The sequence below is a fragment of the Actinoallomurus liliacearum genome (assembly GCF_039542035.1).
Taxonomy (GTDB): domain Bacteria; phylum Actinomycetota; class Actinomycetes; order Streptosporangiales; family Streptosporangiaceae; genus Actinoallomurus; species Actinoallomurus liliacearum.
Window position 1 is genome coordinate 115,344 of sequence record NZ_BAABHJ010000022.1, and the last position, 44,958, is coordinate 160,301.

37 protein-coding genes (1 of these 37 cut by a window edge) are annotated in these 44,958 nt (G+C 69.7%); 22 read left to right on the forward strand and 15 right to left on the reverse strand.

From position 1 onward, the window contains the following. The 3 genes from ABD978_RS27885 to ABD978_RS27895 form a co-directional block, all read left to right on the forward strand. Positions 1 to 208, forward strand: the 3' portion of a protein-coding gene (locus ABD978_RS27885) for an ABC transporter permease (RefSeq protein WP_345360880.1). It extends 776 nt beyond the left edge of the window; the window shows 208 of its 984 coding nt (coding positions 777-984); the start codon falls outside the window, past its left edge; the stop codon is at positions 206 to 208. Positions 209 to 270: 62 nt separating this feature from the next. Further along, on the forward strand, positions 271 to 1,239 hold the full coding sequence (locus tag ABD978_RS27890; RefSeq protein WP_345360883.1) for a sugar ABC transporter substrate-binding protein: 969 nt from the start codon (positions 271 to 273) through the stop codon (positions 1,237 to 1,239). After that, positions 1,229 to 2,296 (forward strand): ABC transporter permease, encoded by a 1,068-nt coding sequence (locus ABD978_RS27895; protein WP_345360886.1) that lies wholly within the window; start codon positions 1,229 to 1,231, stop codon positions 2,294 to 2,296. Before ABD978_RS27890 ends, ABD978_RS27895 begins: the two co-directional genes overlap by 11 nt. A gap of 21 nt (positions 2,297 to 2,317) precedes the next feature. Here ABD978_RS27895 and ABD978_RS27900 read toward each other — a convergent pair whose 3' ends face one another. Beyond that, positions 2,318 to 3,511 (reverse strand): ROK family protein, encoded by a 1,194-nt coding sequence (locus tag ABD978_RS27900; RefSeq protein ID WP_345360889.1) that lies wholly within the window; start codon positions 3,509 to 3,511, stop codon positions 2,318 to 2,320. 329 nt (positions 3,512 to 3,840) lie between these two features. Between ABD978_RS27900 and ABD978_RS27905 the strand changes: the two genes are divergently transcribed. The 5 genes from ABD978_RS27905 to ABD978_RS27925 all read left to right on the forward strand — a co-directional run bounded on the left by ABD978_RS27905 (position 3,841) and on the right by ABD978_RS27925 (position 11,951). Next, positions 3,841 to 4,848 (forward strand): carbohydrate ABC transporter permease, encoded by a 1,008-nt coding sequence (locus tag ABD978_RS27905; RefSeq protein WP_345360892.1) that lies wholly within the window; start codon positions 3,841 to 3,843, stop codon positions 4,846 to 4,848. A 10-nt stretch (positions 4,849 to 4,858) separates the two neighbouring features. Further along, the gene (locus ABD978_RS27910) at positions 4,859 to 5,767 is read left to right on the forward strand and encodes a carbohydrate ABC transporter permease (RefSeq protein WP_345360895.1); all 909 of its coding nucleotides are present in this window, start codon (positions 4,859 to 4,861) and stop codon (positions 5,765 to 5,767) included. Continuing rightward, positions 5,764 to 8,208: a glycosyl hydrolase family 95 catalytic domain-containing protein gene (locus ABD978_RS27915; protein WP_345360898.1), complete on the forward strand. Its 2,445-nt coding sequence runs from the start codon at positions 5,764 to 5,766 to the stop codon at positions 8,206 to 8,208. The genes ABD978_RS27910 and ABD978_RS27915 overlap by 4 nt, the downstream gene beginning before the upstream one ends. Before the next feature lie 79 nt (positions 8,209 to 8,287). Continuing rightward, entirely contained in the window at positions 8,288 to 9,640 is a 1,353-nt protein-coding gene (locus ABD978_RS27920; RefSeq protein WP_345360901.1) for an ABC transporter substrate-binding protein, read from the forward strand. Positions 9,641 to 9,761: 121 nt separating this feature from the next. Then, a complete protein-coding gene (locus ABD978_RS27925) occupies positions 9,762 to 11,951 on the forward strand; it encodes an alpha-galactosidase (protein ID WP_345361004.1) in 2,190 nt (729 codons plus the stop codon). Positions 11,952 to 12,083: 132 nt separating this feature from the next. On the opposite strand, the gene ABD978_RS27930 is transcribed toward ABD978_RS27925, so the two are convergent. The 8 genes from ABD978_RS27930 to ABD978_RS27965 all read right to left on the reverse strand — a co-directional run bounded on the left by ABD978_RS27930 (position 12,084) and on the right by ABD978_RS27965 (position 20,424). After that, positions 12,084 to 12,956 carry an amidohydrolase family protein gene (locus ABD978_RS27930; RefSeq protein ID WP_345360904.1) on the reverse strand — a complete coding sequence of 291 codons (873 nt, stop codon included), beginning with the start codon at positions 12,954 to 12,956 and terminating at the stop codon, positions 12,084 to 12,086. A 13-nt stretch (positions 12,957 to 12,969) separates the two neighbouring features. After that, complete coding sequence (locus ABD978_RS27935; protein ID WP_345360907.1) at positions 12,970 to 13,974, reverse strand: aldo/keto reductase; 1,005 nt, start codon at positions 13,972 to 13,974, stop codon at positions 12,970 to 12,972. After that, a complete protein-coding gene (locus tag ABD978_RS27940; RefSeq protein ID WP_345360910.1) occupies positions 13,971 to 14,348 on the reverse strand; it encodes a nuclear transport factor 2 family protein in 378 nt (125 codons plus the stop codon). The genes ABD978_RS27935 and ABD978_RS27940 overlap by 4 nt, the downstream gene beginning before the upstream one ends. A 16-nt stretch (positions 14,349 to 14,364) precedes the next feature. Continuing rightward, positions 14,365 to 15,435, reverse strand: coding sequence for an ABC transporter permease (locus ABD978_RS27945; protein ID WP_345360913.1), 1,071 nt, complete (start codon positions 15,433 to 15,435; stop codon positions 14,365 to 14,367). Further along, on the reverse strand, positions 15,432 to 16,937 hold the full coding sequence (locus ABD978_RS27950) for a sugar ABC transporter ATP-binding protein (RefSeq protein WP_345360916.1): 1,506 nt from the start codon (positions 16,935 to 16,937) through the stop codon (positions 15,432 to 15,434). The genes ABD978_RS27945 and ABD978_RS27950 overlap by 4 nt, the downstream gene beginning before the upstream one ends. Positions 16,938 to 17,002: 65 nt before the next feature. Beyond that, on the reverse strand, positions 17,003 to 18,055 hold the full coding sequence (locus ABD978_RS27955; protein WP_345360919.1) for a sugar ABC transporter substrate-binding protein: 1,053 nt from the start codon (positions 18,053 to 18,055) through the stop codon (positions 17,003 to 17,005). Then, positions 18,052 to 19,317, reverse strand: a complete 1,266-nt coding sequence (locus ABD978_RS27960; RefSeq protein WP_345360922.1) for a mandelate racemase/muconate lactonizing enzyme family protein — start codon at positions 19,315 to 19,317, stop codon at positions 18,052 to 18,054. The genes ABD978_RS27955 and ABD978_RS27960 overlap by 4 nt, the downstream gene beginning before the upstream one ends. Positions 19,318 to 19,494: 177 nt before the next feature. Beyond that, positions 19,495 to 20,424, reverse strand: coding sequence for a LysR family transcriptional regulator (locus ABD978_RS27965; RefSeq protein WP_345360925.1), 930 nt, complete (start codon positions 20,422 to 20,424; stop codon positions 19,495 to 19,497). Between the two features lie 101 nt (positions 20,425 to 20,525). Here ABD978_RS27965 and ABD978_RS27970 point away from each other — a divergent pair, with 101 nt between their 5' ends. From ABD978_RS27970 to ABD978_RS27980, 3 genes are read left to right on the forward strand one after another with little or no spacing between them, the layout of a single operon-like run. Beyond that, positions 20,526 to 21,920, forward strand: a complete 1,395-nt coding sequence (locus tag ABD978_RS27970; protein ID WP_345360928.1) for an FAD-binding oxidoreductase — start codon at positions 20,526 to 20,528, stop codon at positions 21,918 to 21,920. Continuing rightward, positions 21,921 to 22,973 carry a (Fe-S)-binding protein gene (locus ABD978_RS27975; protein WP_345360931.1) on the forward strand — a complete coding sequence of 351 codons (1,053 nt, stop codon included), beginning with the start codon at positions 21,921 to 21,923 and terminating at the stop codon, positions 22,971 to 22,973. Positions 22,974 to 22,975: 2 nt separating this feature from the next. Beyond that, positions 22,976 to 23,803 (forward strand): fumarylacetoacetate hydrolase family protein, encoded by an 828-nt coding sequence (locus ABD978_RS27980; RefSeq protein ID WP_345360934.1) that lies wholly within the window; start codon positions 22,976 to 22,978, stop codon positions 23,801 to 23,803. A gap of 72 nt (positions 23,804 to 23,875) precedes the next feature. On the opposite strand, the gene ABD978_RS27985 is transcribed toward ABD978_RS27980, so the two are convergent. Continuing rightward, the gene (locus tag ABD978_RS27985) at positions 23,876 to 24,538 is read right to left on the reverse strand and encodes a GntR family transcriptional regulator (protein WP_345360937.1); all 663 of its coding nucleotides are present in this window, start codon (positions 24,536 to 24,538) and stop codon (positions 23,876 to 23,878) included. A 207-nt stretch (positions 24,539 to 24,745) separates the two neighbouring features. On the opposite strand from ABD978_RS27985, the gene ABD978_RS27990 reads away from it, so the two are divergent. The 4 genes from ABD978_RS27990 to ABD978_RS28005 all read left to right on the forward strand — a co-directional run bounded on the left by ABD978_RS27990 (position 24,746) and on the right by ABD978_RS28005 (position 29,563). Further along, complete coding sequence (locus ABD978_RS27990; protein WP_345360940.1) at positions 24,746 to 25,114, forward strand: MarR family winged helix-turn-helix transcriptional regulator; 369 nt, start codon at positions 24,746 to 24,748, stop codon at positions 25,112 to 25,114. After that, entirely contained in the window at positions 25,111 to 27,180 is a 2,070-nt protein-coding gene (locus ABD978_RS27995; RefSeq protein WP_345360943.1) for an MFS transporter, read from the forward strand. The genes ABD978_RS27990 and ABD978_RS27995 overlap by 4 nt, the downstream gene beginning before the upstream one ends. Before the next feature lie 232 nt (positions 27,181 to 27,412). Next, entirely contained in the window at positions 27,413 to 27,601 is a 189-nt protein-coding gene (locus tag ABD978_RS28000; RefSeq protein ID WP_345360946.1) for a hypothetical protein, read from the forward strand. 318 nt (positions 27,602 to 27,919) lie between these two features. Continuing rightward, on the forward strand, positions 27,920 to 29,563 hold the full coding sequence (locus tag ABD978_RS28005; RefSeq protein WP_345360949.1) for a sigma-54-dependent Fis family transcriptional regulator: 1,644 nt from the start codon (positions 27,920 to 27,922) through the stop codon (positions 29,561 to 29,563). Positions 29,564 to 29,565: 2 nt separating this feature from the next. On the opposite strand, the gene ABD978_RS28010 is transcribed toward ABD978_RS28005, so the two are convergent. Both ABD978_RS28010 and asnB read right to left on the reverse strand, forming a co-directional pair. Next, the gene (locus ABD978_RS28010) at positions 29,566 to 30,132 is read right to left on the reverse strand and encodes a MarR family winged helix-turn-helix transcriptional regulator (protein ID WP_345360952.1); all 567 of its coding nucleotides are present in this window, start codon (positions 30,130 to 30,132) and stop codon (positions 29,566 to 29,568) included. A gap of 2 nt (positions 30,133 to 30,134) precedes the next feature. Beyond that, the gene (asnB, locus tag ABD978_RS28015; RefSeq protein WP_345360955.1) at positions 30,135 to 31,976 is read right to left on the reverse strand and encodes an asparagine synthase (glutamine-hydrolyzing); all 1,842 of its coding nucleotides are present in this window, start codon (positions 31,974 to 31,976) and stop codon (positions 30,135 to 30,137) included. 112 nt (positions 31,977 to 32,088) lie between these two features. Here asnB and ABD978_RS28020 point away from each other — a divergent pair, with 112 nt between their 5' ends. Beyond that, complete coding sequence (locus tag ABD978_RS28020) at positions 32,089 to 32,733, forward strand: AAA family ATPase (protein WP_345360958.1); 645 nt, start codon at positions 32,089 to 32,091, stop codon at positions 32,731 to 32,733. Between the two features lie 12 nt (positions 32,734 to 32,745). On the opposite strand, the gene ABD978_RS28025 is transcribed toward ABD978_RS28020, so the two are convergent. Beyond that, positions 32,746 to 33,759 (reverse strand): LacI family DNA-binding transcriptional regulator, encoded by a 1,014-nt coding sequence (locus tag ABD978_RS28025; RefSeq protein ID WP_345360961.1) that lies wholly within the window; start codon positions 33,757 to 33,759, stop codon positions 32,746 to 32,748. A gap of 246 nt (positions 33,760 to 34,005) precedes the next feature. On the opposite strand from ABD978_RS28025, the gene ABD978_RS28030 reads away from it, so the two are divergent. Genes ABD978_RS28030 through galT form a run of 6 tightly spaced genes read left to right on the forward strand, consistent with a single transcriptional unit; the run spans position 34,006 to position 42,172 of the window. Next, entirely contained in the window at positions 34,006 to 35,280 is a 1,275-nt protein-coding gene (locus ABD978_RS28030; RefSeq protein ID WP_345360964.1) for an ABC transporter substrate-binding protein, read from the forward strand. A 7-nt stretch (positions 35,281 to 35,287) separates the two neighbouring features. Continuing rightward, complete coding sequence (locus ABD978_RS28035; RefSeq protein WP_345360967.1) at positions 35,288 to 36,196, forward strand: carbohydrate ABC transporter permease; 909 nt, start codon at positions 35,288 to 35,290, stop codon at positions 36,194 to 36,196. Continuing rightward, on the forward strand, positions 36,196 to 37,005 hold the full coding sequence (locus ABD978_RS28040; protein WP_345360970.1) for a carbohydrate ABC transporter permease: 810 nt from the start codon (positions 36,196 to 36,198) through the stop codon (positions 37,003 to 37,005). Before ABD978_RS28035 ends, ABD978_RS28040 begins: the two co-directional genes overlap by 1 nt. After that, complete coding sequence (gene arfA / locus ABD978_RS28045; RefSeq protein ID WP_345360973.1) at positions 37,002 to 38,486, forward strand: arabinosylfuranosidase ArfA; 1,485 nt, start codon at positions 37,002 to 37,004, stop codon at positions 38,484 to 38,486. The genes ABD978_RS28040 and arfA overlap by 4 nt, the downstream gene beginning before the upstream one ends. Before the next feature lie 9 nt (positions 38,487 to 38,495). After that, a complete protein-coding gene (locus ABD978_RS28050) occupies positions 38,496 to 41,162 on the forward strand; it encodes a glycoside hydrolase family 2 TIM barrel-domain containing protein (protein WP_345360976.1) in 2,667 nt (888 codons plus the stop codon). Further along, a complete protein-coding gene (gene galT / locus ABD978_RS28055; RefSeq protein WP_345360979.1) occupies positions 41,159 to 42,172 on the forward strand; it encodes a galactose-1-phosphate uridylyltransferase in 1,014 nt (337 codons plus the stop codon). Before ABD978_RS28050 ends, galT begins: the two co-directional genes overlap by 4 nt. A gap of 83 nt (positions 42,173 to 42,255) precedes the next feature. Here galT and ABD978_RS28060 read toward each other — a convergent pair whose 3' ends face one another. Further along, complete coding sequence (locus ABD978_RS28060; protein WP_345360982.1) at positions 42,256 to 44,160, reverse strand: hypothetical protein; 1,905 nt, start codon at positions 44,158 to 44,160, stop codon at positions 42,256 to 42,258. Positions 44,161 to 44,444: 284 nt separating this feature from the next. After that, on the reverse strand, positions 44,445 to 44,786 hold the full coding sequence (locus tag ABD978_RS28065; RefSeq protein WP_345360985.1) for a hypothetical protein: 342 nt from the start codon (positions 44,784 to 44,786) through the stop codon (positions 44,445 to 44,447). Positions 44,787 to 44,958: the final 172 nt, after the last annotated feature.

Below are 44,958 nucleotides of genomic sequence, written 5' to 3' on the forward strand. Positions count from 1 at the left end.
GCTCGGCGCCCTCGTGCTCACGACCGCCCAGACCGGCCTGGTCTTCTCCGGGGCCTCGCCGTACGTCTTCGACATCGTCCGCGGCGGTGTCCTGCTCGTCGCCGTCATCGCCGCGGCGGCGCGGTGGCGGAATCTCGCTCAGACCATGCGACCGACCGGCCGTTCCTCGACGCCCTCGGACGAGGGCCGGACGGTGTCGACGGCCTGAGCCGGCGCGAATCGATCAAAGGGAGCAACATGCAACGTTTCAGAGTCATTCGGTATGCGGCCGTGATCACGGCGTTTTCGCTCGTGCTCGCCGGATGCGGTTCGACGTCCGGCTCAGGAGGGTCGAAGAAATCCGGTAAGAAGGTCACCATCGGGGTGAGCTTCGACCTGCTCAACGCGATCCGGCAGGCGGAGAAGTCGGCGATCGAGAAGGCGGCCAAGGCGGCCGGGTACGACGTCGTCTTCGACGTCGCGGACAAGGACGCGCAGAAGCAGACCTCTCAGATCCAGGACCTGATCCAGACCCGCAAGGTCGACGCGGTGATCGCGATCGCTCAGGACGGGCAGCAGATCGCCTCCTCGATCGCCCTGGCGAAGGCCCGTAAGGTCCCGTTCATCGCGGTCGACCGGGCGGTCACGGACAAGGCGAACACCACGTTCCAGATCACCGGCGACCCGGCGGCCGACGGCAGGCTGTCCGCGCAGGAATTCATCGATGCGGCCAAGACCACACCGCTGAAGGTTCTGGAGTTGGTGGGTGCGCTGACCGACCAGAACGCGATCGGCCGCCGGGACGGGTTCAACACCGCAGTCAGCGGCAACCCGAAGGTCACCGTCGTCAGCCAGGTCCCCACCAACTGGGACCCGTCCCAGGCCCTGGACGGAACCTCCAACGCGCTGCAGAAGAACCCCGCCATCAACGCGATCTTCGTTCCGTCGGACTTCCTCCTGCCATCCGTACAGTCCGCGCTCACCTCGGCCGGGCGACTCGCCCCGATCGGGGATCCCAAGCACGTGTTCATCGTGACCATCGACGGCGACCAGAACGGCTGCAAGGCCATGAAGAACAAGACCCTCGACGCCGATATCGCCACCCCCGTCGACGAGTTCGGCGAACAGGCCGTCGCGGCGATCACCACGGCCCTGGACGGGAAGGCCGTCACACCCCGGACCGTCCAGAGCAAGGGTCTGTCCCTCAACCAGGCCGACTACGCCACGACCAGCGCGCGGGTGTGGGGCTGTGGCGCCTGAGTCCACTCACGGGGAGAGCCCCGCCCAGGCGCCCTCCCCCGCGCGCCCCGCCCTGGTCGCCGACACCGTCCCGCAGCCGGCGCGCACGCCATGGCTGCGCGATCCGGCCCGCCGTCCCGGCTGGCCGGCCGACCTCTCGATGCTGCCCGCGCTGGTCCTGCTGATCGCCGTCCTGAGCCTTTTCACCGATGGCCTGCTGACGCCCTCGAACATCACCAACGTCTTCAGCCAGTCGGCGGTGGTCGCGATCGCGGCGATCGGCGCGACATTCGTGATCCTGACCGGCGGCATCGACCTGTCCACCGGAAGCGTGATCGGTGCCAGTGGTGTCGCCGGCGCGTGGATCATCACCAGCACCCACAGCGTCGCCGTGGGCATCGCCGCGGGACTGCTCACCGGAACCGCGATCGGGCTGGCGGTGGGAGTCGTCGTCGCGAGACTGCCCGTGGTGCCGTTCGCCGTGACCCTCGCCGCCCTGTACGTCGTGAGCGGCGGCACCACGCTGCTCAGCCATGGCAAGACGATCGCCCCGGTGCCCGCCGGTTTCATCGACTTCAGCATCGATGGTCCCGGCGGCGTTCCGTACGCCGTGTGGCTGGCCGTCGGGCTGTACGTCCTCGCGCAACTCGCCCTGACGCGCACCGCGTGGGGCCGCCGCGTCGTGTACGTCGGAGCGAACGCCGAGGTCGCCCGGATCAGCGGCGTCGACGTCGCCCGGACAAAGACGAGCGTCTATGCCGTGGCCGGCCTGTCCTCGGCGATGGCGGGAATGGTGCTGACCTCCGGGCTCGCCGGGGCGGGCGCGAGCATGGGCAGCCCGTTGCTGCTCAACATCGTCGGTGCCGTCGTCCTGGGCGGCACCAGTCTGTTCGGCGGACGCGGCAGCATGCTGCGCACCGGCATCGGTGTCCTCTTCCTGGGATTCCTCTCCAACGGAATGAGCCTGCTCGGCCTGCCTTCGTACGACCAGCAGATCGTCACCGGCGTCCTCATCTTCGCGGCCGCCTCCGCGGACGGGCTACTGCGCCGGCTGAGGCCGAGCCTCACCCTCGCGTGAGGGATGTGCGGAGGGTGGAGATCAGTTCCGTGACTTGGCCGGAAGGCTCTTCGGGCCTCTCGACCGCCGCTCCGGCGTCACCAGTTCCCGTGCCGCGACGGCGGCGCCGCCACGCGCCCACTCCTCGAACGGCAGCGGGCGCACGATCAACTCGCACTCCGCGGCCGCGCCGAACGCCTGGGCGGCGAACGTCTGCCGGATCTGCTCGGCGAACAGGTCGTAGGAACCGACGCCCTCGCCCGAGATGATGATGCGCTCAGGGCCGACCAGGTTGGCGACCGAGGCGATGGCCAGTCCCAGGACGTGGCCGGCGCGGGCGAACACCTCGTTCGCGGCCGGATCTCCGTTGTGCGCGAGCCGGACGGCCTGCCCTATCGAGAGACGGGGGTCGCCGGTGGCCTGCCGCACCTGTTCGACGATGGCCTGCGTGGAGGCTATCGCCTCGACGCAGCCGACGTTGCCGCACGTGCAGACCCGGTCACCGCCGCCGATGGGCAGGTGGCCGATCTCGCCGGAGACGCCATGCGCGCCGGCGACGAGATGCCCGTCGATGGACAGCCCGCAGCCGATGCCGGCCCCGATCGTGACGAGGGCGAAGGAACGCACCTCGGCGCCTGCCCCGAACCATTGCTCGGCGACCGTGAGCGCGCGAACGTCGTTCTCGATCACGGTCGGGAGCCCCGTGGCCTCCTCCACGAGTTGCGCCAGCGGAACTCCCTGCCAGTTCAGGAACGGGGAGTGGTGCACCGCACCGGTCTGCCGGTCGACGTCTCCGGAGATCGTCACCCCGAGGCCGTGAACCTCGGGCTCATGCGTCCCGGATGCCGACACCAGTTTCTCGACCATCGCTCCGATGGCGCGTACGACGCTGCCCACGTCGCGTGAATCCAGCTCCGCGCGCCGGGCGGCGAGGGACGTGGCGGTGAGGTCGGTGCGTACCCCGATCAGCTCGTCCGCGGTCACCTTGACCCCGAGGAAGCCGGCGCGTTCGGCGCGGACCGCGATCAGGGTCGCCGGACGGCCCGTCATGCGATCCCCGGCCGGGCGTCCCAGCTCGGCGATCCAGCCGTCGTCGAGCAACGGCGTCGCGGCCTTGGTGACCGCCCCGGAGGACAGGCCCGTTCGGCGACCGATCTCGGCCCGTGTCAGGGGACCGTGGGCGAGCAGGGTCCGGAAGACCAGCGTGGCGGCCGGTGCCTGGTTCGGAAGCTCCACCCGTCGATCATAGCCTTCCAACGGAAGCTAACAAGAGGTTCTGCCCCGTAATCTCATCGCCTCCAGGGCTTAATCTGCTGGAAATAATATATTGACACTGGAAGCAAACGGCTCCTAATCTGCTCCTACCCAGCACCCCGAGCCGGGGGCATCCCCGATGGCCGTGGCGTGAGCGCCCCAGGCCCACGTCGCCGCCGGCCTCAAGCAACCAATCTCGGTCCTCAGCCCCAGCTCGCGCATGCCCGAAAGTCGGGTGCGCCCGCTCTCCGGCTGCGCGGGGCCGCCGGTTCCCTTCATCCATCGACATGTTCACGCGAAAGGAGAGCGCGATGGCGGCGATTCCAGAGCAGGACGCGCCCGCGCCGGCGAAGCTGCTCGCCAAAGGCACCGGCACCACCGGTACCCTCGGCGTTCCGCGACGCCGGTCAGGCGGGCGCGGGACCGGCCGGCGGGCGGCACCGGTCGCCGGCCGCCGCCGGGACGCCCTGGTGGCCTGGCTGTTCATCCTCCCCGCCCTGGTCGGCTTCCTGCTCTTCGTCGCCTATCCGACGCTGCGCGGGGTCTACCTCAGCTTCACCGACTTCCACGTGCTCACGCCGCCGAAGTGGGTCGGCCTGGCCAACTTCCGGGAGCTGATCTCCGACGGGGTCTTCTGGCACTCGCTCGGCGTGACCGTCTATTTCGTGGTGCTGTCAGTGGTCTTCGGGATCCTCGTCTCGCTGGTCACAGCGGTGATCCTTCACCGGCTCACCAGATCGACGGTGATCAGGGGCCTGATCCTGCTGCCGTTCCTCATCTCCGGTGTCGTGGCGGCACTCGTGTGGGCGTGGATGCTCGACCCGCAGCTCGGCATCGTCAACATCGTCATCCACCGACTGACCGGCCACCGGATCCTGTTCCTCGGCACGGGCGGCTGGGCGATCCCCTCGATCGCGATGATCAGCGTCTGGAAGTCGATGGGGTACAACGCGGTGCTCATCTTCGCCGGCCTGCAGACCATTCCCGAGCAGGTGTACGAGGCCGGCCGGCTGGACGGGGCCAGCGAGACGCAGATGTTCCGGCGCCTCACGGTACCGCTGCTGCGCCCGATCCTCGTCATGGTCGTGGTCCTGCAGATGATCGGTTCCTTCCAGGTCTTCGACCTGGTCCAGGTGACGACCCAGGGCGGCCCGGCCAACGCCTCCAACGTGCTGCAGATGTACATCTACCGGAAGGCCTTCGGGGAGTTCGACTTCGGGTACGCGGCGACGATGTCGCTGGCCCTGTTCGTGATGCTCATGGCGATCACATTCCTGCAGCTGCGCATCGCCCGCGCCAACGAGTCGGATCTGGGCTGAGGAGGCCGCCATGCCCGTGACAACAGCCCTTACGGCGCGACGCACACAGTGGTCCTTCGGCCGCCTCATGGCGTGGGTCTACATCGCCGCCGTCATCGTCGTCACGATATTCCCGTTCTACTGGATCCTGCGGACGGCGCTGTCGAACAACCACGCGCTGCCGACCGACCCGTCGTCGCCGCTGCCGGTGGGGTTCACGCTCGGCGCGTTCAAACGTGCGCTCGGGATCGCAAGCCCCGCCGAGGCGGTCGCGCAAGGCGGCTCCGGCGCCTCCCTCGACACAGCGCTCTACCTGCGCAACTCGGTGATCTACGCCTCGGTCCTGACCGTCTGCGTCGTCTTCTGCTCGGCGCTCGCGGCGTACGCGTTCGCGCGGTTGCGCTGGAAGGGACGCAATGTCGTCTTCACCGTGCTGCTGTCCGCGCTGATGGTCCCGGGCATCTTCCTGCTGCTGCCGAACTTCGTGCTGGTCAAGAATCTCGGGCTGACCAACACGTTCGCCGGAATGGTCCTGCCCGGCGCGCTCTTCTCCGCGTTCAACATCTTCTTCCTGCGGCAGTTCATGCTCGGCATCAGCCGTGAGGTCGAGGAGGCGGCGTTCATCGACGGCGCCGGTCCGGTCCGCGTCTTCTTCAGGATCATCCTGCCGATGACCGCCGCGCCGATCGCGACCCTGTCGCTCCTGACCTTCATCACCGCCTGGAACGACTACCTCTGGCCGCTGCTCGTCACCAATGACGACAGCGTGCGGCCGCTGACCCTCGCGCTCGCCGTCTTCAGACAGTCCTCGCCGCAGACCGCACCGGACTGGGCGGGACTGATGGCGGCCACCCTGATCGCCGCGCTGCCGATGCTCCTGCTGTTCATGGTCTTCGGCCGGCGCCTTGTCAACTCCATCGGCTTCACGGGAATCAAATGAGCAACGAACCACGGGATGACCGTCACTCCGGCGACCTGCGCCTGTCCTGGCCGCGGCCGGCCGCCGACTTCTTCGAGGCGGCGCCGGTCGGCAACGGACGGCTCGGCGCCATGGTGTTCGGCGGCCTTCACCGCGCCAGGTTCCAGGTCAACGACTCGACGGTCTGGTCGGGGACACCGGCCGGCCCCGACGCGGGGCTGGCCGACGTCCTCGCCGCCGGCGCCGGTCCGGAGCGGCTGGAGGAGGTCCGCGAGGCCGTCCGCGCGGAGGACTACCGGCGGGCCGAGGCCCTGCTGATGTCCTTCGAGGGCCCCTACACCCAGGAATACCTGCCGTACGTCGACCTGTGGATGTCGCTGGCCGCGGACGGTGACGCCGAGTACCTGGGCCGGACGCTGAACCTGGACGACGGCGTCGTCGGCGAGACGATGCGCTTCGGCGCCCGTACGGTCCGGCGGTCCACCTGGGCGAGCCGGCCGGCCCAGGCGATCTGCGTGGCCGTCGCCGTCGAGGGCGGCGTCGTCGACATGAGCCTGGAGTTGGCGTCCCAGCTCCGGGTGGTGCGCCGGACGGTGGACGCGTCCGGCTTCGACCTGGAGGTCGAGTTCCCCGTCGACGGCGCGCCGCTCCACGAGCCGACCGTCGCCGAGCCGCTGCGCTACGCCGACACGCCGCCCGACGGCTACGACCCGTTCGGCGCGGCCGCCGTCCGGATCGACACGGACGGCACGGTGACCGTCGAGGGAGACGTCTGGTCGGTGCGCGGCATGTCGCATGCCCTGATCACTCTCGCCAGTTCGACGAGCCCGGCCGATGTCTGGGCGGGAAATCCGGCGGTCACGCGGGAGCGGCACCACGAACGTGCCGCGCACACCGCGGAGTCGGCCCGCGCGACGGGCACCGACGCGTTGCTCGGCGCGCACCGTGCGGACCTGCGCGGGCTGCTGGACACGACGAGCCTCACGGTCGGCGCCCACCGCGCCGGGACGTTCGACGTACGGTCCGACGTGCTCTCCGGCGACGACGAGGGGCTCGTCGCGACGGTGATCTTCCAGCTGGGCCGGTACCTGCTCGCGTCGGCGTCCCGGCCGGGCGGCGGGCCGCCCGCCAATCTGCAGGGCATGTGGAACGCCGAGCTGCGTCCGCCCTGGTCGTCGAACTACACGATCAACATCAACACGGAGATGAACTACTGGGGCGCCGAGACCGCCGGTCTGAGCGAGTGCCACGAGCCGCTGTTCGCCCTCATCGAGCGGCTCCGCGCGAACGGGAGCCGCGTCGCCCGCGAGCTGTACGACTGCCGCGGCTGGGTGGCGCACCACAACACCGACATGTGGGGCTGGGCGCTGCCCGTGGGCATGGGGCACAGCGATCCGTCCTGGGCGATCTGGATGATGGGCGGCGTCTGGCTGGCCCAGCACCTGTGGGACCGCTTCGACTTCACCCGCGACACCGCCTTCCTCCGTGAACGGGCCTGGCCGACGCTGCGCGCCTGCGCGGAGTTCTGTCTCGACTGGCTGGTCGAGGCGGAGGACGGCGGGCTGGACACCGTGCCCTCCACGTCGCCGGAGAACCACTTCATCTCCCGTCACGGCACCCCGGAGGCGCTGTCGGTCTCGACGACGATGGACATGGCGCTCATCCGCGCGTTGTTCACGCGATGCCTGGAGGCCGCCCGGATCGCGGGGATGGAGGACGATCCGGTGTGCGCGGAGATCAGGGCCGCGCTGCCGCGGCTGAGGCCGCCGCGGCTCACGGCGGACGGACGGCTGCGGGAATGGGGTGCGGACCACCCCGACGAGGATCCGGCCCACCGGCATGTGTCGCACCTGGTCGGCGTCCATCCGCTCGGGCAGATCGACCCGGAGACGACGCCCGACCTCGCGGCCGCGGCGACTCGCGTGCTGGACGTCCGCGGGCCCGGCGCGATGGGCTGGTCCTGGTCGTGGAAGATCGCGCTGCGTGCCCGGCTCGGCGACGCCGCGACGGCCCGGAGCCTGTTCCTGGAGGCGACCCGCCCGTTCCCCGGTGACCCGGCGGTGCTCGCGCCGGCCGACGGCTCGGAGTGGGGCGGCCTGCTGCCCAATCTCCTCAGCACCCATCCGCCGTACCAGATCGACGGCAACTACGGCCTCATGGCGGCGCTCCTGGAAATGGTCGTGCAGAGCCACAGCGGCGCCATCCGGCTGCTTCCGGCCGTGCCCGGCGAGTGGCCCGACGGATCGGTGCGGGGAGTGCGGTGCCGCGGCGGATGGGCGGTCGACCTCAGCTGGCGGGGTGGCGCGCTGGTCTCCTGCGCCGTCCGCAACACGGTGCCCGGCGGCGCGCGCACCGTACGGATCCGCCACGGCCAGGCGGCGGCCGATCTCACGCTGGCGGGACACGAGGAGGTCCGGCTCGGGCCGGACCTGGAGGAGGCCGGAAGGACGGCGGACCGATGAACGCCGGCCTCGGGGATCCAAGGACGTCGGGGGACATGACCGCGCACGCGGGTCGTGCGGGAAGCGAGGAACAATGAGAATGCGGAGTCTGTGCGCGATCGCCGCGGCGGTGGTGCTGGCGACGGCCGGCTGCGGCAGCGGCAACGGCGGCGCGTCCGGGGCGAAGACCATCAACTGGTGGACGTGGGACGACAAGCAGGCCCAGGCGTATCAGACGTGCGCCACGGCGTTCGAGCAGGCCAATCCCGGCGTCACGGTGAAGATCTCCCAATATGACGTCCAGGACTACTTCACGAAACTGACCTCTGGATTCGTCTCCGGGAACGCTCCCGACGCCTTCCAGGACAGCGTGCAGTACTTCCCGATGTACGCGAGCCAGGGACAGCTGAAACCGCTCGACGACTTCATCGCCAAGGACCATTTCGACCTGTCCCGGTTCTCGGTCGGCGTCAACTCGTGGAAGTACACGGACGGCAAACAGTACGGTCTCCCGCTGGACTGGGCCGCGACCGCCATCTACTACAACAAGGACATGCTGGCCAAGGCCGGCTACACCGCCAAAGACGTCGAATCGCTGACCTGGAACCCCGACAACGGCGGGACGTTCGACAAGATGGCCGCGCACCTGACGGTCGACACGAAGGGCAGGCGCGGCGACCAACCCGGCTTCGACAAGTCGCACATCGCCACGTACGGGACGGGCCTGCTGAACACCGGCGACTACCTCGGGCAGACGACCTGGAGCTCCTTCGTCTCCACACTCGGCTGGAAGATGAGCGACAAGGACACCTGGCCCACGCGGTTCAACTATGACGACCCCCGGTTCGTCAAGAGCATGGGCTACTTCCGCAGCCTCGCGGACCGCGGCTTCGAGCCGAAGTTCGGCCAGTTCACCTCGGGGAACGGCCAGGCCATCATCAGCGACATCGACCTCCTCGGCTCCGGCAAGGTCGCGATGGAGACGTCCGGCTCGTGGAGCGTGGCGAGCTTCGCCAAACTGTCCAAGGTCAAGGTGGGCATCGCGCCGACCGTGCTCGGCCCCGATGGCAAGACCCGGACGGTGCTGAGCAACTCCAACGGCAACACCATCTGGGCCGGCACCAAGAACCCCGACCTGACGTGGAAGTGGATCTCCTACATGGGTTCGGAGGCCTGCCAGACGGCGGCCGGCAAGAGCGGCACGTTCTTCCCGTCGATCTCCGCCTCGATGGACGCCTCGGCCCAGGCGCTGGCCTCCCAGGGCGTGGACCTGTCGGTCTTCACCCAGACCCTGAAGCGCGGTGAGCTGTACCCGGCCGTCGTGCATACGAACGGCGCCGCGATCGAGTCCACGATCAAGCCGCTACTCGAGGCGTACTTCTCCCACCAGCGCAATGACGACGTCTTCCCGGAGCTGGCGCAGAAGAGCCAGCAGATTCTGACGAAGAAGTAACGCGACGGCGTCCCGGCACGGTACGGCGTCTCCGCAGGGCTCCGTACCGTGCCGGGCGCTGCCCTGCGGCCGTCCGCCGCAGGAGTCCACATCCGGCTTCACCTCGGGGAGAGGCTTGACCATGCACGTCCCGAAGATCGTCCAGTTGCGCGCGGGCGGCACCAGCGTCGTCGTGGAGCTGGCCGAACCGGTTCCCAGGGTGCTCCACTGGGGCACGGACCTCGGCGAGCTGTCCGATGACGCGCGCGCCGCGCTGAAGCTGACGGCCGAGCCCGCGGTCCTGAACAACTCTCCCGACGTACCGCGGCACCTGTCCATCTGGCCGACGGAGGCCGAGGGATGGTCGGGCACGCCGGCGCACGAGGGACATCTCGACGGAACGGCGACCGCGCCGCGCCCGTGCCTCACCGACACGCGGCACCGGCCGCTGCCCGACGGCGGCGCCGAGCTCGTCATGACACTCGCCGACGACGTCTCCGATGTCGACATCGTGGTCGGCTACCGGCTCGGCGCCTCAGGCGTTCTGGCCGTCGACGCGGCCGTGACCCGCCGTACCACGGCGCGGAGCGAGGGGCGTTACCAGCTCGGAGGCGTGTCCACTCTCCTGCCGTTGCCCCGGCGGGCCGGCGAGATCCTCGACTTCACCGGCAAGTGGTGCCGGGAGCGGGCACCGCAGCGCCGGCCGCTCGCCTTCGGCGGCCACGTCCGGGAGGTCCGGCGGGGGAAGCCGGGCCACGACTCCCCGTACCTGATGGTCGCCGGCGTGCCCGGCTTCGGCTTCCGGTACGGCGAGGTCTGGGGCGTGCACGTCGCGTGGAGCGGGAACCAGCGGTACCTGGTCGAGCAGCTGCCGGAGGGCGCGGGCGTGCACGCGGCCGTTCTGGGCGGCGGTGAGCTGCTCAAGCCGGGCGAGATCGCGCTGGGCCCCGGGGAGACCTACCGGACGCCCATCTGCCATTTCGCCTGGTCCGACGCCGGCCTGGACGGGCTCGCCGACCGCTTCCACGACATGCTCCGGGCCCGGCCGGAACATCCGGCCGGACCCAGGCCCCTGACGCTCAACACCTGGGAGGCGGTCTACTTCGACCACGACCTGGACCGGCTGACCGCCCTGGCGGACCGTGCCGCCGAGATCGGGGTCGAGCGGCTCGTGCTCGACGACGGCTGGTTCCGGGGCCGGCGCGACGACACCGCCGGTCTCGGGGACTGGTTCGTGGACGAGAATGTCTGGCCTCAGGGGCTAACGCCGCTGGTCGACCACGTCCACGGGCTCGGCATGCAGTTCGGTCTCTGGTTCGAGCCCGAGATGATCAACCTTGAGTCCCGGCTGGCCCGCGAGCACCCCGACTGGATCCTCGGCTCGTCCGCCGGTCTCGGCCCGTCGGCCCGGCACCAGTACGTGCTGAACCTCGCCAATGAGCAGGCATGGTCCTACATTCTGGAACGCGTCGACGCGCTCGTCGGCCGGTACGCCGTCGACTACTTGAAGTGGGACCACAACCGCGACCTGCACGAGGCGGTGTTCCGTGACGCCACCGGCGCCGACCGGCCCGCGGTGCACGCGCAGACCGTGGCGCTGTACCGCCTGCTCGACGCTCTCAAGGAGAGGCATCCGGCGTTGGAGATCGAGTCGTGTGCGGGCGGCGGCGGGCGGGTCGACCTGGGGATCCTCGCGCGGACCGACCGTGTCTGGGCCTCCGACTGCAACGACCCGGTCGAACGCCAGACGATCCAGCGCTGGACCGGCCAACTGCTGCCTCCGGAGCTCGTCGGCGCGCACGTCGGTGCCGCGGAGGCGCACACCACGCGGCGGGTGACCACGGACTCGTTCCGCCTGATCACCGCGCTGTTCGGGCACGCCGGCATCGAGGCGGACCTCACGCGGTGCTCCCCGGAGGAGCTGGAGCGGCTGGCGTCGTGGGCGGCGCTGTACCGGGAGTTCCGTCCGCTCCTGCACCACGGCCGGGTGGTCCGCGCGGACACCGGTGACGACGCGACCATCCTGCACGGCGTGGTCGCGCGCGACCGGACGAGCGCGCTGTACTGCTGGTCCCGCCTGGCCACGTCCCCCGAGGCGCAGTCGGGCCGGGTGCGGCTACCGGGGCTGGACGCGGCCGGCGACTACCGCGTACGGATACGTACCGACGTCGGCCACCCCTCCGCACACCAGGCGGCGCCGCCCGCATGGGTCGCCCAGGCGATGGATGAGTGGACCGCCCTTCCCGGCGCGGTCCTCTCCCGGACCGGCGTCCCCATGCCCACGCTCAACCCCGAACAGGCCATGCTGATCGAGGTGCGCGCATCGGTGTAAGGAGGAGCCGTGGCGTCCCGGTCCGAGACGGTGGCCCGAGGAAGTCCTCCGGGCCACTCGTCCCGCTTGCGGGTGTTGGCCTTCGGCAGGAGATCGGATGAGGCCAGGCCCGTGGGGCCTGGCCTCTCCTGGTCAGCCCGTGGGGCGGTCCCCCAGACGGTAGAAGGCGTGAGCCGTGCCGCCGAAGAGCGCCGCGGTCTCGGCCGCGCTCAACGTGCCGATGGCCGCGGTCAACCCCTCGATGACGGACTCGTACGTGCCGGCGAGCAGGCAGACGGGCCAGTCGGATCCGAACATGAGGCGGTCCGCGCCGAACCACTCGTGAACACGAGCGACGAACGGCCGGAGATCGTCGGGGGTCCAGGCACTCCAGTCCGCCTCAGTGATCATGCCGGAGAGCTTCACCGTCACGTTGGGGCATCGCGCGAGAACCGGCATCCACTCGGCCCACGGCTCGTCGGCGCCCGCGGCGATCGCCGGTTTGGCGATGTGGTCGACGACGAAGTTCAGCTCCGGCAGCGCCCTGACCGTCTCGACCGTCGCCGGCAGTTCCCGCGCCCGTACGAGAAGGTCGTAGCCGAGACCACGCTCGGCCACGGCGCGCAGGCCCCGGCGCACGTCGTCGCGGCACAGCCAGTTCGGATCGGGCTCGTCATGTACCTGATGGCGGATGCCGACGAGGAACCGGCCGTCATCGCCGGTGAGGAGGGCGTCCAGGGCGTCTCCCACGGCCGGCGAGGTGAGGTCGACCCAGCCGACGACTCCGCGGACGAACGGTGTCGAAGCCGCGATGCGGAGGAACTCCCGGGTCTCGTTCTCGTCCGACACGGTCTGGACGAGGACGGTTCCGGTGATGTCGGCGGCGTCGACCATGGGCTGCATGTCGCGCGGCCCGAACGCCCTCCGTACAGGGTCCATCTCCGGTCCGGCCATCCACGGGTAGGTGTAACGGCGCGGATCCCAGAAGTGGTGGTGGGCGTCGATGCGCTCGGTGCGCTCGTCCATCGGGTGAGCCTTTCTACTCTGGGCACGGTGCGTCGGGTCGGAGCAGGTCCGCCGCGCGAAGGTCGGCCCACAGGGCCGCGGGGATGTCGACGGACAGTAGCCCGAGGTCCATGTCGAGCTCGCCGAGTGACCTGGGCCCGAGAAGCACGCTGCACACCTGCGGGTGGGCGAGAGGGAACTGGACGGCGGCGGCGGCCAGGGGGACGCCGTGACGATCGCAGATGCCGCGGATGCGGCGCGCGCGGTCGATGACCTCCGGGGACGCGGGGACGTAGTCGAAGGTCGTGCCCGGCTCCGGGTCGATGAGTACGCCGCTGTTGAACACTCCCCCGGCGACGACCGAGGTGGCGCGCCGTGCGCACATGGGAAGAAGCTCGTCCATCCCGCTCTGGTCGAGCAACGTGTACCGGCCGGCGAGGAGGATGACGTCGAGGTCGCACTCGCGGACGAGTTCCGTCAGGACCGGGGTGCGGTTCATGCCCGCGCCGATGGCCTGAACCCTGCCGTCGGCCCGGAGCTCGCTGAGCGCCTTGTACCCGGTGGTGCTCGCCTGGTCGAAGTGGTCGTCGGGGTCGTGCAGGTGGAGGATGTCGAACCGGTCCACCCCGACCCGCTGCATGCTCTCTTCCACGGACCGGCGGATGCCGTACTCGCTGAAGTCCCATACGGGGCCGGCGGACGGGACGTCCTTGTAGAAGGGTTCCCCGTCGAAGTACTGGCTCTCGTCGCGGGGAGCGCCTTCGCGCAGGAGCCTGCCGACCTTCGTGGAGATCACGAGCTCGTCTCGCGGAATGTCGGCGATCGCCGCTCGGACGCGCCGTTCGGCGAGGCCGTGTCCGTACAGCGGGGCGGTGTCGAGGTAACGGATGCCGCGGTCCAGTGCTCGCGCGATGACCGCCGTGGCGTCCTCGTCGCTGATGGGACGCAGGAAGTTGCCGAGTGAGGCGGTTCCAAGGCCGATCCGTGGCACGCGCAGCCCGGTGTCGCCGATCTGTACGGTCGTGTGCAGGTCGATCACCGGCGGCCTCCTGGCGTCGGGAACTGGGTGGGGTCGAAGTAGGCGCGGACCGAGTCGAACCTGCCGTCGCGTACCCGCACGACATTGACGCCTCGGATCGGGATCCGCGCGCCGTCGTGGTCGATGAGGACCGCTTCCCATTCGAGGCACGCCTCGTCACCGGAGCCGATCTCGTGGGTGATGGTGACCTCCAGGCCGGGGAAGGTGTCGCCCATCGCGTCGTAGAAGGTGCGGATCTCCGCATGACCGTGGAGCGGACCGGATACGGGATGGAAGACGGCGTCCTCGTGGAAGTGGGACAGGATGCGGGCGATGTCCCGGCTTTCTTCGGCGCGCCAGTAGGACTCGGACACTTCTCGTGGGGTGGCGGGCATGGGGTCTCCTCCTTCGCTAATTGCGGGCTTGGCTCGGGTGGCGCCGTTCGAGACGCTGCCGTCTCAGGATGTTGCGCCAGGTGTGCCGGAACACCTCATCGACGCCGACGGCGAAGATGAGCACGCCGCCTTGGACGATGTACTGGTAGAACGTTGACACGCCCAGCAGGTTGAGGCCGTTGTTCAGGACGCCCACGATCAGGACACCGACGATCGAACCGATGATCTTCCCTTGTCCTCCGGTGATGGCGGTACCGCCGAGGACCACGGCGACGATGACGTCGAACTCGAAGCCGGTGCCGGAGTTGGGGTCGCCGGTGGCGATGCGGGAGTTCAAGAGGATGCCCGCGACGCCCGCGGCGAGGCCGGAGAGGATGTAGAGGGTGACTCGGGTGCGGTTGATCGGGATGCCCGAGAGGCGTGCGGCCTCCTGATTGCCGCCGCTGGCGACGGTCCACCGGCCGAGGATGGTCTTGCGCTCGACGAAGATCATGACGAGGGCGGTCACAGCGAAGATCGCGACGGGGACCGGGACCGGTCCCACGTCAGAGGTCGCCAGGTCGTTGAAGGAGAACGGCACTCCGGTGACCGGGGACCCGCCGGCGACGACGTTCGCCAGGCCGCGGCCGATGTACATGGTGCCGAGAGTGGTGATCACCGGGTTGATCCTCATCCCGACGATGAGGAAGGCGTTGAGGGCCCCGATGACGCCGCCCGCCAGAGCGCCCATGAGGAACGCCCATCCGAGGGGCCAGTGGGCGTCGGCGACGAACTTGGCGGCGGTGACGCCGGCGACGGCGATGATCGAGCCGACGGACAGGTCCAGGCCGCCGGCGACCATGACGGGAGTGACCAGGCACGCGGATATGCCGATGAAGGAGACCTGGCCGAGGACGTTGGTGATGTTCTGGGACGTCGTGAACTGGCTGGTCGCGAACGACAGCCACACGCTCAGGGCGATGAGGATGCCGAGGTTCATGACGAGCGTCTTGCTCGTCGGCCGGGCGAACCAGACTTTCAGCCCGGAGCCGATCGAGGACCTTCGCGCCGGGACGGCGTCGGAGGTGATGCCTTCCATACCGGTCATGCCGCCTCCCCGTGCGCGGCGCGCAGCAGCGCTTGTTCGGACACGTCGTCGCTCGTGTACGTGGCCGCGACCGCACCGTGGAAGAGGACGATGACGCGATCGGACAGGCCGAGGACCTCGGGCAGTTCGGAGGACAGCAGCAGGACCGCCGTACCGTCGGCGGTGAGCTCCGAGATGAGACGGTAGATCTCCTCCTTGGCGCCGATGTCGACACCGACGGTGGGGTCGTCGAGGATCAGCAGCCTGGAGCCGCCGAGCATCCATCGGCCGAGAACGACCTTCTGCTGGTTTCCGCCGGAGAGCGCCGCGATGCTCTGGCCCGTCGACGCCGCCTTGAGCCGGACCCGCCGGGCCATCTCCTCGACGAGGTGCCGACGCCGCCGGTTACGGATGACGCCCCACCTGGTGTAGAGCCATGGCCGTCCCGAGCTCATGTTGTCCGTGATCGACAGCAGCGGGAACATCGCCTGGGTGGTGCGTTCCTCCGGCACGAGGCCGATGCCGGCGCGGGCGGCTCGGTAGGGATTCCGCCTGCGGCCGGTGGGCGCGGTGGGTGTCTCGATCAGGCCACTGCCGATCGGGTCGGCCCCGAAGACGGCGCGGGCGAGTTCGGTACGGCCGGAGCCGAGCAGTCCGTAGACGCCGAGGATCTCGCCGGCGTGCAGGTCGAAGCCGATCCCCTGGAGCCCGGTCGGGGTGGTCAGGTCCCGTACTCGGAGCACGACCTCCTCACGTGCGTCGGAGGTCTTGCGGAAGACGTGAGAGGCGTCGCGGCCGATCATCAGCTGGATGACGTCGGCGGTGCTGGTCTCGGCGGCGGTGCTGGTGCCGACGGTCCGGCCGTCGCGCAGGACGGTCAGCCGGTCGCTGACGGAGAGCACCTCTTCCAGCCGATGCGAGACGTAGATGATGCCGATGCCGCTGTCGCGCAGCTCGAGCAGCACTTGATGCAGGTGCTCCACCTCTTCGGTGCCCAGCGAGGCGGTGGGCTCGTCGAGGATCAGCAGCTTCGTCCGCCGCAGCAGCGCTCGGGCGATCTCGACGAGCTGCCGTTCGCCGGCGCGCAGGCTCGCGGCGGTCCGGTTCAGGTCGATTCGCATGCCCAGGCGGGCCAGGACCTCGTGGGTCGCCTCCCGCTGCCGGCCGTCGCGCAGGTAACCGAACAGCCGTTGCTCGTTGCCGAGCACGACGTTCTCCGCGACAGTGAGCTGCGGAACCAGGTTGGCGTGCTGGAAGATGACGCTGATGCCGCGGCTCATCGAGTCGGCTCGCGAGCCCAACTCGACGGCCGCTCCGTCGAACGTGATCGTTCCCGAGTCCGGCCTGACGGCGCCCGCGAGGGTCTTGATCAGCGTCGACTTACCGGCTCCGTTCTCCCCTAGGAGCGCGTGGATCTCGCCGCGGTCGACCACGAGGTTCGCACCTCGCAGTGCCCGCACGCCGTCGTAGCTCTTGGTCAGCTCATCGATCACGAGCAGGTCGGTGCCGCTCGCCGTGTGCATCGTGTCTCCTCGCCGTTGCTCATGCGTCCGTGGACGCGTCGTCGCCCGGGGCGCTCGGTGCGGGTTCATTTGCCGACACAGGGCAGGTTCGCCGTCGCGAAGTACTCGGACTTGTTGAAGTCGTTCGCGGCGGTGCAGTCGGGCCCGAGCGGCTTGTCGGGTACGTTCGCGGTGTAGGCGCTGCGCGGCGGGATCTTGCCGCTGATCATCTGCCGCGTGGTGTCGATCAAGGTCTGGGCCACCTCTTGGGGAGTCAGCCCGAGGTCGGCCATCAGCGGTGACGCCGGATCGGTGAGTGCGCGCAGTTCCTCGTCGGTTCCGTTGATGCTGTAGAAGTAGGTGTGGTCGGGCTTCTTGCCGGTCGCGCCGCCCAGCCCCGCGGACTTGAAGGCCTGCAGGGCCCCCATCGCCATGTCGGAGTTGCAGCCGGTGGCGATGTTGTAGCCCTTGTCGCGCTGCAGGGCGTCCTCGGCGACGGTCACCGCCGTGTTCCGGTTGGCCGCGCCGTTGACGGTCGTGATCTGGGCGTCCGGCGCGACGGACTTGACCCCCTTCTCGAAGGGCCCCATGCGGTCGTTCGCGCAACTGGAGACGCCGGTGATCGTGACGATCAGCACCTTGACGGGCTGTCCCGGGAAGTTCCGCTGGACGTACTGGGCAGCGGCCTTACCGGCGGCCTCGGTCTCCGTCTTCTCCTCCAGCCCGACGTACGGGGCGGTCACTCCGGCCCCGAACGGGATCGCCCACCCGAGCACCGGGACCTTCGCGGCCTGCGCCTGCCTGACGAGCGGAACAGCGACGTTCGCGTCGGCCGGCTGCATGATGATGCCGTCGACGCCGCGGGTGAGCAGGTTCTGCATCAGGTCCGGCGCCTTGGTGCCCTGCCCCTGCTGGTTCTCGAAGATGATCTTGATGCCCAGGCTGTCGGCGTACTTCTGCATCTGCTTCTGCTGGGCGATCTGGTAAGCGTCGGTGTCGAAGAGGATGTCGCCGATCACGAGCTTCTTGCCACCGCCGGATCCCCCGCCACCCGTGGAACTCCCGCTGCCGCACGCGCCGGTGAGCAGCGAGGCGGCCAGTGTCGAGGCCAGCAGAGCGATACCGGTTCCGCGCTTCACTGATTTTCTCCTTCGCTACGAGATTCGGCGGTCCGTGACCGATGCGGCTCGGCGGCGGTCCCGCCCTGCTCGGCGACGTGGCCGACACCGCGGATCTGCCAGTTACGGCGGGCGTCACGATGGACGGCCGTCGACGCGCCGGGAAGTTGCGGACGTTCCAGGTAGCCCTCGTTGACCACGCTGCGCTGCTCGAACGCGTCCTGGGTCCACGGGATGAACTCGACCAGCGGCGGCACGTCGCTCAGCGTCGTACCGACGAGGTGCTGGTGTACCTGCATCATGTCGCCGGCATGGGGGGCGATCCGCAGCCCGTGCGCGGCCGCGTGGTGGGCGACCTGAAGCCATTCGGTGACCCCGCCGACACGGGTCACGTCCACCTGCACCACGCGAATCGCGTCGGCCGCGATGAAATCGGCGAAGTGGTGATAGGAGTACAGGCTCTCCCCGGCGGCGATGTCGACACGCGTGGCCCGCTGCAGCCGGGCGTGCCCGTCCAGCGCGTCGGCGTGCAGGGGTTCTTCGATCCAGTCCATGCCGACCTCTTCCAGGACCGGCAGGAGCCGGCCGGCCGTCGACAGATCCCAGCGCTGGTTGGCGTCGCACATCAGGGTGATGCCGTCGCCGATCGCTCGGCGGACCGCGCGTACCCGATGGGCGTCCTCCCGCCAGTCGGGCTTGCCGACCTTGATCTTCACTCGGCGCCAGCCGCGGTCGATCAGCGAGGTCAGATCCCGCACCAGTGTGTCGACCGGATAGTTCAGCCAGCCTCCGTCGGTGTTGTAGGTCTCGATCGCCTCGGCGCTGCCGCCCAGCAGCCGCCACAGCGGCATCTCGGCCCGTTGCGCCGCGAGATCCCACAACGCGATGTCGACCATCGCCAGTGCCATGTGCACCACGCCGGCCCGGCCGAGCCAGTGGGTCGGCAGCCAGTACAACCGCTTCCAGGTCCCGAGGATGTCCTCGGACGCGGCTCCCAGCAGCGAGGGCGCGTAGTAGCGGCTGATCACATCGCACAGCAGCTCTGGAGCGCAGTGCACCCCGGAGATGCCCGTTCCGACACGTCCGTCGGCCGTGCGAATCTCGACCACGGGGACGATCCAGGACCGCAGCCCCGCCGTGGAATCGGCGATCGGCTGCTTGAGGGGGACGGCCAGCGCGTAGGTCTCCACGGACGTGATGACCGCGCCGGCGTCACCGCGCGGCAGGTCCACCAACGGCGGCGAGAGCACCCCGAACGCGTCGTCAGAGTCGTCTAGTCCCATCCCGTATCCTTTCTGAACTGCGGCGAACGCCGACCTGAGAGTTCGAGTTCGGCACACATTCAGCCACCGGCAACACGCCCGTAACAACGACGAGTTGTGGATACAAGGGATTCGAAACACGAATAACGCCGGGCGACGGGCCGCCTCAGGCGAGGGCAGAACTCGGCCCGGGACGGCTCAGTCGGGGATGGGAAGCGTGCCGGGAGGCCGCTCGCTCGCCACGGCGAGATCGATGAACGCCTGCGCGACCCGGCTCAGCGGCCGTTCGGAATGCCACCACAGGCCCACGTCGCGGTACAGGTGGGGGTCGTCGACCAGGCGTGTCTCGAGCCCGTCGCGGCGAGCCATGGTCGCCGCGAGCAGGTTGACCAACCCGAGGCCGAGCCCCGCCCGCACCATCGCGGTCAGCGTGGTCGGCTGGTGCGAGACGATCCCGACCTCGGGCTCCAGTCGACTGGAGTGCATGGCCAGCGACGCCTCGTACCCCAGGATGGGCGTGTCCAGCGGATCGCCGATCGTGATGACCGGGTACCGGGCGATCTCTTCGAGGCCGATGGACTCCTGGGCCAGGATGGGATGACCGAGGGGGGCCAGGACCACGAACGGCTCCCGCCACAGCGGCCGCCGGACCAGAGCATGATCCGCGGGTTCCGGCCGGTACGGCCGGATCGCGACCGCGGCCCGCCGTACCGACAGCGTCGACTCGATCACCTGCACGTCGCCGTCGAGAACCCCCACCTCGATCAGCGGGTTCTTCTCACGCAACCGCTTCAGCAGCGGCGGCAGGAACTCCGAGCTCGCGCTCGCGAAGCTGGCGATCGTCAGCCGGCCCGCGACCGACGTCGTCGACCGCATGTCCGACACCGTGTCGTCGACGGCGGCGATGATCGACCGTGCCCGGGGAAGCAGCCGCTTGCCCTCATCCGTCAAGGTCAGCGGGCGGGTACGCCGCTCGATCAGCGGGCATCCCAGCGCCTTCTCCAGGCTCGCGACGTGCGCCGAGATGCGGGGCTGCGACAGGTGGACGCGCGCAGCCGCTCGGGCGAAGCCGCCGGAGTCGACGACCTCCAGCCAGGAGCGCAGCCAGGTGAGCTCCAGATCGGTCATGGGCACCTCCACTGCCGCTAACAGTAATCGTGGGATGCGCGTCCGTGTCGATCGATCCCGGCTCTGGACGACGGCCTGCTGCCATGCTTACATGTCTGACAATGTTCAGTGATCGATCTCTCTCCACCAATGTCCTGCGGCAGCTCCGCTCGGTCGTCGGCGACGAGAATGTGCGCACCGACCCGGGGGTGCTCGAGGCGTACGCGCGGGATGCGACGCCGCTGTTCCACGCCTACCCACAGGCGGTCGTCGAGCCCGACGACGCGCCGCAGATCGCCGAGATCGTCCGCATCGCCGTCGAGCATCGCCTCCCGGTCATTCCGCGAGGCTCCGGGTCGAACCTGTGCGCCGCCACCTCGGCCCAGCAGGGCGGCATCGTCTTGACCACGGCCCGGATGCGGCGCATCGAGGAGATCGCCCCGGCAGAGCTGCTGGCCCGGGTCCAGCCCGGCGTGACGACCGCGGCGCTGGCGAAGGCGGCAGGCGAGCACGGCCTGTTCTATCCGCCCGACCCGGGCAGCCACACCGTCTCCACGATCGGCGGCAACATCGCCACCTGCGCCGGCGGACTGCGCGGGCTGAAGTACGGCGTCACCCGCGACTACGTCCTCGGCCTCACCGCCGTGCTCGGAACCGGTGAGATCGTCGCCACCGGTGGCCGGTTGTGGAAGGACGTCGCGGGATACGACCTGACCCGGCTGCTCACGGGCTCGGAAGGAACCCTCGGCATCATCACCGAGGCCACCGTCGCCCTGCTGCCCGTGCCCGCGACGATGGGAACCGGACTGGCCTACTTCGCCGACCTCGCGGCGGCGGGCCATGCCGTGACCGAGATCATCGCGCGCGGCGTCGTGCCCGCGACGCTGGAGTTCCTCGACCGCCGGTGCATGGACGCCGTCGACGCCTACGCCCACCTCGGGCTGCACGCGACGGCCGGCGCGATGCTGCTCTTCGGCGACGACGGCGGCGACGATCAGGTGGCCGCGAGTCTCGCGCGGATGCGACAGGCGTGTCTCGACAGCGGCGCCCTGTCCGTCGAGATCGGTGGCGTCGCCGAGGCCGAGTCGCTGCTGGCCGCCCGCCGCTGCACCCTCCCGGCGCTGTCCCGGCTCGGCTCCCTGACGATCCTCGAGGACGCGAGCGTGCCCCGGCCCCGTCTCGCCGAGATGGTCGCCCGCATCGACGACATCGCGCGCCGGCACGACGTCGTGATCGCGACATTCGGGCATGCCGGTGACGGCAACCTCCACCCGACGTGCGTGCTGCCCTCCGCCGAGGACACCGAGGCCGTCGCCCGGGCCGAACGCGCCTTCGGCGAGATCTTCCGAACCGCGATCGCGCTCGGCGGGACGATCACCGGCGAGCACGGCGTCGGCGCGGCGAAGCTGCCCTATCTGGCCGAACGCCTCGGGCCGGAGCAGACGGCCCTGCTGCGCCGGATCAAGTCCGCCTTCGATCCGGCGGGCATCCTCAACCCCGGAAAGTTGGGATCATAAGTGGCCGCCCTCTTCGACGCCGACCGGCTGAGCCGCTGCATCTCCTGCGGGTTCTGTCTCCCGGCGTGTCCCACCTACGCCATGACCGGTGACGAGGCGTCCTCGCCCCGCGGCCGGATCACCCTCATGCGAGCGCTCGAGGCCGGGCGGCTCGACGTCGACGATCCCACCCTGGCCGAGCAGGCTTCCCTCTGCCTCGGCTGCCGCGCCTGCGAGCCGGTCTGTCCCGCCGGCGTCGAGTACGGCCAACTGCTCGAGCAGTGGCGCGGCGCGCAGTGGCAGGGACGCCGCCGTCCGCTGATCGTGCGCGCCCTCGTCCTGCTGGTGAGGCTGCGCCCGGCCCACCGGCTCGCCGGGATCCTCCGGCGGGCCGCCCGCCGGAGGGCCGACGAGGCCGACCAGCTGATGCTCGGCTGCGTGGAGCGGACGCTGTTCCCGCGTGTCAGCCGTGCCGCGCTCGCGTTGGCACCGGGCCTCGCGGCGGATCCGGACCAGGGCTGCTGCGGCGCGCTGCACGCGCACAACGGAGAGCCCGAACGGGGCGCGGCGCTGGCCCGCCGCCTCGGCGACGACCTGCCCGGCACCATCGTCACCACCTCAGGCGGATGCGCCGCCCATCTCGCCTCGGTGATCGGGCGGGAGCGGGTACGGGAGTTCTCCGAATACGTCCAGGACCAGCGGTTCCAGCCGGTCCTGATCGACGGCCGGCCCGCCCGGGTGACCTTGCAGGACTCCTGTCACCTTCGCAACGGCCTCGGCGTGTGGCGCGAACCGCGGCGACTGCTGCAGAGTGTCGCGGACTATGTCGAACTTCCCTCGGCGGCCACGTGCTGCGGCGCCGCCGGCACGTACTCGCTGGTCCGCCCACGCGAATCGCGGGCGCTGGCGAAGGCCAAGGTGGCCGAGATCGAGGCCGCCGGCGTCGACATGGTGGTCGCGGTCAACCCCGGGTGCCTGCGCCAGCTTCGCCAGGCACTGCGCCGACACCGATCACGTGTCCGCGCGGTGCACCTGACCGAGTTCCTCGCCCTCTCAACGAAAGGACCACACTGACCATGAGATTCGCGCGTACGGGTGAGCCGGGAGCCGAGCGGCCCATCGTGTCCGGGTCCGACGGCCTCTGGCGCGATCTGACTCCGCTCACCGACACCATCGACATGGAGCTCGTGAACTCTCCGGAACGGCTCGACCTCGGCACACTGCCGGTCGTCGAGCCGGGACGGTTCGGCCCTCCACTCGACCGGGTCGGGAAGATCATCTGCATCGGGCTCAACTACGCCGACCACGCGCGCGAGACCGGTGCCACCCCGCCCGAGGAGCCGATCATCTTTCTCAAGACGGCGGACACCGTCGTCGGTCCTCACGATGACGTGCTGATTCCTCGTGGTTCGAAGAAGACCGACTGGGAGGTGGAGCTCGCGGTCGTCATCGGCACCACCGCGCGCTACCTCGACTCGGTCGAGCAGGCCCGCGCCTGTATCGCCGGGTACGCGATCAGCAACGACGTGTCGGAGCGGGAGTTCCAGCTCGAACGCGGCGGCCAGTGGGACAAGGGTAAGAACTGCGAGACCTTCAACCCGCTGGGCCCCTGGATACTCAGCGCGGACGAGGTCGCCGACCCGCAGGATCTCCGTCTCAGGCTGTGGGTGAACGGCGAGCTGCGCCAGAACGGCACCACCGCCGACATGATCTTCGGAGTCGACCATCTCATCTGGTACCTCAGCCAGTTCATGGTCCTGCGGCCGGGCGACATCATCAACACCGGAACGCCGGCCGGCGTCGCGATGGGATCGGCCACGGCCGACTACCTGAAGGCGGGCGACGTCGTCGAACTGGAGATCGACGGCCTCGGCCGGCAGCGCCAGCGGACTCGGCAGGCCTGACGTTCCGAACCCGGCGTGCGGCGACGACCGGAAAGGGCGCACCCGGCGCGTCCGCCGCACGCCCGGAGCCGGCTACTCCTTCAGGCCGTCCGGTCCGCTCTTCAGCAGCGCGTCCCGTGCTCCGGCCAGGTGCCGCCGGGCGGCCTCCACCGCGCCGGGCCCGTCCCCGCTTCGGATCGCCTGGAGGATCTGCCGATGCTCACCGGCGATCCGCGTACGGCCGAGGGCCTGCCGCGTCTGCATCATGCACAGGTGGACCTCCCCCGCCAGCGCGTTGTAGGAGCGTTCGAGGCGCCGGCTGCCGGCCGCCGCCGCCAGGGCACGGTGGAAGCCCAGGTCCGCGGCCACGAACGAGCTGGTCACCGCGTCATCGGCCAGCCTCTCCAAGGCGACGATCGCGTTCTCGGCGTCGTCCAGCCGGACATCGTTCGCCTGACTGAGACGCTCGACCATCGCCAGCTCCAGCGGGATGCGGACGAAGTACAGATCCTCGATGTCCTGCGCGGAGAGGGATGGAACAACGGCCGCATGGTGGGAGTCCTGTCGGAGCAGGCCCTCGAACACCAGCGTGCGCACCGCCGCTTTCGCCGTCGGCCGCGACACTTGGAAACGCCGTGCCACCTCCACCTCGGCGACCGGCGCCGCCGGAGGCCACTGCCCGTCGAGGATCTGCTCTCGCAGCGCCTCGACCAGCGCGTCGACCACCGTGACCGTCGAGAGACCCGATCGAGACATGTGGACATGATTACACGTCTGACAACTTGGCCGGGCACGTGGCCGCATCGCGGGTAATTAGCCAAGCAACTTGGCAAAGTTGCTTGGCTAACTGCTAACGTGCAGGCCATGGAGGGAAATCTCGGCTCAAAGCGGTCAGCGGCGACGGCACAGCGTCTCGATCACGCGATCAAACGCCTGCGGGGACGCCTGCGTACCGAATCGGGGATGTACTCTCTCGGGCTGACCATCACCCAGCTCTCGGTACTGCGCAGCGTGGTGGACGAGGGCCCGATCACCGCGGCCCGTCTCGCCGCGCTGGAACACGTCAGCCCGCAGTCCATCGCGCAGAGCCTCGCGGTGCTCAAGGCCGCCAGGCTGGTCCGCGGCGAGCCGGACCCGGAGGACCGCCGCAAGACCCTGATCAGCGCTGATCCATCCGCTGCCGAGCTCATCACCTCGCTGCTGGCCGGCCGCGAGTCCTTCCTGGCGCGAGCCATCGACCAAGTCGTCGCCCCCGAGGAGCGCGAGAGCCTGGAGAAGGCCATCGAGCTGCTGGAACGTCTCGCCGCGGCGGATCTGAGCGGCGGCGCGTGAACACCGACGCCACTGAGGCGGACTCGCCGTCGCGCGACGGCGAACGCGATCCCTTCGCCTGGACCTTCACCGCGCCGCTCTACGTGGGCTCCAGCCTCAACCCGATCAACAGCTCCATCATCGCGACCGCGCTGGTGCCCATCGCCACCGGCCTGCACGTCTCGGTGGGCAGCACCTCCGTGCTGGTCACCTCGCTGTATCTGACCAGCGCCATCGCGCAGCCCACGGCGGGCAAGCTGGCGGAGGTGCTCGGCCCGCGCCGGGTCTTCCTCGGCGGCATCCTCCTGGTGCTGCTCGGCGGCCTGGTCGGCGGCTTCGGCCAGAACCTGGCGATGCTGACCGTTGCCCGCGTGCTCGTCGGCGTCGGAACCTCGGCCGGCTTCCCGTCGGCGATGGTGCTGATCCGGCGCCGCGCGGCGGACGCCGGGCTGAAGTCGCCGCCGGGCGGCGTGCTCGGTGGTATCGCGGTCACCGGCATGGCCACAGTGGCCATCGGCCCGCCGATCGGTGGCCTGCTGGTCGGCGCGGCAGGCTGGCGCTGGGCCTTCCTGATCAACATCCCGGTCACCGCGCTCGCGATGGCGATGGCCGTGCGTTGGGTGCCCAGGGACCCGGTACGCGAGGGCGGACCGCGCGGTTTCCGCGAGGTGGCCGACCGGATCGACCTGCCCGGGATCCTCGGTTTCGCCGCGGCGATGACCTCGCTGATCATCTTCCTGATGAGCCTGCCGCACGCCGACTGGTACGCGCTCGCCGCCTTCATGGTGGTCGCCGTGCCGACGGTGTGGTGGGAACTGCGTACGACCGGGCCGTTCTTCGACCTTCGCGGGCTCGCCGCCAACGGCGCCCTCGGCCGGACCTACCTGCGGCAGGCGTTCACCCTGCTCGGCATCTACACCGTGATGTACGGGATGACGCAGTGGATGGAGGCGGCACGCGGGATCTCCGCCGAGGACGCCGGACTGCTGCTGCTGCCGATGGGCGCGGTCTCCGCGCTGCTGCCACGCCCGCTCGCCAGCCGCAACCTGGTCCGCGGTCCGCTGATCGCCTCGGCGGCGACCATGCTGGCCGGGTCCATCGGCATCGTGCTGCTCACCTCGCACAGCCCGGTGGTCGCGATCGTCTCGGTTTCACTGATCTTCGGCGTCACCTCGGCCGTCACCACGGTCGGCAATCAGACCGCCCTCTACCTCTCGGCGTCGCCTGAGCAGATCGGTACCGCCTCTGGCCTGTTCCGGACCTTCGGGTACCTCGGAACCATCGTCTCGGCCGTGGCCACCGGCATCGTCTTCCGCGACGGGGTCGGCGACCACGGCCTGCACACCCTCGGCGTCGTGCTGGTCGCGGCGGGTGTCGTGGTCCTGCTGCTGACGGTCCTGGACCGCCGGCTGATGGGCCGCCGCGACACCGACCAGCGCACCGGCACCGACGACAACGCAACCAGCAACACCACCCAAGGAGAACAGCACGTGAGCACCACTGCAGTCCCGACGATCGATCCTGAGCGGACCGCCCTGCTGGCGATGGACTTCCAGAACGGGATCGTCGCCCACATCCCCGACCGCGACGCGCTGCTCGAGCGGGTCGACAACGCCATCGCCGAGGTCCGCGCCGCCGGCGGCACCATCGGGTACGTCCGCGTCGCCTTCACCGAGGACGACTGGGCCGCCGTCCCGGAGACCAACAAGACCTTCACCGCAGTCGCCGCGGCCAAGATGATGCACCACCAGGACTCCACCACCCAGCTCAACGAGCGGATCGCTCCCCAGGAGGGCGACATCGTGGTACGCAAGATCCGCTTCGGCGGAATCTCCACCACCGACCTCGACCGGCAACTGCGCGATCGCGGCATTGACACCCTGGTGCTCTCCGGCATCAGCACCAGTGGCGTCGTCCTCTCCACCCTCATCGACGCCGCCGACCGCGACTATCGCGTCTACGTCCTGTCGGACGGCGTCGCCGACCCCGACACCGAAGCCCATGAGGTGCTGGTGAACAAGGTGTTCCCGTCCCGGGCCCACGTCATCGACACGACCCGGCTCCACGAACTGCTGCGGTCCGCCTGACGCAGCCGTCACCTGGACGGCGCTGGGATCACTCACCGGAGATCCTGGGTATTCAGGGGCACGTCCCGCGTAGTCGGCCGCGATGGTGCCGCACCGAGGTCTCCTCGGACCGTGGTCGCGTCGGCGCCTGAAGATGACGCGTCGTCTCAACATTAGACGTCCCGCGATGGCGTAGCGGGTTTGTCTGGGAGTGGTGACCGACCGGCCACCCGCACCCATCTAGGAGATCACGATGCTGAAGAAGACGATCGCAGCGCTGGGTCTGGCGACAGCCGCCGCCGTCTTCGCCCCGCCTGCGTACGCAGCCGCCAGTGCCCCGACGGCCGGCACCGGCCATGTCGTCGCAGTCGGCGCCTCCCCGAACCCGATGATGGCGCCCATGAGCGACGGCAGCCCGACAGGTGGTCGGGGACGCCGCTGAGCCTCCGTCCCTCAACACGGATCGAGGTCGGCACTCCATCCACGGCGGCCCGGCTCCGCGTCCGGGCCGCCGTCTTCCCGGGAGGAATCGCTTCTACGCTCTACGGCTGCGATGACCTGGCACCCACCGGGTGCTGTGGGCATAGTCTGAAGGTGAGAGGGAGCGGACGCTACCAGCGCCAGGGGGCCGGTAGTGATCGAGACCAGCGGCGATCCATGCCGCGCTGTGGCCAAGGCCAGAGAGCTTTTCCTGGAATCGGGGAGCCTTCCCCGCCTGCCGATGCGGACCGGGATCGTAGAGTCGTGGCGTCGTTCGCGGTTGTCCGGTGTCGCCAGTGATCACCTTGATCCGCCGTATTTCGACGATCTCGACACCGGTGGCCGCCTGATCCACGCCGCGAGACCCGTGCTGGACCGGCTGCAGGAGGTGCTGTCCGACGCCTCGGCCAGCCTTCTGCTGACCGACGCCCACGGCCGGATCCTCGATCGGCGGGTCGAACACGCCTCCCTGGCCGCATGCCTCGACCGGCTCCAGCTCGCCCCGGGCTTCGGCTACGGCGAGGAGTACGTCGGGACCAACGGCATCGGGACCGCGATCGAGGCGCGCCAGGTCGCCGCCGTCTTCGGCACCGAGCACTTCACCGAACGACTGCACGCGATGGCGTGCGCGGGAGCGCCCGTTCACAACCCGCTGACGGGACGGCTGGCCGGCCTGATCGACATCACGTGCTGGATCAAGGACGCCAACCCGTTGATGGCCGCCCTGGCGAGCGAGGCCGCCGAGGACATCGAACAGCGGCTGCTGGAACTCGGATCGGAGCACGAGAGGGCTCTGCTCACCGCGTTCCTCGGCATCAGCAGACGCGGCGGCGCCGTCGTCACCGTCAGCGAGGACCTGGTCATCGCCAACGAGCACGCCGCTCATCTGCTCGACTCCACCGACCACACGATCCTCAGGGACAAGGTGACGGAGCTGTCGCGGGCGGGCCGGGAACTGGTCGAGCAGGTCATGCTGGCAGGAGGTGACATGGCCACCATTCGGCTCCGCCCTGTGGGGGCGCGGGCCGAACCGGCCGGTGCCATCGTCGAGATCGAGATCGCACCGGACGCCCGGCCACCTCGGCACCTGATCCGGCCTCCCCAGCTCAGGCTGGCCGGCAGTTCCTACGCGTTCACCAAGGCGTGCACCGATCTGGGGACGCACTGCAGGAACCGCACCTGGGTGCTCCTGGAAGGCGAGCCTGGAGTGGGCAAACTGGCGCTCGCTGAGGCCGTGCACCGCAGCCACAGCCCGGCGAGCCCCTTCATGGTGATCCGGCCACAGGACCTCGCCGAGGATCGGCCGGCCTGCCAACGCCGGATCACCGAAGCCATCGGCACACCCGGAGCCACCGTGGTACTGCGCCACCCGGAGCGGTACCCCCAAGAGACCATCTCGGCGCTCCTGGAGTGGATGCGCACCACTGCTCACCATCCGGGTCGGCCCTGGGTGGTCGCCACCACCCACCTCGAGGCCAGGCCGCCGGAGGACCTGTCGTCCGCGCTGGCGGTGACGCTGACCATGCCGGCGCTGCGCCACCGGATCGAGGACGTGCGCGACCTCGTGCCTGCCCTGCTGCGCAGGCTCTCCCGCGGCGGGCCCGTATCGTGCTCACCTGCGGCCATGCGGGTGTTGCTGCGCTATGGCTGGCCGGGCAATGTCACCGAACTCCTTCAGGCGCTGCGATCCGCATTGACCCGCAGACGGATCGGCGAGATCCAACCGCAGGACCTGCCCGAGTCCTGCCACGTGACCAGCCGGCGCGTACTCACCCCATGGGAGTCCATGGAGCGCGACGCGATCGTCCGCACGCTGCGGGACACCGACGGTGACAAGGCCCTCGCGGCCCATCTGCTGGGCATCTCGCGGGCGACCATCTACCGGAAGATCAGCACATACGGCATCTCGATCGACGGCCGGTGACGTCAAGCACCCGGTTCCCGCCGAACGTCACTCGACGGATCCATCGCGTAGCGCCGCCCGCTCGCCGTGGCCGGGGGCCCGGCCGGCGTCCCGTCGCGGTCGGGCGTGTCGCCCGGCGGTCGCGGGTCCGGTGGGGCCGGCAGGTCGGCCAGATGGCTGAGGACGGGTGCGGTTGCCAGGAGCAGGTTCGCCTGCTCCGACGGGATGGCCGACATCAGCCCGGCGAGGACCTCCGCCTGGCCGCGTGCGAACGAGCGGAGGATCTCCCTGCCCGCCTCGGTGCCGACCACCTGGGTTGCGCGGCCGTCGGCGGGGTCCGCCTTGCGGTCGACGTACCCGCCCGCCAGCAGCCCCGCCACCGCGGTGGTGGCGGTCGGCTGCGAGCAGGGGACGCGCCGGGCGATCTCGCCGATGCGCAGCGGGCCGTGCTGGGTCAGCAGGGCCAGCACGATCAGTTGCGTCGGGTGCACCGTGCCGCTCTGGCCCGACGCGCGGAGACGGCGCATGAGGCGGTGCATCGCGATGACGACGTCGAGCGCCTCGTCGGTGTGCACCGCCTCTTCGGTCATGGTCAGGATGGTTTCAGGGTTGGTTTGTACATGTCCAGCCAAAGAGCCAGGTCGAGCGTGCGTTCGAGGCCATGGCGGGACGCCTGTGTGATCTGTGGCGTGTCGACCTCGACCGCGCGGGCGAGCCAGTCGCGGCTGACGATGTCGAACACGGCGTGGTCGGGGGTGGACAGGTACTCGCGGGCGTTCTCCTGCAGCTTCACCGCGTACGCGGGGTCCTGTGTGGACGGGTACGGCGACTTCACCCGCTCCACCACCGACTGCGGCAGCACGTCGCGCGTGGCGCCGCGCAGCAGCGACTTCTCCCTCCCGTCGTAGGTCTTGAGCGACCAGGGCGTGTTGTAGACGTACTCCACCAGGCGGTGGTCGCAGAAGGGCACACGCACCTCCAGGCCGACCGCCATCGAGGCGCGGTCCTTACGGTCCAGGAGGATGCGCACGAAATGCGTCAGGTGCAGATAGCACACCTTGCGCATGCGCCATTCGAAGTCGCTCTCCCCGTCGAGCCGCTGGATCCGGGCCACCGAGGTGTCGTAGGCGTCCTGGACGTACCGCGGCAGATCGATGGTCGCGGCGAGCTCGGGAGTGAGGATGCTGTCGTCCTCACCGAAGTGCCGGGCGAACCGCACCAGCCAGGGGAACGTCGTGGCCTGCTGGGCCACCGGATCGAAGAACTGCTGGTAGCCGCCGAAGACCTCATCGGCCGACTCCCCCGACAGCGCCACCGTCGAGTGCTCGCGGATCGACTTGAACAGTAGGTAGAGCGAGGCGTCCATGTCACCGAACCCGGCCGGGATGTCCCGGGCCCGGATGACCTTCGAGCGCACGTCCGGGTCGGCGAGCTCGTCGGAGTCGAGCACGATGTCCTGGTGCTCGGTGCGGGACTTCGCCGCGACGTCGTGCACGTACGGCGTGTCGGGTGTGCCGCGCAGCTCGTCGGGGACGAAGTTCTCGGTCTGCCCGACGAAGTCCACGGCGAAGCTGCGCACCGTCTCGCCGACCTCGGCGAGCTGCTCGGCGGCGATCGCCGTCATCGCCGACGAGTCGAGCCCGCCGGACAGCAGGGTGCAGCGCGGCACGTCGGAGACGAGCTGGCGGCGGACGATGTCCTCCAGCAGTTCGCGCACGTGAGCGACCGACGTCTCCCGGTCATCGGTGTGCTCACGGGTCTCGAGCGTCCAGTAGCGGGTGGTGCGCACGCCGTTCGTACCGACCGTCACGATCGTGCCGGGCTCGACCTCGCGCATGCCCTCCCAGATCGCGTGGCCGGGCGTCTTGACGAACGCGAACAGCTCGCGGAGGCCGTCGAGGGTCACGGTGCGCTCCGCGAGGGGGTTGGCCAGGATCGCCTTCGGCTCGGAGCCGAACAGCACGCCGTCGGAGGTCTCGTAGTAGTAGAAGGGCTTGATGCCCATGCGGTCGCGGACCATGATGAGGCGGTTCTCGCGAGAGTCCCAGATGGCGAAGGCGTACATGCCGTTGAGCCGCTCGACGAAGGCGTCGCCCCACTCCACGTAGGCCTGCAGGACGACCTCGGTGTCGGAGTCGGTCCGGAACCGGCGCCCGCGCCCGATCAGCTCGCGGCGCAGTTCGGAGAAGTTGTACGCCTCTCCGGAGTAGACCATCACCACGGGCCCGCCGGGCGTGTCGACGCTCATCGGCTGGCGACCGCCGGGCAGGTCGATGATGGCCAGCCGTCTGTGGCCGAGCGCCGCGTGCCGACCGACCCAGGTGCCGCGGTCATCCGGGCCACGGCAGGACATCGTCTCCGTCATCGCGTCCACGGTCGGCTGCTCCGCCCGCAGGTCGCGGCCGAACGCCACCCAACCGGTGATTCCGCACATGGGCTACCTCCAGCGCCAACGCCGAGGACTCGCACCGGACGTAGCCCTCCGCTCACGGTCCGCATAGTTGCATTAGGCATCTATGCAATTCCATGTTACGAATGCATCACGGATGTGCCGAACCGATGTGACCTACCTCACTCATGGCGAGGAGGGCGCGGTTACCTGGCGACCGAGGTACGAGGGGGGGGAATCCCGGAGCTCTTATGCTGGCGCGGTGCCGAAGTCCTCTTCACCGGCGTTGATCGTCCTGCGCGGGAACTCGGGAGCAGGCAAGACGACCACTGCCCATGCGGTGCGGGCGGCTTATGGCCGCGGCCTGGCGATCATCGGCCAGGACGTCGTACGGCGCCAGATGCTACGCGAGCATGATGTGCCCGGCGGGGTGAACATCGGGCTGATCGATACGATCACTCGCCACACGCTCGGGGCCGGCTATCACGTGGTCCTCGAAGGAATCCTGGCCGCCGACCGCTACGGGCCGATGTTGCAGGCCCTCCGGCGCGACCATCCGCGCAGCGCCTGGTTCTATCTGGACGCCTCCTGGGAAGAGACGCTCCGCCGGCACGCCGGCCGGCCGCAACGGGACGAGTTCGGGGCCGCGCAGATGCGGCAGTGGTACCGGCCGCTGGACCTGCTGCCCGACCGGTGCGAGACGGTGATCGCCGAGGACAGCGCACTGGAGGCGACGGTTCGGCGGGTGATGCGCGAAGCGGGCCTGGTTCCAGGAGACGGTGGTCCGCCCGCTCCGGCGTGACGCCGAAGAGGATCACGTGGCGCGGGATCTGCGGGAGGTCACGCCCGAGCTCTCGCGGACGCGTAGCTCGTGTCTCACGGTGACCTCGCGCGGGGGTGAGTCGATCGCCTCGATGCGGTCCAGGAGAAGACGCAGAGCCGAGCGGGCGATGCCGGCCTTGTCCGGGCTGACCGTCGTCAGGCTCGGCACGTTGTACCGGCCGTCGTCGATGTCGTCGAAGCCCACCACCGCCACATCCTGCGGAATGCGGTAGCCCCGGTCGTGCAGCGTCCGCATCGCGCCCAGGGCCAGGGTGTCGTTGAAGCAGAACACCGCGTCGGGCGGCTCCTCCAGCTCCGTCAGGTACGCCGCCGCCTCCGCGCCGTCACGGCGGTGGTACTCCCGGGCCGGCACGATCAGCGACTCCTCCACCGGCAGCCCGGCCTCCTCCAGCGCCGCCCGGAAGCCCCGCTCCCTCATATGCGACGTGCCCTGAACGCGGTCCGGCTGCGCGCCGATCGCGGCGATTCGGCGGCGGCCGAGGCCGGCCAGGTGCGCGGTGGCCGTACGGGCGGCCGCGACGTTGTCGATCGCGACGTGGTCGGCCGGTCCCGCCGAGACCCGCTCGCCGAGCAGGACCAGCGGTGTCGTGTCGACGCGTCGGGCGATGTCGAGGCGGTCCATCGCGACCGGGCTGAAGATGACGCCGTCGACGAGCTTGGCCCCCATCCCGTCGATGACGTACTGCTCGCGTCGGTCGCCGCCGCCGGTCTGGTCGATGAGGATCGTGTAACCGTGCTCGTCGGCCGTGTCGACGATGAGACGGGCGAGCTCGGCGAAGTAGGGCTGATCGAGCTCGGGCACGGCGAGCGCCAAGATGCCGGTGCGGCCACGACGCAGGTTGCGGGCGCTGATATTGGGCCGGTACCCGAGGTCGGCTATGGCTTGCTGGACCCGCTCACGGGTGCCGGCGCCGACGGCGGCGCCGTTGATGACGTTCGAGACGGTCTTGACCGACACTCCGGCACGGGCGGCCACGTCTTTCATGCTGGCCGATCGGCGCCCCGGCTGCGGTGACGTGCTGGTCATGACCGGCCCCCCGGTATGTGTCTCTGTTTCGGAGACGAGAGTATATCGATTACTACATCGTTGGAAGTATGGCACGCACCAGGCCTTACTACTTCGAGGTGAGGGGTGTACATCGATTACCTTCACGAGTATCGTCCCGGTAATTCCGGCCCGGCGATGAGAGCCGAGCCGACGGCTCATCGCACGTGGATGAGGGGAGACGCCGTGGACCTACGCAGGAAGCTCACCGTGTTCGCCGCGCTCGCAGCGCTGGGTACCGCCGCCGCGTGCGGCGGGTCCGGTTCGTCGGGCGGCAGCGGCGACGGCACCGTGACAGTGTCGTTCTGGAACGGTTTCACCGGCGGCGACCGGCCCGGTGTCGAGCATCTCGTCGCCGAGTTCAACAAGTCGCACCCGAAGATCCACGTGAACATGCAGATCATGCCGTGGGACGTCTTCTACCAGAAGCTGCTGCCCGCGTACGGCGCCGGCAAGGGGCCCGACATCACGGCGATGAGCGGGAACCAGCTCGCGGAGTACGCGTCAAAGCGGGTCTTCCAGCCCCTCGACGACGTCTTCTCGAGCGGCCTGATCGACAAGTCGAAGATCGTCCCCGGCGCCCTGCAGGCCGGGCAGTACGCCGCCAAGCAGTACGGCCTGCCGGCCAACTTCACCCCTCTCCTCCTCTACTACAACAAGAAGCTGTTCAAGCAGGCCGGCATCGCCGGGCCGCCGGCGAACTGGAACGAGTGGACCGCCGATCTGAAGAAGCTGACCAAGGGCAAGGGCCCTGGCGGCGCGCCGGCGCAGTACGGGCTGACGATGGGCACGCACGACTCGATCGAGGGCATTCCGATCCTGCTCGCGGGCCAGGGCGGCGGCGTGATCGGCGCCGACGGAAAGACGGTGACGCTCGACGGCCCGCAGTCGGTCCAGGCGATGACGTACTGGACGAACCTCGTCCGTACCGACCACGTCATGCCGGTCGGCACGTCAGGTGCCGACGCCGACAAGCTCATGCAGGCCGGCACCGCCGCAATGGAGATCAACGGCCCCTGGCTGACGTCCTCCCTCGACCAGGCCAAGATCGACTACGGCGTGGCGATGGTGCCCGGCGGGCCGGCCGCGCAGACCACGATCGACGACAGCGTGCAGTTCTCGATGGGCAGCCGCGTGAAGGGCGCGGCGAAGAAGGCCGCCGAGGAGTTCATCGCCTTCTGGAACTCCCGTGACTCCCAGATCTACTTCGCCGACACGACCGGCTTCCCGCCCACCCGCACCGACATCGGCGCCGCCGACCTGAAGAACCCCAACGTCGCCGTGTTCGCCAAGTACGCGCCCAAGGCCGTCCCCCTCATGCCGGGCCAGATCAAGTTCCCGCAGATGCAGAGCGAGGTCATCGACCCGACGTTCGAGAAGATCCTGAACGGCAAGGGCGACCCGGCGACGCTCCTGAAGCAGGGCGCGGCCCAACTCCGGTCGATGGTCTCGGGGAGCTGACCGGTCCATGCGACGATCCGGTCTCCAGGCGCGCGGCGGCCTGTCGCTGCGCGCCCGGCGGCGTCTCAGCGCGTACGGCTTCATCGCGCCGTCCATGATCATCCTGGGCGTCTTCCTCGCCTGGCCGATGATCTGGTCCCTGCGCACCTCCTTCTACGACGCCTCGCAATTCGCCCCGCCCACGTTCGTCGGGCTCGGCAACTACCGAAAGCTCCTCACGGACGCCACGTTCCGCGGGGACCTGGTCAACACGCTGGAGTACGCGGCCGTGGTCACACCGATCTCGGTGGCGCTGGCGCTCGCGTTCGCGCTGATGCTGAACCGGCGGCTGCGCGGCCGGTCGTTCTTCCGCGCCTCGATCTTCCTGCCGGCCGTGCTGTCCCTCGGCGTGATGGGCATCGCGTGGGACTTCGTGCTCGATCCCAACATCGGCCTGCTCCCCCGCTGGCTGCAGCACGCCGGACTGTCGCTCGGCAACGGCGTGCACGACCCGAACTGGGCGATGGCGTACGTCATGTTCGTCGGGATCTGGAAGAACACCGGGTTCTACATGGTGATGTACCTCGCCGGGCTCGGCACGATCCCGACGGACTTCTACGAGGCGGCGGCGATCGACGGCGCGGGCCCGTGGGCGCGGTTCCGCCACATCACCTGGCCGCTGCTGTCGAACACCACGCTCTTCGTGTTCGTCATCGCGGCGATCGCCTCGCTGCAGGCGTTCGACCAGATCTTCGTGATGACGCGCGGCGGGCCGTTCTTCAAGACCGAGACCCTGGTCTACCTCGTCTATCGCAAGGGCTTCACGGACTTCGACTTCGGGTACGCGTCGGCGGTCGCCTGGGTCCTCGTCGTCCTGGTCTTCGTGATCAGCCTCGTGCAGAACTTCTTCTTCAGCCGCCGGCAGGTGAAGTACTGATGACCCGTCGTGTGCTGCTCTACGCCGGCCTGGCCCTGGGCGCCGCCGTGATCCTGCTCCCGGTCGTCTGGATGGTCTTCGCGTCGCTGAAGCCGGAGGCGGACATCACCGGGCATCCCGCCCAGCTGCTGCCCCAGCACCTCACCGGGAGCAACTACCGCGAGGTGACCCGGCAGATCCCGTTCGTGCGGCAGTTCATCAACTCGGTGATCTTCGCGGGCGGCGTCACGGTGTGCTCGCTGCTGTTCAACTCGATGACGGCCTTCGCGCTGGCCCGGCTCGACTTTCCGGGCAGGCGCGCGCTGTTCGTCGCGATCATCCTGTTCCTGATGATCCCGTACCAGGTCACGCTCATCCCGACCTACCAGATCGTGGCCAAGCTCGGGCTGATGAACACCTTCCCCGGTCTGATCATCCCGCGTGCCACGAACGCCTTCGGGATCTTCTTCCTGCGGCAGTTCTTCCTCGGCATTCCGCGCTCCCTGGACGAGGCGGCGCGCATCGACGGGGCCGGCGACTGGCGGATCTACGCGCGGATCATCCTCCCCCTGTCCACTCCGGCCCTGCTGACCATCGCCCTGTTCGACTTCATGTTCAACTGGAACGACCTGCTGTGGCCGCTGATCTTCACCACCAGCACGAAGATGGAGACGCTGCCCGCCGGGCTGGCCCTGTTCATGGGGCAGCACGTCACGCAGTACGGCGTGGTGATGGCCGGGGCGACGCTCACGACCGTGCCGATCGTGATCGCGTTCCTCTTCGTCCAACGCAAATTCATCCAGGGCATCGCCACGACGGGACTGAAATGAAGACCGCGAATCTCATCCTCGACCCCGCCTTCCGCATCGGTCCGGTACGACCCCGCCTGTTCGGCTCGTTCGTCGAGCACATGGGCCGATGCGTCTACACCGGCATCTACGAACCCGGCCACCCCGACGCCGACGCCGACGGGCTGCGGGAGGACGTGCTGGCGCTCACGCGGGAGATGGGCGTCACCGTCGTCCGCTATCCCGGCGGCAACTTCGTCTCCGGCTACCGCTGGGAGGACGGCGTCGGACCCGTCGAGGAGCGGCCCGCCCGCCTCGACCTGGCGTGGCAGTCGCTGGAGACCAACGCCTTCGGCCTGCACGAGTTCATGACGTGGGCCGATCGGGCGGGCGTCGAGCCGATGATGGCGGTCAACCTGGGGACGAGAGGTGTCCAGGAGGCCGTCGACCTGCTGGAGTACTGCAACCATCCCGGCGGCACGGCCCTGTCGGACCGCCGCGCGAAGAACGGCCGGTCCGAGCCGTACGGCATCGGCCTGTGGTGCCTGGGCAACGAGATGGACGGGCCCTGGCAGATCGGCCACAAGACGGCACAGGAATACGGCCGGCTCGCCCAGGAGACCGGGAAGGCGATGAAGCTCGTCGACCCGAGCATCGAACTGGTCGCCTGTGGCAGCTCGAACGGGCACATGCCGACGTTCGGGAGCTGGGAGGCCACGGTCCTCGAGCACTGCTACGACGAGGCCGACTACATCTCCCTGCACGCCTACTACGGCCAGGACGGCGATCTGCCCAGCTTCCTCGCCTCGGCCGTCGACATGGACGCCTTCATCGAAGGCGTCATCGCCACCGCCGACCACGTACGGGCCAAGCTGCACAAGTCGAAGCGGATCCAGCTCTCCTTCGACGAGTGGAACGTCTGGTACACCGACTCCTTCGACGGTGGCACCTGGCAGCAGGCACCGCGCATGAGCGAGGACCTGTTCAACGTGGCCGACGCCGTCGTGGTCGGGAACCTGCTGATCTCCCTGCTCCGGCACGCCGACCGGATCGGCGTCGCCTGCCAGGCGCAGCTCGCGAACATCCTCGCGCCGATCCGCACCGAGCCGGGCGGTCCCGCCTGGCGGCAGACGATCTTCCATCCCTTCGCTCACGCGGCGGCGTACGCGAAGGGCGACGCGCTGCGGGTCGTCCTCGACACCCCCCACTACGAGACGGCCAGGTACGGCGACGTCCCGCTCGTCGACGCGGTCGCGACCCGCGACGACGAGGGCATCACGGTGTTCGCCGTCAACCGGGACGTCGACGAGGCCGTCGGCCTCACCCTCGACCCGCGCGCCCTGCCGGCCGTGCGGAGCGCCGAGCGGATCGTCCTGGCCGACACCGATCGGGGCGCCGCCAACACCGCGGCCGACCCCGGCCGCGTGACGCCCCTGCGCGGCGAGATCCCGGTACGGCCCGGCGAGCCGCTGCTCATCGAACTGCCGCCGGTGTCCTGGAACGTCGTCCGGCTCACCATCTGAAAGGGAACGATGCATCTCACCCTCGACGGCACCTGGGACCTCATCGTCGGCGACCCGGGGATCGCCGGGCTGGCCGACGCTCCGTCGCGGTCCGTCACCGTACCCGGGCTGTGGGAGGCGGAGGTCGACCCGGCCCTCGACGGAGTGGTCTGGTACCGCCGGACCTTCGCGTGCGAGGACCCGTCCGGCCGATGGACGCTGCGGTTCGGCGCGGTCATGGACATCGCCGAGGTCCACCTCAACGGCGTCGCGCTGGGCGCGCACATCGGCGCGTTCACGCCGTTCGAGTTCGACCCCGGCGACGCGCTCGTCGCGGGTGAGAACGTCCTCGCCGTCCGCGTCACCGACCACGCTCTGAACGACCCGGAGCACCCGCGCACCGCGCACGGCAAACAGGGCTGGGCCAACCAGGCGTTCCCCAGCCCGCCGAGCCTCTACCTGACCTACGGCGGCATCTGGCAGTCGGTCACGCTGCGCCGCCACGGGCCGGTCGCCATCGAGGACGTCTTCGTGAACGGCGACCCCGCGGGCCTGACCGTCGCCGTCGAACTGTCCAACCGCTCGCCGGACACCGTCACCGCCCGGGTACGCGTGGGCGTACCCGGCGACGTGCGCGAAGAGACGACCGTCCTGCCGCCGGGCGGACACGGCGGCGTGGCCATCGCCTTCGGCCCGTCCGGCGCGGCGCGCTGGTCGCCGGAGTCACCGATGCTGCACGAGGCGAACGTCACGGTCACCGCCGACAACGAGGCCAGCGACTCGCGGACGACGCGTTTCGGGCTGCGGACCATCGCGGTCGAGGGCGACCGGCTGGTGCTGAACGGCGAGCCGTACCGCATGCGCAGCGCGCTGGTCCAGGGCTTCTACGCGGGCACGCTGTACGCCGAACCCGGCCGTGAGGCGATCGAGGCCGAGGTCGGCGAGGCCAAGCGGCTCGGGCTCAACACGCTGCGGCTCCACATCAAGGCGTTCGACCCGGTCTACCTCGACGTGTGCGACGAACTGGGCATGCTCGTCCACTGCGACATCCCCGTCGCCGAGCCGATCGCCCATGACGAGCTGGGTTTCACCGGCGAAGTGGCCGACCGGTGCGCCGCGGCGGCGACCGAACAGGTACGCCGCGACCGGAACCACCCGAGCATCGTGCTCTGGTCGGCGATGAACGAACTGGGACTCGAGCACGGGCCGTCCCGCGCGAGCGAAGGGTACGAGGGCTTCGCGCGGCGCCTCTACTCCGCCGTGGCGGACGCCGATCCGACCCGCCCGGTCATCGAGAACGACTGGGTGGACCCCGACCCGGATCGCGTCTTCGAGAGCCCCATCCTCACCGCGCACTGGTACGGCCGGCTGTCGACGGCGTATCTGACGGAGCTGGCCGCCAAGACCGCGCCGTGGGCCGCCTCGCCTCGCCCGTTCCTGATGAGCGAGTTCGGCGACTGGGGCCTGCCCGACCTGAGCCCGCGTGAAGACGCGCCGTTCTGGTGGTACGGCGCCGGCCTGAGCACGGCGATCGAGCGGACGCCGTGGCCGGGGACGGTGGCGGCGTTCGTCGAGGGTACGCAGCGGTACCAGGGCCTCGCCGACCGGCTGCAGATCGAGCTCTTCCGCCGCCAGGACGGCATCGCCGGTTGGTGCGTCACCGAGCTGACCGACGTGCCGCACGAGTTCAACGGCTTGTGGAGCCTGGAGCGCGCGCCCAAGCCCGCCGCTCTCGCCGAGCTCTCCCTGGCCTGCGCCGACGTCCTGCCGATCGTCGCCCGGACCTCCTGGACCGTGGCCGCGGGTGAGGCGGTGGAGCTGCCCGTCTCGGTGGCCAACGACGGCCCCGCGCTCTCCGGCGTGCATCTCGAGGTCACCCTCCGCGGGCGCACGGTCCGGTACGGCCCGGTGGACCTGCCCGCGCACACGGCGTCGGAGGTCGCGACGATCCGCGTGCCGGCGCCCGAGGTGGCCGGGACGCACGAGCTGACCGTACGGCTCGTCGGAGACGACGTCGTCGGGTCGAACCGGTATCCCGTGCATGTGGTCTCGGCCGAGCCCGCGCGGGTCGCGGTGCGGCTCGCCGGCGAGGCGGGCGACCTGGCCGGGGCCGATGTCGTCACCGACGAAGCGGCGCCGCTCGTCGTGGCGGAGGGCGCGCTGGACGCCCGGAGCGGCGCCCTGGCCGCCGAGGCGCTGGCCGCCGGGCGGGCGGTCCTCGTCCTGGCGCAGGACGCGGACCGGGCGCGTCACCTGCCGATCCCGGCCGAGCTGACCGACGTCGCCACCGCCTGGGGATCAACGCCGTTCCTGTTCACCACCGATGCGCCGGCGGTGCCCTCGCTGCCACAGGCCACCGTCCTGTCCGTCGAGCCGATGTCGATCGTGCCGGACGCGGTGTGGACCCGGATCGGCGACCGTCCGTTCCCCGGGAACGTGGTCGCCGGGATGTGGAAGCCGTTCCCCGATGAGATCGCCGGCACGATCATCGGGGAGACCCAGGTAGGGCCGGGCCGGTTGCTCGTCTGCCAGTTCCCGCTGCTCGCGGCCGCACGACGGGGCGACCCGATGGCCACGGCGGTGCTCGCGGACCTGCTCCGTCACCTCGTCGCGCCCGTTCCCGGGCTACGGGCCGAGCACGAACGACTCGCCGACGGCCGGGCCATCACCTACTACGCGACGAAGGACACGCCATGACCGAGCGAAGATACGACCCGACTCGCGGCGAGTGGGTCACCTTCGCCACCCACCGGCAGAACCGTACGTTCCTCCCGCCCGCCGACCAGTGCCCGCTGTGCCCCACCGCGCCCGGCGGGCCGCCGACCGAGATCCCGCGCGCGTCGTACGAACTGGTCACCTTCGACAACCGGTTCCCGTCCTTCACCGCCCATCCCCCGGAGCCTTCGGTCGCCGGCGACGCGCTGACCCCGGTCGAGCCGGCGGTGGGCCACGCGGAGGTCGTGGTGTTCACCGGCGACCACGACGCCACGCTGGCCGAACTGCCGGTCACCCGGCTGCGCGCGCTCGTGGACGTGTGGGCGGACCGTACGACCGTGCTCGGCCGTCGCCCGGAGATCGGTTACGTCTTCCCGTTCGAGAACAAGGGCGAGGAGATCGGCGTCACCCTCCACCACCCGCACGGCCAGATCTACGGCTACCCCGACATCCCGCCGATCCCGGCGCAGGAGATCAGCGCCGCGCGGCGGTACCGGGAGCTGCACGGATCCTGCGTGTGGTGCGACGTCGTCATCCGGGAGGAGGGCTCCGAGCGGCTTGTCGTCACCGGCGACGCCTTCGCCGCGTACGTGCCGTTCTGGGCGCGCTTTCCCTACCAGGTGTACATCAGCGCCCGCCGCCACGCGCCTGCGCTGCCGTCGCTCACCGCACCTGAGCGGGACGACCTGGCTCGCGTGCTCAAGCAGGTGCTGGTCGCCTATGACGGCCTGTTCGGCTTCTCGATGCCCTACGTCATGGCGGTACACCAGGAGCCCGCCGTCCCCGGCCACGCCGCCGTCACCCACCTGCACCTGGAGCTGTCGCCGCCGTATCGGACCGCCACCAGGCGCAAGTACCTGGCCGGCAGCGAACTGGCCGCGGGCGCGTACGTCACCGACCTGGCGCCCGAACGCACCGCCGCCGCGCTCCGCGACGTCCTCGCCCGCAGCGCGGCGGACGACGGTCACGGCGAGGACCGCCCGGCGGCCTGATCCGCGGTGCCTTCCGGACCGCACCGATCCACCGGGCCGGTGCGGGCCTCGTTCGTGCTCCCCGCGCGCACTCGGGGTGGTGACTAGGGGGCGGTCGGCGACGGCCTCGGCCGCGTCGTCGGCAGGCTCCGCGCGGGCGCCGCCTCAGCTGAGCCCATGGTCTGCTTGATGATCGACTCAGCGAGGACCCTGAGTGCCACGCACCGCAGGGAGTCGTCGCCGATCTCCTGGGCGATCTGCTCGGCACGGCGGACGTCGCTCACCGCGAATACCGGAACCGCGACGTACAGCAGATGATCCCGGCTGGGACCGTGGTACTGCCGGATCAGCCGCTTGAGGGACTGTCGTTTCTGCGCGGCGATCTCGCTGATCGACAGATACGCGGTCGCCACCTGGTCGAGCAGGGAGATCAGCAGAGGGTCGGCCGGCTGTGCGGCCAGGGCCACCTCCAGCACCTGGTGTGTGATGCGTGTGGCTCGTTCAGGACCGGAGTCGGCCCATGCCGCCGCCACGGCCATCAGAGTCCTGGCGATGCGCTTCAGATCATCATTGCCCAGTCGCTGCTTGACGCGCTGTTGCGCTCGGGTTCCGGCGAGTTCGATGAGGCGCATGGTCAGGCTCGGGTCGACGGCGACGACATCTTCGGCGATCTTCGCCAGCCGCTGCGCCTCCTCGAATCCGAGGTCCGCATCGTCGGTGTTGTCGGCGATGTAGGCGGCGGCCTGCCGTGCGGTGCCGGGGCAAACGGTGGCCCCGACCGCTGCGATCCTTCCCATCACGGGGAGAGCCCGTCTCGGCTCGGCTTCGAGAGCGGTCCGGTAAGCGATATCGAGCCACCGCCGTGCCTGCGGGGGATCGATCTCGGCGATCTCGCCGGCCATGTCGGCGAATGCCTCGTTCCGAGCGCCGGCGTCGGTGATCCGCGAGGCGATGGTCTCGGCCCGCGACGGGTCGCACCGTGCCGCGCCTTTGGCGATATAGCCCAGGTAATAGGGGTAGTAGAAACCGCCGTTCCGCTCGGCGTCGCCGATCTCGGGTTCGGCTCGCCGACGGTCCCACGAGGAGCCGGCCCGCCCAGGGGGGATGACGCTCTCTTCGGCCGCATCGAGCAAAGATTTGTGATCCCGTCCGGTAGAGGCCGCTGCCTTGAGGACGTCTTCCCAGGCGGATGCGCGGATGGACGCCGCCGTGATCTTGTTGATGAGCCGTTCCGCCCTGGCGGGGTCGACCTCCGCCATTCCCACGGCGGTCGACCGGAGTTCCCCGTCCCGCAAGTGTTCGTCTGTGACGCCGAGCGCGGACGCTCCGGCAAGATAGATCAAACGCTCGGCATGTCGCCGGTCGATGGCGTAACCGACCTTGGCGATCTCCATCATCGTGCCGCGCAGCAGGGAATCGCGGAGTTGGAGCTCATCGTCGGGGTCGGGGCGGATCATGCGAGCCGCTTCCACCGCCTGGCCCATCAGCTCAGCCGCCCGATCAGGGGCGGTGGCGGCCAGCCTGTCGGCCTCGGCGGCCAGCGCCCGGGCGCGCAGCACCCGTCGCAGGCCCAGGTCGTCGGCGCCTGGATCGTGAAATCCCACGACAAGCCGCTCAACGCGGCCGAGCACCGCAAGCGCTCGCCGGGAGTCCACCTCGATGAGCCGGCCGACCAGGGACTCGAACGTCTCGTGTTCCACGGAGTCCGAACGCTCTTCCAGGAGCTGATCGATGAACGGATCGGCGTGACCGAGCAGCTCCTCGATGCGCTCGGGATCGGACGGTCTCCCGGCGAGCGCCAGCGAAGCCAGTGCCCGAACCTCTACCGAGGGGATGCGCTGAAGGTGCTGCTCGGCATGGTCGAGATCGGCCTCGGCAAGCGCCATGGCAACCCCGAAGAGCGCGTTCTCACGCTCTTTGTGATCGTCGATGGAACGGGCGATCCGGATGGCATGGTCGATCGCCGACTCGCGCTCCTGGCGCGGATCCCCCGCCCGCAACGGCTTCATTCGCCACCTTTCGGTCATCTGCTTCCGGCGGAGTCTACGGCGCTACCGCCCCAACGATCTTCTAGCGCCCGCCGGATTCCGGCGCCGGGTCGCAGGTGCACGAGGTTTCGTGACCAGGTCGATCCGCATCGAGGTTCCGGATGTGTTCGCCGCGTCTTACGGCACGCACGGCGCCGAGGCGCGTTCGTGGATCGCCGAGCCGCCTTCGCCGGGCGGCGAGTTCCCGGACCGCTGGGAGCTGCGGCCATCCGCGACGAGCCGACAGCGGGGTCGCGACCCGGGCGTCAGGCCGCGACGGCGTCGCGGCCCGCCAGCCGATTGCGTAGTCGCACCAGCTCACGGCGGCCCCTCGGCGTATAGGTGCCCGTGAGCCGCCCCTTACGGTAGAGCTCCAGCCGGTACGGGATCACGCTGGTCAGGCGCAGCGCGGCCGCTACCGGAGCGAGGAGCAGACGCAGGGCGAGTTCGATCAGCCAGACGGGCAGCAGCACCGCGCTGGCCAGAAGGCCCGGAAGGCCGATGATCAGCGAAATCGGATCCTCACCGAGCCCGCCGGGCATCAGGTTCATTGCCGCCTCAGGCTTGACCCACCGCCTCCAGGCCAGACGCTGCTGCCGCAACCGCATCTGGGTTCCGTCACCGTCTCGCCACCGCACCGGACGAATGTACCGCCTCCGACGAATCCAGCAGGCGTCCCATTCGAGTCGGTCAGGCCGGCGGGCCGCGAGCGGACTGGGTCACCCTGACGTGTGGTCGAGGTGGAGTTTGGTGGTGATGCGGTAGCGGTCGCCGCGGTAG

What these genes read in the sequence shown, in the direction of transcription:
- ABD978_RS28000 (WP_345360946.1), top strand. Translation starts at nt 27,413, where the DNA reads ATGCTGAAGAAGACGATCGCAGCGCTGGGTCTGGCGACAGCCGCCGCC.
- ABD978_RS27980 (WP_345360934.1), top strand. Translation starts at nt 22,976, where the DNA reads ATGAGATTCGCGCGTACGGGTGAGCCGGGAGCCGAGCGGCCCATCGTG.
- ABD978_RS28010 (WP_345360952.1), bottom strand. Translation starts at nt 30,132, where the DNA reads ATGACCGAAGAGGCGGTGCACACCGACGAGGCGCTCGACGTCGTCATC.
- galT (WP_345360979.1), top strand. Translation starts at nt 41,159, where the DNA reads ATGACCGAGCGAAGATACGACCCGACTCGCGGCGAGTGGGTCACCTTC.
- ABD978_RS27940 (WP_345360910.1), bottom strand. Translation starts at nt 14,348, where the DNA reads ATGCCCGCCACCCCACGAGAAGTGTCCGAGTCCTACTGGCGCGCCGAA.
- ABD978_RS28025 (WP_345360961.1), bottom strand. Translation starts at nt 33,759, where the DNA reads ATGAAAGACGTGGCCGCCCGTGCCGGAGTGTCGGTCAAGACCGTCTCG.
- ABD978_RS27920 (WP_345360901.1), top strand. Translation starts at nt 8,288, where the DNA reads ATGCGGAGTCTGTGCGCGATCGCCGCGGCGGTGGTGCTGGCGACGGCC.
- ABD978_RS27960 (WP_345360922.1), bottom strand. Translation starts at nt 19,317, where the DNA reads ATGGGACTAGACGACTCTGACGACGCGTTCGGGGTGCTCTCGCCGCCG.
- arfA (WP_345360973.1), top strand. Translation starts at nt 37,002, where the DNA reads ATGAAGACCGCGAATCTCATCCTCGACCCCGCCTTCCGCATCGGTCCG.
- ABD978_RS28040 (WP_345360970.1), top strand. Translation starts at nt 36,196, where the DNA reads ATGACCCGTCGTGTGCTGCTCTACGCCGGCCTGGCCCTGGGCGCCGCC.
- ABD978_RS28020 (WP_345360958.1), top strand. Translation starts at nt 32,089, where the DNA reads ATGTGCCGAACCGATGTGACCTACCTCACTCATGGCGAGGAGGGCGCG.
- ABD978_RS28035 (WP_345360967.1), top strand. Translation starts at nt 35,288, where the DNA reads ATGCGACGATCCGGTCTCCAGGCGCGCGGCGGCCTGTCGCTGCGCGCC.
- ABD978_RS27965 (WP_345360925.1), bottom strand. Translation starts at nt 20,424, where the DNA reads ATGACCGATCTGGAGCTCACCTGGCTGCGCTCCTGGCTGGAGGTCGTC.
- ABD978_RS28065 (WP_345360985.1), bottom strand. Translation starts at nt 44,786, where the DNA reads ATGCGGTTGCGGCAGCAGCGTCTGGCCTGGAGGCGGTGGGTCAAGCCT.
- ABD978_RS27990 (WP_345360940.1), top strand. Translation starts at nt 24,746, where the DNA reads ATGTACTCTCTCGGGCTGACCATCACCCAGCTCTCGGTACTGCGCAGC.
- ABD978_RS27985 (WP_345360937.1), bottom strand. Translation starts at nt 24,538, where the DNA reads ATGTCTCGATCGGGTCTCTCGACGGTCACGGTGGTCGACGCGCTGGTC.
- asnB (WP_345360955.1), bottom strand. Translation starts at nt 31,976, where the DNA reads ATGTGCGGAATCACCGGTTGGGTGGCGTTCGGCCGCGACCTGCGGGCG.
- ABD978_RS27910 (WP_345360895.1), top strand. Translation starts at nt 4,859, where the DNA reads ATGCCCGTGACAACAGCCCTTACGGCGCGACGCACACAGTGGTCCTTC.
- ABD978_RS27930 (WP_345360904.1), bottom strand. Translation starts at nt 12,956, where the DNA reads ATGGACGAGCGCACCGAGCGCATCGACGCCCACCACCACTTCTGGGAT.
- ABD978_RS27925 (WP_345361004.1), top strand. Translation starts at nt 9,762, where the DNA reads ATGCACGTCCCGAAGATCGTCCAGTTGCGCGCGGGCGGCACCAGCGTC.
- ABD978_RS27945 (WP_345360913.1), bottom strand. Translation starts at nt 15,435, where the DNA reads ATGACCGGTATGGAAGGCATCACCTCCGACGCCGTCCCGGCGCGAAGG.
- ABD978_RS27950 (WP_345360916.1), bottom strand. Translation starts at nt 16,937, where the DNA reads ATGCACACGGCGAGCGGCACCGACCTGCTCGTGATCGATGAGCTGACC.
- ABD978_RS28050 (WP_345360976.1), top strand. Translation starts at nt 38,496, where the DNA reads ATGCATCTCACCCTCGACGGCACCTGGGACCTCATCGTCGGCGACCCG.
- ABD978_RS27970 (WP_345360928.1), top strand. Translation starts at nt 20,526, where the DNA reads ATGTTCAGTGATCGATCTCTCTCCACCAATGTCCTGCGGCAGCTCCGC.
- ABD978_RS28060 (WP_345360982.1), bottom strand. Translation starts at nt 44,160, where the DNA reads ATGAAGCCGTTGCGGGCGGGGGATCCGCGCCAGGAGCGCGAGTCGGCG.
- ABD978_RS27905 (WP_345360892.1), top strand. Translation starts at nt 3,841, where the DNA reads ATGGCGGCGATTCCAGAGCAGGACGCGCCCGCGCCGGCGAAGCTGCTC.
- ABD978_RS27915 (WP_345360898.1), top strand. Translation starts at nt 5,764, where the DNA reads ATGAGCAACGAACCACGGGATGACCGTCACTCCGGCGACCTGCGCCTG.